Consider the following 55,638-nt stretch of genomic DNA (forward strand, 5'->3'; position numbering starts at 1 on the left):
CTGATGCTCTCGGATATCCCCTGGGATGGCCCCATCGCCTCGGTGCGGGTAGGGCTGCAGGACGGGCGTCTGGTCTTGAACCCGGTGGCCCAGGAGGATAGCCAGCTCGACCTGGTGGTGGCCGGCTCCAAAGATGCCATCATCATGGTGGAGGCCGGGGCGCAGGAGGTCTCGGAGGACCGTCTGGTGGAGGCCCTCGAGTTCGCTCATCGGGCCATGCAGCCCATCCTCGAGCTGCAAGAACAGATGCGCGCTGAGCTGGGCAAACCCAAGTTCGCCTACGAGCCCCCGGCCAAGCTGGACGCCGATACCCAGGCCGCTCTTTACCGACGGGCTGTGGAGAAGGGGCTTGCCAGTGTTCTGCAAACCGCCTCCAAGGGCGAGCGTTCGGCGGCCCTCGAGGCCTTTGCGGAAGCTTTGCTGGAAGAGTTCGTGCCCCCTGCCGAAGACGGCTCGGTAGATCAGGAGCGGCGCAGGCTGGTGGCCGAGGGTTTTGATGAGGTGGTCAAGCAGGAGCTGCGCCGGCTCATTTTGCAGGAGAACAAGCGGGCCGATGGCCGCACCCCAGAGCAGGTTCGGCCCATCTGGATCGAGAGCAACGTGCTGCCCAAGCCCCATGGCTCGGCCATCTTCAGCCGGGGCGAAACCCAGGTGCTGGGCGTGGTTACGCTGGGCACCGGCCGCGATGCCCAGCTCGTAGACGACCTGGGAATCGAGACCGAAGACCCCTTCTTGGTGCACTACAACTTCCCCCCCTACTCCACCGGCGAGGTCAAGCGCCTGCGCGGGGTGAGCCGCCGCGAGGTAGGCCACGGCAACCTGGCCAAGCGCGGTTTGCGAGCCGTGCTGCCCTCCAGGGAGGAGTTTCCCTACACCATCCGGGTGGTGGGCGATGTGCTGGAGTCTAACGGCTCCTCCAGTATGGCCACGGTGTGTGCCGGCTGTCTGGCCCTGCTGGATGCCGGGGTTCCGCTCAAAAAACACGTGGCGGGCGTGGCCATGGGCCTGGTCAAGGAAGGTGAGCAGGCCGTGGTACTCACCGACATCCTGGGCCTGGAGGACGCCCTGGGCGACATGGACTTCAAGGTTACGGGCACCCGCGACGGTGTGACCGCGCTCCAGATGGATATTAAGATCAAGGGCCTGACCCCCGAGATTATGCGGGCGGCGCTCTACCAGGCCCGCGAGGCCCGTTTACACATCCTGAATCTGATGGAACGCGCCGTGCCCACCCACCGCGCCGAGATGAAGCCCCACGTGCCCCGCATCCTCACCCTCAAGGTCAACCCCGAAAAAATCGGGGGCATTATTGGGCCCGGCGGCAAAAATATCCGCCAGCTCGAGGAGCTGGGGGTGGAAATTGATATCGAACAGGACGGCACCATCCGGCTCTACAGCGCCAACGCGGCTGCAGCCGAAGAGGCCAAAGCCCGTATCCTGGGCCAGACCGCCGAGGCCAAGGTGGGCGAGATCTACGAAGGCACGGTTACCCGGATTACCAACTTTGGGGCTTTCATTGAAATCTTACCCGGCAAAGATGGTCTGCTGCACATCAGCCAGCTTGCCCAGGGGCGCGTAGAGAAAGTTGAAGACGTGCTCTCGTTGGGGCAAAAAATTAAAGTCAAGGTTAACAAGATTGACGAGCAGGGGCGGGTAGATCTGATTCGCCCGGAGCTCGAGGGCCTGATTGCCCCGCGCAAACCGCCTGTTCGACGATAAATCTTTGCCGTGCAGGGCGTGGGCTTGGGGCTGAAGCCACCCACCCCCTGTTTGCGTGGAGCCAAGCCCTGCTTCCCCCACGGTGTTTTTTGGAGCAAACATGAACAATAACCCACCTTTTAGCCGTCCCCGGGGCCCTCGGCGGCGGCAGGAGCGACCCAAGCCCAAAGGGCCAATCCTGCTAGGCAAGCCCGACGGAGCCGTCGAGATCGTGTTCCTGGGCGGAACCGGCGAAATCGGCAAAAACATCACGGCCATCCGCTACGAAGACGAGATGTTCATCATTGATGGCGGCCTGGCCTTTCCAGACGCCAAGATGCTCGGCGTGGACATCGTGATTCCACGCATAGATTATCTCGTACAGAACAAAGATCTCATCCGGGGCTGGGTGCTGACCCACGGCCACGAGGATCACATCGGAGCCCTGCCTTACCTGTTTCCGCAACTGCCGCGGGTTCCGGTGTATGGAGCCAAGCTAACCCTGGGCCTGGTCAGGGGCAAGCTCGAGGAGTTTGGGCTCGCGGTGGGGGATTATAACTTCAAAGAGGTCTCCCCCGACGACCGCATCTCCATTGGGCGCTACTTCCAGCTCGACCTGTTCCGCATGACCCACTCCATTCCCGACAACTTCGGGATGGTCATTCATACGCCCATCGGCAGAATCGTGCATACCGGCGACTTCAAGCTCGATGAACGCCCTATAGACGGCCAGACCTCCCACCTGGAAAAAATCGCCCAGGCCGGAACCGAGGGGGTGCTATGCCTTATTGCTGATTCCACCAACGGCGAGCGGCCTGGCATTACGCCCAGCGAATCCGAGGTGGCCGAAGAGCTCGATAAGGTGATTGGAGCAGCCAAAGGACGCATTTTTGTAACTACCTTCGCCTCGCACATCCACCGCATCCAGTCGGTGGTCACGGCCGGTGAAAAGTATGGGCGCAAAATTGCCGTGGAAGGGCGCTCGATGCTCAAGTATGCCCGTATTGCCCTCGAGCTCGGCTACTTCAAGCAAAAAGACCGCTTCTACACCCTGGACGAAATCAAAGACCTGCCCGACGAGCAGGTGCTGGTGATTACCACCGGTTCACAGGGGCAGCCCGAGGCCGTTTTGGCACGCTTGGCCGCTGGTGCTCACAGCAAGATGTCCATCAAGGAGGGCGATACCGTCATCCTGAGCAGCAGCCCAATTCCCGGCAACGAGGAGGCGGTGAACACCGTCATCAATCAGCTATATGCCCTGGGGGCCTATGTGTTTTATCCGCCCCGCTACCGCGTGCACGCCTCCGGTCATGCCAGCCACGAAGAGATCAAGACCGTGCTCAACCTGGCCCGCCCCAAATTCCTGTTGCCCTGGCACGGCGAGATCCGCCACCAGGTCAACTTCAAGTGGCTGGCTCAGAGCATCCCACACCCGCCGGAAAAAATCCTGATTCCCCAAAACGGGCGCCTGATCCGCCTCACAGCCGACAACATTGCGTTCGACGGAACCGTTCCCCACGGCCAGCTTTACGTGGACGGTCTGGGGGTGGGTGATATTACCGACGAAATCCTGGAGGATCGCAACCACATGGCCGCCGAGGGGGTGGTAATTATTACCGCCCTGGTCAGCCGCGACCCGCTGGTGGAGGTGATCTCCAAAGGCTTCGTCAAGGCTGGCGAGCGCCTGTTGGGTGAGGTGCGCAAAATGGCGATGGACGCTCTGTACAAGGGGGTACGGGAAAAGAAGCGCCTCGAGGAGATTCGCGACGACATCTACTATCCGGTGAAAAAGTTCATCGCCAAAAACACCGGGCGTAACCCGGTTATTCTCCCGATTGTGATTGAGGGGTAGCGCTCAAAACCCTTTGTCGCTCCCCTCTAGGCCTCGAAGTGTTCGATGATGCGCAGACTCGCACGGCCTCGAGTCAGGTCTCGCACCTGCGTTTGAAACTGGAGCAGCCGCTTTTCTTCCAGGTTGAGTACCAAACACACCCCGGCTTCGTTGTAGGTTTCGCTTTCGCGCTCGGGGCCCCCGATTAAGTGAAACAATGTGTTGCTGAACTCGAAGGGGGCTTGAAGCTCACAACGCACCCTGGGCACGATGGCTCGCTTGGGGGCTTGCCTCAAGCACTCCGAGGCCACACCCCCATAGGCCCGCACCAGCCCTCCGGCTCCCAGCTTGACGCCGCCAAAATAGCGGGTAACCACCACCATCACCCCCTCCAGACCCTGCCCTTCAATGGCGCTGAGGATGGGACGTCCGGCAGTTCCGGCTGGCTCACCATCGTCGGAAAAGCGGTACTGAGCACCCACCTTGTAGGCCCAGCAATTATGGGTTGCCTGCAAGTCCTGTACCTTCTGTAAAAAAGGTAGTGGCTGCCTCGGGATTTGTTAGGGGTGCCGCATGGGCCACGAAGCGCGAACGTTTGACCTCGAGCTCGTATCGGTAGGGCCCCTGCAGGGTAAGGCGTGTATGGCTCATAAGGATGATAAGTTTTGAAGCCCGGCACGGGCTGCGGCATACATCACCTGAACATCGGGTTTAATACCTGTCCAAAGCTCAAAAGCCAAAGCTCCTTGCCAAACCAACATAGGGAGTCCACCCAGGGTCACCCGCCCGGCCTCTCTGGCCTCATGCAACAGTCGAGTGGTGGGTGGATTATAGATGATATCCACCACTACCCCTGTCTGCGGTAGCAGACCTGACGGTAAAGGTGAGCTGCCAGGATCTTTGAGCCCTACACTGGTGGTGTTGATCAGCAGATCACAGCCAAGAACTTCCGTTGTCAACAATGGTTCGGAAATGAGTTGCAGCCCCATGGCCTCACACAGAGCCATGGCCCGCTCACGGGTGCGGTTATAAACGGCTACACGTGCACCTGCCTCTTTGAGGGCATAAGCAATGGCCCGGGCAGCCCCTCCTGCTCCCAAGATCAGGGCCTTTTTGTTACGGTAGGCAATGCCCGCCTCGTCCAAAGCGTAGATAAACCCCAGAGCATCGGTGTTGTAGCCAACCAGGCGACCCTGGTCGCAGACGATAGTATTTACCGCCCCAATGGCTTTGGCCTCCGGGCTTATCTCGTCAAGGTATTCCAGTACGTTTTCTTTATGCGGGATGGTCACGTTGACTCCTGCAAACCCCCGCCGGACTTCCAGTAAGCGTGCGTGTAGAAACGCCGGGGGGGTCTCGAGAGCCTGATACGAGCCTTCTAATCCAGCCGCCCTCAGGGCTGCCTCGTGCATGGCTGGAGAAAGTGAATGTCCTACCGGAAATCCAATCAAACCGAGTTTCACGTTCGGATTTTACGACCAATTTATGCCTTAAGCGCTCTACCCCTGATGTTTCCTCATCCTAGGCTCCCGCGAGAAGCGCATTAAGTTTTCGAACAGAAAAACGCCGTTTGCTGCAATGAGCCTAGTCTGAGGTACTTAAAGCGCCCCTCGAGCCCCACCCTTTTCGGTATGCCCCGCCCACCTTACACTCCCCCAAGCTCGGCTTGCTAAGATAATCTTGGTGAGAAAGCTACTTTTCGTTTTCCTGTTGGTTGCCTCTTTGGCGCAGGCCAAAACTTACATCGTCCCCATCGAGGGAATAATCGACGGGCCGCTGGCTACTTTCATCGAGCAATCCCTCGATCAGGCCGAGCGCGAAGGTGCAAGCGGCGTGGTCTTCCGGATCAATACGCCTGGAGGAAGGGTAGACGCCGCCATTCGCATCACTGACCGCATTCTGGCTTCTACCGTACCCACCCTGGCCGTGATCGAGAACGCCTTTTCTGCCGGAGCCCTGATCTCGTTGGCAGCTCAGCAGATCATGATGTTGCCCGGCTCCAACATCGGCGCAGCCCTGCCCATCACCGTTACTCCAGTCGTGGGCAACGCCACCGCTGCCGACCGAAAAGTCATTTCAGCCCTCAAGGGCAAGTTCAGGGCCGTAGCCGAAGCCCGCAACCGCCCCGCCAACATTGCCGAAGCAATGGTAGATCCAGAAGCCGAAGTACGGGGTATCACCACCAAAGGCGAGCCCCTCACACTCTCAGCCAAAAAAGCTGTGGAACTCAAGGTAGCCGATGCCGAGGTAGCCAGTCTGCGGGCGGCCCTCGAGAAAGCCGGCTTCAATACCGAGACCCAGGAGCTTCAGCCCGGCCCTCAAGTACGTGTGGCTCGCTTTTTGACCGATCCTACAATCGCCGCCATCCTGCTGGCGGTGGGGGTTTTGGGGCTTATCCTGGAGTTTTTCACACCTGGAACCTTTATTCCGGCCATCGTGGGCCTCACCTCGCTGGGCCTGTTCTTTTTGGGAGGATATCTGGCTGGCCTTTCCAGTGCCCTCACCATCATCCTGCTCTTTGGCGGCCTGCTGCTGGTGGTATTTGAGCTATTTGTAACCCCCGGCTTTGGCGTGCCGGGTCTGGTTGGGCTTGGACTTATCGGCGCTTCAATCTATTTTACCTTTGGCGATCAGGCCCTGCAGGTAGGCTCCTTTGCCATCATTGGGCTGGCCTTTGGTTTGTTCCTAATTTTCCGCTACCTCCCTAAGGGTCGGGTGGCCCGACCCTTTGTGTTGAGCAGCGCTGTGGAAGAAGTAGCGCCCCCTAAAAATGAGCTGGAGTCGCTGCTGGGAGCCATCGGCCAGGCCCTCACCGACCTGCGCCCCGCAGGCACAGCCCAGTTCGGCGACCGACGGGTAGATGTGGTCACCATGGGCGAGTTTATAGATCGGGGCCAGACCGTTCGGGTCATCCAGGTCGAAGGACCCCGGGTAGTAGTGCGGAAAGTGGAGGCCTAAACGCGAGTTTGCGTTGCTTACACCTGGCCTTTTGGCGATGATGTACCCTTAGAAAGCAGTCGGTGCTAGAACTGACAACTGTTTGTGTAGACCTAGTAGGTTGATCTCGAGGAGGATCGCATGGAGTTTGGAGCCTTAATCATCGCTGGCATCGTTTTACTGGCAGTTTTCCTGTTCTTTTATCTAGTGCCGGTTCCCTTATGGATCACGGCCTTGTTCTCAGGTGTTAATGTACCCTTGACTTCTTTGGTAGGTATGCGCTTTCGCCGCATCCCACCGGCCAAAATTGTGAACCCTATGATTAAGGCCTTCAAAGCAGGTATTCCAGTTGAGGTTGCCAAGCTCGAGGCTCAGTATCTGGCGGGCGGGAATGTTGACCGGGTGGTAGACGCCCTCATTGCCGCCGACAAAGCTGGCATCAAGCTCAACTTCGACCGTGCCGCTGCCATCGACCTGGCGGGGCGCGATGTGCTGGACGCTGTCCGGCTCTCGGTAAATCCTAAAGTAATCACCAGCCCCATGGTCGCGGGCATGGCCAAGGACGGTATCCAGTTGCTGGCGACCGCCCGCATCACGGTGCGCGCCAACATTGACCGCCTGGTGGGCGGGGCCGGCGAGGAGACCATTGTGGCTCGGGTGGGCGAAGGCATTGTGGCTTCTATTGGTCAGTCGGAAGATCACAAGCAGGTGCTCGAGCAGCCTGACCGCATCTCCAAAACTGTGCTGGCTAAAGGCCTGGACGCCGGCACCGCTTTCGAGATTCTCTCGGTGGACATCGCCGAAGTGGATGTGGGCAAGAACATTGGAGCTCAGCTCCGCACCGACCAGGCCGAGGCCGACAAGAAAATTGCTCAGGCCAAAGCCGAGGAGCGCCGTGCCATGGCGGTCGCAGTGGAGCAGGAGAACGCCGCCTTGGTCGAGGCCATGCGGGCCAAGCTGGTAGAGGCCCAGGCCGCCGTACCCATGGCCCTGGCTGAAGCACTCCGCAGCGGTCGCATGGGGGTAATGGACTACTACCAGCTCAAGAATATCGAGGCCGACACCGATATGCGCGAGTCCATCAGTAAGGCCAGTGGGGGTGGTACCCCCGATGGTGGAGCACAACGGTAGGTGTAAAAATGCCACCTTTGCCGAGCCACACCAAGGCGTGGGGCTGTGGGTGTGTAGTCTTCTTTCTTCCAGGACTATGCAGCCCCGGTTCCTTCGGAGGGTTCTATGGGCTTAGATGATCTTTTGGGTCTGTTGTTTCTGTTCTTCTTTATCGTGTTGCCTGCTTTACAAGGCTTTCTAAGGCGCGGCCAGCAAATGCCCCCCGACTTTGAACCCGACGAGATCCTCCTGCCGGGCGAAGAGCGCCGCGCGCCGGCCCAGCCGCCTCAGTCGGGTACACCAGCGCGCCCGGCCCCTCCACCCTCCCAGCCCGCCAGCCCCCCACCTGCCCGACCCCTGGTGAGCCAGCCCAGTCAGCCTCCAGTAGCCAAATCATCCCCCCCCAGACGCCCCAAGAGCCTCGAGGAAATCGAGCGGGAACGCCTAGCCCGCTCCGGCGCACGCCCAGCCAAAGAACTTTCGCAGGTGGAACCTGGCAAAGCTAAAACAGAGGCCAAAACCGGCACGCAGTGGGCCTTTTCAACCTCAACACATGCTATTCTGAATGGTGTGGTTTGGCACCAAGTGCTGGCCGAACCCAGGAGTCAATATTGGAGAAGAGCCCGCAAACCAAAGCGATAATTCCCCTTCGCTCGCCGCAAGAGGCCCTGTCACTGCTGGGCCACAGCGATAAGCACCTGAGAACCCTTCGAAAGCTACTGCCCGCTCAACTTGTAGTGCGTGGGCAAGAGGTGCAGATTACGGGTGATCCAGAGGCTGTACGCCTGACCGAGCGGGTTATACGCGATCTGGTCACCCTGGTACGCCAGGGGGCTGAAATTGATGCAGGCACCCTCGAGCAGGTAATTTTGGTGGCCGAAAATGGCCAGTCGCTGCCGGTTGAGACCGCCGTGCCCAGTCTGGGCGGCGAAATTACCCTCCCGGGGCGGCTCAAGCCCAAAACCCCAGGGCAGCGGCAGTATGTAGAAGCCATCAGCAGCCACGACATTACCTTTGGCGTGGGGCCTGCTGGTACGGGTAAAACCTACCTGGCTGTAGCCATGGCGGTGGCCTTCCTCAAGGCCAAGAAGGTCAAACGCATTATCCTGACCCGCCCTGCAGTGGAGGCCGGGGAGCGTCTTGGCTTTTTGCCGGGCGATCTCCAGGCCAAAATCGACCCTTATCTACGTCCTCTTTACGACGCGCTCTTCGACATGATCGATGCTGAGCGGTTCGATCAATATATCCAATCGGGTGTGATCGAGGTGGCTCCCCTGGCCTTTATGCGGGGCCGCACCCTCAACGATGCGTTCATAATCCTTGATGAAGCCCAAAACACCACACCTGAACAGATGAAAATGTTCCTGACCCGCATGGGCTTCAACAGCCGGGTGGTGATTACCGGCGATATCACGCAAATCGATCTTCCCAAGGCTCAGAAAAGTGGCCTGGTGGAAGCCATGCGCATCTTGAAGGGTATTCAGGGCATTGCCCAGCAACGCTTCCTGGAGTCCGACGTGGTGCGTCATCCGCTGGTAGCCCGCATCATCAAGGCCTACGAGTCTCATGAGCACGAAAGCGAACGCTAGATGGGTCGGGTATATCTGGTAGCGCACACCCCAGTACCTCGAGGCCTGGGCCCTGCAGTACGCAAGGCCCTTCAGAAGCTGCTAGATGAACTCGGTCATAGCGACAAGTCGTTGACGATCATTTTGACCGACGACGCCGAAATTCGAGCCCTAAAGAGGGTGCATTGGGGCGAGGACGCCCCAACCGATGTTTTGTCATTCCCCACCTACGAACCGGGGGATCCCTTTATGCCGCCGCATCTGGGCGATATAGTAATCAGCCTCGAGACTGCCCTGCGGCAGGCCGAGCAGCTTGGGCATGGGCTACAGCTCGAGGTCAAAGTTCTGGCCGCTCACGCCCTGTGGCACCTGCTGGGCCACGACCACCATAATGAGGCCGAGTGGGTGGGGTTTCGGCAGGCGCAGGCCCGCATCCTCGAGCTTTAGGTCTATGCCCACCCGAACACCGCCCCCCAAGCCCGGTACCGACCCCCTGCCGCTCAGGGGCCTGCGAGCTTCGTTTGCTTATGCCTGGGCTGGCGTTCTTTTTGCCTGGAAAAGCCAGCGCAACTTTCGCCTCGAGGTGTACATCGGCGGTCTGGCCCTGGGCCTGGCCTGGTGGCTGGGGGTTAACCCAATTCCCGTACTTCAACTTATCGCACTGGTGTTGGGCCTCGAGCTTATCAACACCGCCCTCGAGGCCGTGGTGGATCTGGTCTCCCCCAACTACCACCCACTCGCCAAAGCCGCCAAAGACATCGCCGCGGCCAGCGTACTGATAGTGAGCACAATTGCAGCCCTGATCGGCTTTTTGCTGTTTTTTCCGCCGCTTGTAAGCCGCTTGGGGCTGTGGTAAACTCTCGGCTAGTAGCGTATGGACTACCCTTCCAAATTTAATCCCGGCATAGCCCTGGAACACTCCGGGGCGAGTTAGTTTTGGTTGGGTCTAGCGCAAACCCTATGGAAAGCATCTCTGGAAGTCTTGGCATCGTCGTTCTTCTCATCCTGGTTAATGCTTTTTTCGTAACCGCTGAATTCTCGCTGGTAGCGATTCGGCGCAGCCGAGTTGAGCACCTAGCCGAAAGTGGCGCCTGGCAGGGCAAGCTGCTCAAAGACGCCATGGCCCGGCTCGACGCCTACATTGCTACCACCCAGCTTGGCATCACTGCCACCAATCTGGTTCTGGGGGCTTTTGGGGAACCATACGTCACCCGGTTGATTGTGACGGGTATCGGGGCGCTATTCGGCCAGCCCGGGGCCGCCGCCGCTGCCGAAAGCGGCCTGCTGTCGAGCCTCGGCTTCGCTTTCTCGGTTATTCTCATCACCTTCGTGACAGTACTTTTTGGTGAGCTCATCCCCAAAGGCATCGCCCTGCAGCGCACCGAGCAGGTCGCGATGTTCACTATCCTACCACTCAACATTTTCCAGCGGCTTACCGCCCCCTTGGTCTGGCTGTTCAGTCGCAGCGGCAATTTTTTTCTAAGGCTGATGGGCCTCAAAGAAGCACCCTCGCACTCCATGGTTGGTAGCGCCGAGGAACTCAAACTAATCGTAGAGGCTTCTTCCAAAGAAGGCGTTCTGGACGAAAGCGAAGGCGAGATCATCAGTCAGATCCTCGACCTCGAGGAAACCCCAGTTCGCTCGATTATGGTGCCGAGGGTCGATATGGTTACCATATCCGCAGAGGCCACGCTGCGCGAGTTTTGGGCAATGGCCCGTGAGCACCGTTATTCTCGGGTACCGGTGTATCAGGAGACCGTAGATAACATCGTTGGAGTGGCCTACATCAAAGATTTGCTCGATTATACCGGCCCGGAACTTGACCAGATTAAGGTGAGCAGTATAAGCCACCCGGCCTATTTTGTGCCCGAAACCATGGGTGCTCGAGAGCTTTTGCGCGAGATGAGGCGACGGAAGACGCATATGGCCATTGTGGTAGACGAATTCAAGGGCACTGCGGGTTTGGTTACCCTCGAGGACATCATCGAGGAAATAATTGGTGAAATTTACGACGAGTCTGACGAAGAAGAGGTGGGCCAGGTGCAGCAGATCGCTGAGGGGGTGTATCTGCTCGATGCCTCGGTACCGCTCGAGGAGGCCTCAAAAGAGCTGGGCATTGAGCTGCCCGAGGGCGAGTACGACACCCTCTCGGGCTTCTTGATGAACGAGTTTGGTCATATTCCCGAGGTGGGGGAAAAGCTCGAGTACAGCGGCTATGTATTTATCGTCGAAACCGCCGATCCGCGGGGTATCGAGCGGGTGCGGGCGCAGAAGAAAACCCCGGAGCCCAGCGACGATGAGACCCTTAGCGAGTCGGTCGCTTCAGAGGAGGCCTGATACCAGGGTTCGAAGACCATCCTTTTGAGTCTGGTATAGACCTACAGTATGCTAAAGCTGTGCCAAAAACGCCCAAAAAGGTTCTAGAAAAACTCCACCAGCTTTTGGATCGCTCCTACTCACCCTACTCGGGTTTTGCTGTTGCAGCAGTGATCAAGTCGGGCTCGGGCCGGCTGTATGGCGGGGTAAACGTAGAAAACGCCGCCTATCCCCTCTCGCGCTGTGCGGAGCAGTCGGCCACCTTGCAGATGGTTTCTGCCGGAGAGCGCGAGATTGTGGAGGTCTGGGTGCTCAGCCGGGGAGAAAAACCCGCAACTCCTTGTGGCGGTTGTCGGCAAATACTTAGCGAGTTTGCCCGCCCGGAGACTCCGGTACACTGCCTGAGCGCGAGCGGTTCGGAGCTGCACCTGACCCTGGGTGAGCTTCTGCCCCATGCCTTTACCAAGCAGTATCTGGATAAACCGGACAAAGCCCAGGGTTCTACAGACGCGTGAGCTGGCGGTTGCTCACAAAGGTGGGAAGGCCATAGTACATCGCCCGGAGTCGGGCAAAACCCTCGAGCCAGAAACGATCGGCGTAGTCCAGCGCGTAAAGCTCGAGGCCAAACCCCTGCAAGCGAAATAGGCAGCTCAGGTTGTACTCGAGTTCATAAGAAGGCAGTATGCAGTAGCCCCAGGGCGTCCAGGTTGTAGAAAACGACTCCAACACCACCCCGTCCACCAAAGTGGCCAGGTCGGGCAGGAGCGTAAAACCCCGGTTGGCAATTATCGAAATACCGCTCAACTCTTGTCGCAACTGCCGAATTAGGCTCAACATCGTGTAGCGATCCTGGGGAAACAGGGTCACGGTATCGAGGGTATCGAGGAACAACCCACTGAAGCCCTGGTCTATTGCCTTTTTTGCTTCTTCCATGCGGCTGCTGACCCAACCAGGGTGAGCGGGATCCACATATACTGTGTTCCAGTCGAGGTTGCGGGCGTCGCGGTGCCAGGGTGATGGGATGGGCTGATCCTCGCCCAGGCTCAAATAGGCCAGAGCCTGGGTATGGCTGTTTCGCAAAAAGGCCAGCTCGGCAGAGGTGTAGGCCCAGGGCTGGAGCACCACCTTGCGGTAGCGACAGAGTTGCTTTAGCTTGCCCTGACCATAGTAGAAGGCCAGCACCCTGGATTTAGCTGACAAAGACCCCATAATTGTGCCTACTGATAGTTGCGAAGCTCACGCAAGACCGGCAAGGCAACTAGCAGCAAATAAACCGTAAAGACCCCGCATCCCAGCAGATAGCTCAGGTGCCCATCCAGCGGGAGCAAACCCTGTAGAGACAGACCAAAAGCCACCACATACACCATCAGGGCCAGCACCATGCCCAGCAACACCCGCAAGGTGCGGTTCATGGAAGTGAGGGTAAAGGCAACAAAAAATCCCAGGCCAAGCAGAAAATTGGCTACCAGGAATACCTGGGCCTGCGAATCGCGCAGGTCAAAAAAAACCAAGGCCAGCAGGCTGAGCGCCAGCAATAGCAGCCCATACGAAGCCAACACCGAAAAAAAGATGCGATTGACATTGCGAGCAAATACCCCCAGATCGTCGGTGCTGGCCAACAGCAGGCTCATGCGCTCCAGGAAGACCCGCAACTGCCACTCCAACCCCCCCATGCTCAGTACCAGGGGAACCACGGCCAGACCCGAGGCAATGGGGGTATTGGTAATCCAGTGCCAGAAGGGGTTTAGAAACACAAAAATTGCGCTCAGCAAGCCGTACAGCATGAGGGGAAGGGTATCCAGCCAGTCGGGCCGCTGCAAAATCTTCCAGGGGGAGTAGGTGGCTTTGACCTGGAGGGTGATGAGGGCTGCCGCAAAACTTAGCAACACCGAACCCATCATCACCAGGGTGGTGGGGGCCACACCCAGCAGGTCTGGAGCCAGCAAGAACACCAACCCCGCCAATACTGCCGGCGAGGTTGCCAGCAGAAGCCAGAGTTCACGCTTATACAGCAGCAAGACCCCCGAGGCCATATGGTAGGCCATCTGCAGAACCACCAACACTACCAGCTCGAGGCTTCCTCGAACAACGGGGGCAATTAGCGCTGCGAGTCCCAACCCTATGAACATCATGGTTCGCAGCAACAGACGGGCCTCAGGGGCAAAGCCCCGGCCCATCAACACATAGGCCAGGCGGATCATGCCCTGACTCCAGGCCCAGCCCAGAATCGCCGACAAAATCAGGCCGAGGGTGGCTTCCCGGGCACCCACCCAGGCAAAAATCGCCGGGAAAAACAGGCCGGGCATCCCGTAAAAAAGCCCATGCGAAAGCTCTCGCAAAGTTTCGGGTAGGCGATTGGCTTTACGTCTGGAAGCAGCCGCTCGACGCGGCGCTATCCGATAGAGCGCTTCTGCCAGCTCAAACACATTGGGGTATCCGTAGCGTTCCAGCACCATTCGGTCGTTGTAGCCGTGAGCCTCGAGCACCGCTGCCACCTGCTGGGCATCCACTGCGGTTTCAATTAGCGGCCCCAGGTGTTGCAACAGCGGCGTCAGGCGATCTGGGGCACCCACCGGGTACCCAGTGCGGGTGTAGCTGGCTAAGACCGCCACCCCCCGCTCGCTATAAAACTCTGTACGCTGGCTCATGCCGACTGCCACTCCTCGAGGTGTCCCACCGGCCTTCCGCCAACGGCTCAAATTTGCATGTGCTCCTGCGAAGTTGTAGTAGGAGGATGCTCCCCGCCATCCATTGCTGTGTCCACCTTCTCAATGCAGCTCCACGATACCCCACCCCACAGATATATGCATTGTAATAGACCCTGTCGGGCGTAAGGAATCTCATGTAACAGCCTCACCACTACCTACCAGCATTAGATCAGCCCGATCTTTCGCCTCTTCTTGGACAGGAACTCGCCCGGCTTGAGCCGCGAAAACCACATCCTGGTACATTTTTCGGTAGTCATTCAGAAAGCGCTCGAGGGTGAAATATTTGAGCACCCTTTCCCGTGCCGCTTTGCCCATCTCGGTGCGGCGTTGCGGGTCCATGAGCAACGCTGTACAGGCCTCGCCCATGGCAACCGGATCCCGGGCCGGCACCAGAATACCCGCATCGCCCACGGCTTCGCTTACCCCGCCCACATCGGTCGAGACCGTAGCCCGTCCACAAGACATGGCCTCAATTACCGCGTAGGGGAAACTCTCCGAGATGCTGCTCAAAACAGCTACGTGCCCGGCCTGGTAGCCCCGCGCTGCCGGAGAGATGCGGCCTTCGAAGGTTGCAGCCCCTTGCAATCCGAGTTCCTCGATCAGCTTCTCGCAGCTTTCACGGTAGCGCTCATTGCCTGCCGGGGTGGGCCCAAACATCCGCAAGCGGGCGTTGGGCACGCGCTCCTTGGTGTAGGCAAAGGATTCAATCAGGGTGTGCAGGTCTTTGAGCGGGTCTATACGGCCAACAAAGGTTAGCGTGGGAACCTCTGGCTCCTGGGCAGGTGGTGGGAACTGCGCCGGGTCAATTCCGTTGTGAATGGGGCGAATCGAGGAGGGAAAAGCCCCGTTGCGCTCTTCCCAGCGACGGTTGTAGTCCGACACCGGCACAATCAAATCGGCCATCCGGTACGCGGTGCTCGAGAGCAAGCGAAAGAAGTTGAGAATTAGGGTCTGTACCGCCGGGCTGTAGGGGGCTTGCAAATAGCTCAGGTAGCGCTCCCGCAAATAGACCCCGTGCTCAGTCAGGACAAAAGGAGCGGCATGGTGCCATTTACCCATCATGCCCACCAGGGCGGCCGGGCCATTAGAGACTGCATGGTAGACATCGGCTTTGGGGGGAACCAGGCGCAGGGGCCTTAGCAGGTGCTCGATCAGTTCCGAGGCCAGAAGGGCATCTTGCAGGGTCAGATTTGGGAGGGGGCCATTGGCGGGGTCTTGCGGCTGGTACTCCTTCCAGGCCTTGATAAGACGCCCCAGCGAGGCTTCGCTCAGCAGGGCCGCGCCCAGGTCGGCCTGCTGGGCATAACCCGCCATGGCCCGCAGTGCCCACAGAAAGTAGGTAGTACCCCAGTTGGGCTGGGTTAGAGCGGTCACAAAGCTGTGGTGAACCTGGTCAAACCAGCGTGAAGGCCGGTTTCTGGTACGGCTGCGCCGTTCCGCATTCCACAGGGGGAAGTTGTGCACTGCTTTCAGGTTGGGTGGTGGGGGGTAGGCGCTGGTCTCCAGCCCATTGCCGGTGAGGGCTACCACCTCAAACTCAAAATCGTGCAGGCCGCGAATGAGCTGATCGCACCATACACTCACCCCGCCCACCACAAAAGGGTAGGTTCCTTCGGTAATTAGTGCAATCTTCATAGCAGGCCTCGAGAAAACTTTTGTAAACAAGTTCGCTTATTCCGGTTGAGGCGTATAGCTAAAGTGCCAAGTCTGCCCTGCAGATAAATTGATTTTTGAAATGGTGTCCCCCCCATACACCTGGCTGACCCCCTGCGCTGCCCCTGTAAAAAACAGTACACCGGAGCGATCCGCGGGCGCAGTGAATGTAACCTCATTTGTGGCGCGGTTCCAGGTGGCGGTGATACCGGCTTGCAGCAAGTTGGTGTGGTTGGTGCGTTCGGCCACATAATCCCCAATCTCGTCCCAGGAGGGGTTGAGCACCGGGATGTTGTAGTAGCTGGTGTATTTCTGCATCAAGCGGTTCAGGTAATCGAACACCAGGCTGCGCCCTGGCTCATACTCGCGCAGGTTGGCCTGGTGGAAGTAGTGCGAGCTGGCGCTAACCTGCAGGTGGTAGAGGGCCAGGTTGGTTTCCTGCTCGAGGATTTCCTGGTAAGTGAGCGCCCTAGGCCAGTATGGGAAGCGCCCACCCGGTGCGTAAATATAGTTGTAGAACGATGTGGCCTCAGCCGGGGTGGTCACTGTGTAGGCAATGTTGGTGGGCCAGACCGGAATCATTAGCAGGCTGGGGCGCAGCGCCACCCCGCAGATGGGGCAGGGGGGTTTGTGGCTACCCACCGAGTAGTTGCCGTGGATGTAGCGAATACCCAGTTCAACCGCGCGGTCGAGGAGGGCCTGATTGGCGCAGACCAGGCCAAAATCCTTGCGCGGTTCATCCGAACCAGGGCCGATGGACCCCGAAACCGCAGGGCACTCCGAGGGTAGGGTTGGGGGAACCAGCGGAGCCGGGGCGGGGCTACGGTACCAGCCCAGGCCCGAGAGTTCACCGGTTTTGAGGGTCTTGGTGCTGTACCAAAGGCCCATCTGGTTGGCCAGGCGGGTGTTCTCGGCAATCTGGAAGCGCAGCGCAGCAGGGTCGGTGATGTTGTCCATGGAGGGGTGGTCGCGGGTGTGGTTGACCCAGCGCATCCGGCTGGCCAGGCACTTGGTTAGGCTGGACAGGGGGTCGCCGCTGGACACCCCTGGGTTGCAACTGGCCGCCACACCGAGGTTCACCCCGCGCCCGTTGAAGGCCAGGTTCAGCATGAAGCCGTTGCTGAGCGGGTAGCTGGCATTGAGCTGGCGCTGCTGCTGGTACACCGACCACGCATCCTGTGCCGAAAGCCTGAAGGGCTGGGGCCGGTAGCGCAGGGGATCGCCGGGCTGGAGGGCATCGTCCCACCAGTCGGACTCGAGGCCCCAGTCGTCCACGTCAACGGCCAGAATATGCCGCCGCTCCCCGATGAACAGGCCCCGCGTAGCCCAGCGAACGAGGCCGTAGCCCAGCAGTTGGGTGTGCAGCAGGTAGGGGTTGCTGGCAAAGGTCAGGGCGATGCGCTCACGTCCATCGGAAGACCTGCTAAACACCCCCAGCACATTTCCGCTCGAGTCCTGCAAAAGCGGCTGCACCAAACAGCCAGGTGACTCCTCGGGCTCGGCCAAACGAGCCGGGTAAAGATAGGCGTTCCGAATGGGGATCTCTGCGTTTGGGTTGAGGTAGCTAAACACACCCCGCCCCTCAGGGGTAAGGGTCATCTGAACAGGGGGGAATTCAGGTGGGTCGCCCGGCGGATTGGTGGCCGGGTTATCGGTGCGCACTCCTTCATCGCCCGCTGGCCGAACCGACCGAATGCAATAATCCTCGGGATCAGCGGCGCGCGTATTGGGGGTGCCAGGCCCCGGAAAGGTATACAGCGAGACCGAGCGCACCGCATAGCGCCGTTGGTAGTCCCACAACCGAAGCCACTCATCCCCGCTAAATGCGCTTTCAAAAAACCCCGGCAAGGCTTCGTAAGCCAGGTTGTTGCTGGCCAGTAAGATGGCCTGGAAGCGCCCACCCGAGCTATCTTCCAGCATCGTTGGGGTTAGATCTTGCGTAGCAGCAATCAAGACCTCGTAGTTGGCCCCTAGTTGGTCGAGCAAGGCCCGCCAGGCTTGCAGGCCGGGGTCTTCGGGGGTTGGGCCAATCACCAGGATGCGCAGCGCCACCTGGTTTTGGGGAAGCGCCTGTGTTTGCACCCCTTCGCGCTGGGGCTGTAGCGAGCCCGGAATACGCACCTCGGGCAAGGGGCGGTTGGCATCGGCTTTCTGGAGCGGCAGGGCCACCGGAGCGCCCTCGAAGCGGGGCATCGAGGGGGTCTGAGGGGATGCTTCGGGGGCCTGGGCAGCATCGTTGCCCCTTTGCAGGTTGCACCCAGACAACAATAGAAGGACAACCATGGCTGTTGCCACGATTACCCGGGACAGCAGCTTGGGTTGTGGGGGGCGTACTGCCCTACACACCGTACCAGGTAGATGCAAAAGCTGCGATAGGATGAGGGTGATGGTTTGGATGATGTTTTTCATTCTTTTTTGGCCCCTCTTGTTGACTACGGCAGAAAAGCAATGGTTCCCTGAACCTTAGGGTAGAGGAAGATTTCAAAACACATTGAGATAACCAGCTTGTTACCTTTCGTTACATTAACCGCGTATAGAGCACAGACATATCCCCTTTTTCAAGGTTGACGGGTTCAAAATTACCCTCGCTTATAGCTTCACAAAAAACCGCAGAGCTGTCCAGGGGCACACTTCACCGCAGTTATGCCCCGCCTTTGCTCAGTGGCTAAGGTATGTGCAAATCCCACTCGAGCCCCCAGGGCTCGGTGGGATTTTTGCGTCTAGAGCGTTTTATTTCGACTTAACGGGGGAGTTACCTGCACTCTTCTACCCAAGCATCCAGCTCTCGCCGCTTGAGGATGGAAAAAATACCCAGGCTGGTGCTGTTGGAGCAGAACTGCGAGGCGCTTTTAATGCGGGTATCGGTGTATTCGATGTTGAGCACCGGCTTACCGGCTTGCACCATGGGCCGGGTCTGGTTGCACCAGCCCTGGTCAAAGCACTCCTCGGTAACGAGAAAATCGAAGTCGTTGATGAGCTTTGGGAGCAGTTCGGTGGTGTTTTTGAGACCGATAGCCAGGCCGCGCTGGTGGGCTTCGGCTGCCAGCCAGCGGTTGAAGCGAACCTGATCCTGGGCCGTGAGGGGAAAGCCGGTGTTGTTCTGGTAGCCATTCACGTTGTCGGGGTCTACCCCCACAAAACCTTTTTGCTTGCAGAGGTCGAGCCGGGCCCGCAGGATGGGGGCCAGCTTATCAATCTGGCGGATATCCAGCCAGCGCTCCCCCGGCCAGCCGTCGTAGTTGCGGCCCAGTACCTCGGGGGGAAACTGGTTTTTGTCGGGCCGCCAGTTTTCCCAGGAGCCTGCGCTCAGGTAGCAAACTGCCTTGACCCCCCTGGCTGCCAGCTCCTGCACCACGCTGGCTGGGGTATCGAATAAATCCACGTTATAGACAGCAACCTGGCGGGTTTTGTCCAGGGTGCCGGCGTACTGGATATGCCAGGTGGCGTTGGCCGCGGGCTTCCACCAACTGCCTGGGGCTGGGGCCGGAGGCGCGGGGTTAGCCGGAGGGGAAGGGGTAGGGCTCGGGGTACTCACGTCTGGGATACTTCCACAGGCCGTAACAGCGATGGCCAACATCCACAGGTAGCGCAACATATGCAGCATCATTTGACTCCGGATGGATCAGGGTATTGTGGAGATGGGATGTAGGCCCCTTGAGCAACTTCTCATATAGTACCCTCCCAGGGTAGGTCACTCAAGTAACGCTACCTGGCTTGACATCGTTTGGGTGGGTGCTATCGTCAAAGCGTGAGGATGAGTGCATTCAAGAACTGTTTATGGGTAATGTTAGCCACGCTGCTGTTGCTGGCAGGCTGTACGCGGCCCAACCCCCAACCCAGCGTGCAAATAACCTTCGCGCCCACCAGCCTAACCCTCAAGCAGGGTGAAACCAGGGATGTCGCCATTACCCTCGTGCGAACCAACCTAACTGGATATGTTGTGCTCGAGCTAACAAACCCTCCACCCGCTGGAGTGAAAGCCATCTTTGAACCCAACAGCATTCTCGGCAATACCACCACCCTGCGGGTACAGGCTTCGGGCAGTGCCACCCCCGGCAACTTCACCCTGCAAGTACGTGTATCGCAGGGCGGCTTTTCTCAGACCGCCGACCTGCCCCTCCAGGTGGAACCAGCCAGCGCGCCCGATTTGCAACTGAGCCTCGATAACCTCACCCCCAGCATCCGCCAGGGGCAGAGCGCAGACCTGCTGTTGAATGTGGTACGCGTCAATGTGGCGGGTACTTTGGAGCTGTACCTCGAGCAGCAAAACGGCGCCCCCTTGCCCGACGGCCTTAGTGCGACTTTTAGTCCTACCCTGCCCAACAGCACCCTTTCCATCCTGCGGATTTCGGTGGCCCCCACGGCGAGCATTACCCCATACCCCCTGCGTATCCGGGCCAAATTGGGTAGCCTCGAGCGCACCCTGGACTTCACCCTCACAGTCCTGGAGGCCTTGCCAGAACCCGACTTCCAGCTAAACCTGGCCCAGAATATCAGCCTTCAGCGGGGAGAGACCAGCAGCGGGACCATAGCAATTACTCGTATTAATTTATCCGGCCCCATCGCCCTGAGCCTCGAGCGCTCCGACGGCACTCCGCTACCCACAGGCATCCGCGCAACCTTTGCACCGGCCGAAACAGACAGCACTAGTTCCACCCTTACCATTTCCGCCGCCTCAGACCTGCCCCTGGGAGACTATATGCTACGGGTACGGGGTGTGCAGGGCACGCTCGAGCGCACCGCTCTGGTACTGCTAAATGTGTTTGATCAGGCCGAGCTTACCGCTAACGGAGCCATCTGGGTTGCCGCCCAGGGCGATAGCGGAGCCTGGCAGGTAGTACAACCCACCGCTGGCAGCTACCGCCTTCGCATTGGCAACACTGCGGAACGCTATGGCTGGGCGGTGGTGTGCAGCAGAACCGAGGCCGGCCTCACCACCCATCAGGTGAGCGTCTACCAGCTCACGCTGGGCGAGGCGCGTGGCCTGGTCTTGCAGTGTCCCCCGGCAGCCACCAGTGGTTTCTTCTCGAACCTGAACGGGCAGTTGAACGGTCTGGCAGGCAGCTACGGCCAGGTAGCCTACGGCACCGCCAGCGACTTTGTAGACCCGGCCCGAACGGGCGACTTCCCCCCCACCCCGGCCTACTCTGGCTACCTGCTGCAAGGCGTGCGCCAGGGCACCGCCGACCTGATGGCCCTGCGCTACTTACCCCCCAGCGCACCTGGCACCATATTCCAGGCAGATCGGGCCGTATTCGAGCGAAACTATTCCGTGGGAGGCAACCAAACGTTTAATCTTGACACCAACGGGCCCAACTCGTTTGCCCTCGAGGGCTCCTACACCGCCACCTTAACCAACCCCAACCCCGCGGCCCAGGGCCTGAGCTACCTGGCCTACCTGACCCCCACCACCCAGACCCTTTACCTGGCGGACAGCCAGCAAAAGGCGGCCAATCTAACCTACAGCGCCATCCCCGCCGGTCAGCGGATGCCCAACGAGTTCTATGTTTTCAATGCCCGCGAGACCACCTTCAGCAACCTGAGCCTGCGTTCCCGGCAGGCGCTGCGGGGCTTTGCCAACCCCCAGAACCTGAGCACCAGCTTCCTGAGCCTGCCGGAAGCCCATCTGAACCTGCAAAACAACCGCTTCCAGACCACCTGGAGCCCGTATTCGTGGTCAGGCAGCGGCAGCCAACTGTTCAGCCTGCAGCTCGAGCAGTTGGCGGTGGCCCCCAACACCAACCTCGAGTGGCACCTGCACCTCTCGCAGGGCTGGCTGGGCAGCACCAACAGCTACACCGTCCCCGACCTCGCTCAGACCTGTGCGGCCACCCAGACCCCCTGCGCCCCCTCCCCTGCCAACGCCCCCGCCAACGGCTGGCAAGCCGCCTGGGGTTTGCGAAGCAACCTCGAGCTTGACTGGTCGTTTAGCGCGGTGCAGGTGAGCCTTCCCCTGACCGACTGGCTGCCCCTGGCCCAGAGCCCCCTCCCGCCCACCGGCCTCAACCTGGATGGCTTCAGCTTTGATGCCGCCAGCGCTGGGGGCATTTACAACGCCAGCAGGCTCTCGGCGCAGCACCAGGTAAAAGCCAAGGAACCGCGCTTACTGCCGTTCTGGCTTGCACCCCGCTGAGGTCAAAACGGTAGCTCGGCCCGCACGGTGGTACCCTGGTTTTCTACCGATACCACCTCAAAACGCCCCCCTCGCGCCTCCACCCGTTCGCGCATCTGGGTCAGGCCAAACCCGCCCAGACCGTTCGCTGAGGTGCCAGCTTTAAACCCCCGCCCGTTGTCGCTGATCTCCAGCACGCCACCCCGTTCGCCCAGCGGGGTGAGCCTGACCTGCACCAAACCGGGCCGGGCGTGCTTGGCCGCGTTGGTAAGGGCTTCCTGTAGCACCCGGAAAAAGACCAGCTCGGAGGCCTGGGAGAGTTCGATTTTTTCGGGCAGGCTGAGGCGCACCCGGAAACCCGCCTGCTCGGCAAAGGCGGTAGCGTAGCGCCGCACCGATTCCAGGAAGCCGTAGCGCTCGAGGTCGATGGGCCGCAGGGCAAAAATGCTACGGCGCACCTCGCGAATCTGGGCGCGCAAGGTCTCTTTGACCTGGTGCAACTCTTCCAGGGCCCGTTCAGGATCGGTTTGTAGCAGGCGCTCGGACAGGTCGAGCTTGAGGGCCATGAAGGCCAGGGCCTGGGCGATACCGTCGTGGATTTCGCGGGCGATGCGGTTACGCTCCTCGGTAAGGGCCAGCTCCTCGGCCCGCAGATACGCCTGGGCGTTGCGCACCGCCAGGGTAACCTGCGCGGCCAGGAAGCGTAAGAAGGGCAGGCGTTGGCGCAGGTTTTCGGCCTCGCCCTGCACCAGCAACAACCCGATGGCGGACTGCTCGCGCAGGGGTACGGCCAGCAGGTTCTCACTCACAAACACCGGCGATTCCAGGGCTTCCTTCCAGCGCTGATCGGGCATAAAAGCATGAGGGGGCAGCTCGAGGTTGCGCAACACCTGGGGTTGTAAAAAGTTTTCCTCGTCCAGCAAAAGCACCCCGCCCCCGGTGGCCCCTGCCCAGGCCAGGATGCGATCCATCAGGCGCTCGAGCAACCGGCCCAGGTTGGCCTCGGCCCGCAGGGCCTGATCTACCTCGTAGAGCGTGAGCAGATCGCGGCTGCGGGCTCGCACCGATTCCAGCGCCCCAGCCACCTCAGCCACCAACACCTCCAGAAAAGCCCGCTCCTCGTTGGAGAGCGGGCGGGACAGGGTCACCTCGAGCTTCCCATCCAAGCCCGGTAGCTTTACTTCATACAAAGGCCCCGAACCTGCCCTAAAGCCGGGCGAGGTAGCCCGTACCCCCTCAAGGGTCAGGGCGGCCTCCATACCCAGTGCCTGGGCTACCTCCTGCACCACCGAGGCCAGGGCCTGCTCGAGGTTGTCGGCCGCCGAGGCCCGCTTGAGGATGTTGCCCACGGCCTCCAGCCGTCGGTTGGCTACCTCCAGCGCCCGCTGGGCCCGCTCGCGGTCTTGTACCTGCTGGGCAATCCACTCCAGGGTCATCCAGGTGACCAGGGGCCCCACCAGACCATAAAAGCCCATCCGCAGCCAGAAGGCCACCGGCTGCCCCTGATAGGGCTCGAGGGAAAGCTCAAAGAGCACCACCACCAGCACAATCGCTAGCGGCAAAATCAGCCGGTATAGCTTGATCAGGCGATACAGGCTCGGGGCAGGCTCCATGCGAAACGATTATAGGGGCGGCTTAGGGAAATCGCACGGTTTATCGGAAACCACAGGCTTTACAGGCGGCTTCGTGCAGGAAGCCGCCATGCAAACAGCTTTACCCTTCCAGGTCGGTTTTGCGTCTTCCATACTGGGCATACCAGCGGCTTTGGTGCAGAAAGCCCCGCAGGAACTGCAGCTCACCAGGGGTCAGCTGTGCCTTGTACAAGAGTCGTCTGAATCGCCTAATCGCGTAGGGCAGCCGTTTTTCATCGGTGAAGCCGATGCGCAAAATGTACTCGCGCAGGTCATCGAATAGCTGTTGCAGGGCTTCCTGGCTGGCGAGCTGGGCAGGCTCGGGCTTGGGTGGGGCCATGGCAACCCCAAAAATTTCGTAGCACAGCAGCAACACCGCCTGGGCCAGGTTCAGACTGGGTTGCTTGGGCGAGGTGGGAATGCGTACGATCAGCTGGGACAGGTCAATTTCATCGGTGGTCAGTCCCGAGGTCTCGCGCCCGAACACTACTGCCACCTTACCCTGTGGCGCTACCTGGGCAACCCGCTCGGCCATCGGCCGGGGCCCAACCACCGGCCCGGTATAAATCTCCCTTTCGCGCACCGTAGTGCCTACCACCATCCGCGCATCGGCCACGGCCTCGGGCAGGGTTTCCACCACCCTCATCCTGTCCAGGATATCCTCGGCGTGCACCGCTAAACGGTAGGCCATCGAACCCCCGGGGTGCCGTGCCAGATCCTCCCGCACCCGAGGCTCAGGCGCAACGAGCCACAAGTCCTGTATGCCAAAGTTCTGCATGGCACGGGCTGCGGCCCCAATGTTCATAGGTTCCTGGCTGCCTACCAGCACGATGCGGATGTTCTCGAGCCAATCCATCGGCTATAGCCTAAGGGCTTGGGCCGGATGCGTCGAGGCTTTGGTTGTCGGTTCAGTTTTGGTCTCGCAAGCGCTCGAGCCCGTCCAGCACGATCTCGAGGCCGATATCGAATTCCTTGCTATAGTCGTAACCCGCTTTTAAAACATGCTCGGAGGCCATCTCGACGAGGTAGGGATAGTTTCCTTCGGCGACCTCCGCCATGATGCTGTCGGCAGCAGGGCTTGACTCCTCAAAGCGGTTGAAAGGTAGATTGAGTTCCTGCAAAACGAAGCCGTAGATGTAGCTATCCAGCAGCGAATAGGCATGGGCGGCTGCCGCAACCGTAAAACCATTTGTGCGGAGGCATTCGAGTACGGCATTGTGGTGGTGCAGGGTGGCCGGGCCGGGCGAGGTACGCGACTCCATTAGCCCCAATGCCCAGCGGTGGCGCACAAGGACCGCTCGAGCAGAGGCGGCTCGAGCCCGAAGCCGACTTTTCCAGGTACCCCTGGAGGGCAGTTCGATCTCGGCGAATACCAGGTCAATCATCGCGTCCAAGAGCTGATCCTTGTTGGCGAAGTGGTAATAAAGCGACATAGCCTCCACGCCCAGCTCCTGAGCCAGGCGGCGCATGGTAAGGGCGTGGAAGCCCTTTTGGTCGGCGATCTCGAGGGCTTTCTGCAGCACCCTTTCACGGCTCAGCCTGGCCCTGGGCTGGGGTTTTGCGCTAGATCTTTTAGGGTTGTTTTGGGGCATTGGACAGTTCCTCTATTGACAATCTTACGACGTAAGGCTACAGTTGTTCCATTATCTTACAGCGTAAGGTAAAGGAGTGCTAAAAATGAAAGCAACCGCCCAGCCGACCCCTATCAGAGCAGATCGCTCGGTTCAGTCAAACACCATGAAGGCTGTCCTGCGCGAAATATACGGCCCGCCCGAGATTCTAAAACTTGCCGAACTGCCCAAGCCGACCCCGAGGGATCATGAGGTACGGGTCAAGATCTATGCCACCACCGTCACTTCTGGAGACTGCAGGGTGCGCGGCCTCAATGTGCCTGCGGGCTTTGGGCTGATAATCCGTCTGGCTATGGGGGTGGTGCGCCCGAGGCAGACCGTGCTAGGCAGCGAGTTTGCAGGCGAGGTCGAGGCAGTGGGCAAAAACGTCACCCGCTTCAAGGTAGGCGACCGGGTCTTCGGCATGGATGGTCTCCGGATGGGTGCTCATGCCCAGTACAAGTGTCTGCCAGAGAGCGGGGCGCTGGCTCCAATTCCATCCGGCCTGAGCTACGCGGATGCCGCCGCTCTCCCTTTCGGTGGCAGCACCATGCTGGACTTCTACCAGCGAGCCAGGCTAAAGGCCGGGGACAAGGTACTGGTCAACGGGGCCTCGGGGGCGGTGGGGGTGGCTGCCGTGCAGCTTGCCCGACACTTCGGGGCCGAGGTGACCGCTGTGTGCAGCGGCGCAAACGCCGAGCTGGTGCGCTCGTTGGGCGCTCAGCAGGTAATTGACTACACCAAAGAGGACTTCAGCGCCAGCGGCCAAACCTACGACGTGATCGTAGACACCGTGGGCACAGCCCCCTTCGCCCGCAGCAAGAACTCGCTGCGCAAGGGTGGACGACTGCTACTGGTGCTGGCTACGTTGTGGCAGATGCTTTCGGCCCCCTGGGAGTCGGCGACGAGCAGCAAGAGTGTGATCGCCGGGCCAACCAGCGAACGAGCCGAATACGTGCAGACGTTAGCAAGGCTCGCCCAAGAAGGCAGTCTCCAGCCGGTGATAGACCGCCGCTATGCCCTGGAGCAGATTGCCGAGGCCCACCGCTACGTGGAGACCGGGCGCAAGCGAGGGAGCGTGGTGGTCGAGGTGAGCCACAGCTAAGGGTAGGGCCGCCTTCGCTACCCTTTCCCTTTCCAAGTCTGGCGCCAGGCTTTTATGCGCGGTCTGGCTGGGAGATGTGGTGAGGAGGGCTCTAGCGGCGCACAAATTTGGACTGCAGACGGAATGGTGATTTTATCGCCTACCGCAGACGCCCGCTACGCTCGAGGTAACTGCCGAGCTAGAGACCGATTGGTGCGAGGGCAATACGAGGCCTCGAGCCTATGCTTTATCGCTCAGCTCATCTTCGAACTCGAGGCCGTGCCAATAGTCATTGCTTGCCTCCTGGAAGGCGCTTCTGCAATCTAACAGCCATTTTTGGCGGCCCTTTATACTACGCGCCCCTTGGCTATTGATGGCGATGTGCTCGAGCCAGCCCTCGAACTTTACGCAGGTCTCTTTTGTTCTCGCCCATCTCACTCGGGCTTCAACAAAACTGCCCCCTCCCGCGCACTGCTCACCAGCGCCGCGTAGCGCGCAAACAGCCCGCTTTTGTAGTGGGGCTTGGGGGGCTTCCAGGCTTTGGCCCGCCGGGCCAGCTCCTTTTCCGAGACCTCCAGGTTGAGCACCCCCCGGTCGCAGTCAATCGAGATGATGTCGCCCTCCTCAACCAGCGCGATGGGCCCGCCCACCTGGGCCTCGGGGGCCACGTGCCCGATCATCAGGCCCTTGGTGCCGCCGCTGAAGCGCCCGTCAGTCACCAGGGCCACATACGGCCCCAGCCCCTCGCCCACCAGGGCCGAGGTCACCGAGAGCATCTCGGGCATCCCAGGGGCCCCCTTGGGGCCTTCATAGCGGATCACCACCACGTCGCCGGGCTTGATCTGCTTTTTCAGCACGGCCTTCATGGCGCTTTGTTCACCGTCGAAAACCCGGGCCGGCCCCCGGTGCACCTTGGTCTCGGTGCCGGCCAGTTTGAGCACCGCGCCGTCCGGGGCCAGCGAACCCTTGAGCACCCGCAGGCCCCCTTCGGGTTTGAAGGGTTTTTTGGCGCTGGCGACCACCTTCTGGCCTTTGGTTTCCTTGGCGTTTTTGACCTCCTGCCAGAGGGTTTTCCCGCTCACGGTCATCTGGTCGCCGTCAATCAGGCCGCCTTCAATCAAGCGGCGAATCACCAGCGGAATACCTCCGGCTTCCCAAAGCTCCCAGGCGGTGTACTGGCCCCAGGGGCGCATATCGGCAATCACCGGGGTTTTGCGCGAGATTTTGTCGAACTCCTCGAGCGTGAGCTTGATGCCGGCCTCTTTAGCGATAGCCAGCAGGTGCAGCACCGCGTTGGTGGAGCCGCCGGTGGCTGCTACCGCGGCAATCGCATTGGTGAAGCTCTTTTTGGTCAGGAAGCTCTTGGGGGTGCGGCCCGCCTGGATGGCCTCGGCCAGAATCTGCATGGCCCGCCGCCCGGCCTCTTTTTTCTCGGGGGCGATGGCCGGAATGGCGTTGTAGCCGATGGGCGAAAACCCCATCACCTCCAGCACCATGGCCATGGTGTTGGCGGTGTACTGCCCACCGCAAGCACCAGGGCCGGGGATGGCGGTGCGCTCGACCTCGGCCAGCTCCTCCTCGGTGATCTGGCCGGCGGCGTACTGCCCCACCGCCTCGAAGACAGAGACCACGGTCTGCTTTTTGCCGCGCAGGAGGCCGGGGGCAATGGAGCCGCCATACAGCACCAGGCTGGGCACGTTGGCCCGGATCACCCCCATCATGGCCCCGGGGTTGGTCTTGTCGCAGGCCACCAGGGCCACCATGCCGTCGTAGAGGTAGCCCTGGGCGATGAGCTCGATGCTATCGGCGATCACCTCGCGGCTCACCAGCGAGGCCCGCATACCCACCGTTCCCATGCTGATGCCGTCGGAGATGGCCGGGGCCCCAAACTCGAAGGTCTGGAAGCCGGCCTCCTTGGCCCCAATCTTCAGGTCGGCGGCCAGGTCGCGCAGGTGGAAGTTGCAGGGCATCCCCTCGGTCCAGGTGTTCACGATGCCCACCCAGGGAATCTTGAATTCTTCGTCGCCGATGCCCACCGCGCGCAGCATGGCCCGGGCGGGGGCTTGTTGAGGGCCTTTTTTGATGATGTCCGAACGCATAGAAAAACCTCGCCAAAAGCCGAAGGTGAAAGGGTTTATTTGTTATGAGCCGTCTGTAACCGTTGCAATTTTACCGTGAAAGCGCCGGGGGTCGCCCTCGAGGATCCGCACCAGGGCCCTGGCCGACTGCTCGGGGGTGAGTACCCGCCCCTGGCTCTGGTAGCCCCGGAACAGGGGCCGCAGGGTCTCGCTGGCGCTCCCCTGGGCCTCCCGAAGCTGCCGCTGCATCTCGGTCTCCACGATGCCCGGTCGGAAGGTAAAGCAAGTAACTTCGGGCGCTTCCAGTGCCAGTTGCCGGGCCAGGTGTTCCTCGGCGGCCTTGGCGATGGCATAGATGCCCATGCCGGGTATGTTGTGCTCGGCCACCCCCGAGCCCAGAAACACCGCCACGCTGCCGGGCTGGCGGATTAGATGGGGATAGGCAAAGCGGGCCAGATGGTAGCCGCCCTTGACGTTGGAGTCCATGATCTCGTCGTACTGGGCCTCGATGAGTTCGTAGGCCAGCGGGCCGGCATTGAGCACACCGGCGTTGTGGATAAACCCCACAAAGTTTCCGATCTCGAGCGCGGCCTTAACCATCGCCTCGGCCACCGCAGCGCTGGCTGCGCTTCCGGCCACCGCCTCACAGCGCACCCCCAGGCCCCGCACCTCCTCGCACGCGAACTCGAGGGCCTTCTGGTTGCGGGCCCCAATGACCAGGTGGGCCCCGGCTCGAGCCAGCTCCAGGGCCAGGGCTTCGCCGATGCCCCGGCTGGCCCCGGTGATGATGAAGGTCTGTCCTTTCAGTTTCATGCTCTTTGTATACGACCTATTGCTGCAAAAGGCCAGGGGGTATCCGGCTGGCTATACCCGCCATCTCGAGGTTGCGTAGAGGGGTTGCTTAAGATTGCGGTCAGGCGGCCACTTTGTGCAAGGCCGCAATAACCTGCTGGGTAAAGGCCTGGGTGCTGGCCTGACCGCCCAGGTCGGGGGTGGGGTTGGTGGCCAGGGCGGCGGCCACCGCCTCCTCGATCTGCCGGGCCACCTCGGGCCGGTTCAGCGCATGGGTGAGCAGCATGGCCGCCGACAAAATGGCCGCGGTGGGGTTGGCGGTGCCCTTGCCGGCAATATCGGGCGCGGAACCATGCACGGGCTCGAACAGGGGGGTTTTTTCGCCCAGGCTGGCCGAAGGCAGGAGGCCCAGGGAGCCGGGCAGCACGCTGGCCAGGTCGGACAAGATATCGCCAAAGATGTTGCCGGTCACCACCACGTCGAACCGGCTGGGCCGGGTGACCAGGTGCATGGCCATGGCGTCCACGTACTGGTGCTCGAGGGCTACGTCGGGGTAGTGCTGGTGCACCTCGTCCACGGTCTTGCGCCAGAACTCGCCGACCTCGAGCACGTTGGCTTTGTCCACGCTGCACACCTGGTTGCGCCGCTTGCGGGCCGCCTCGAAGGCCACCCGGGCGATGCGCTCCACCTCGGGCTTGCTGTAGCGCTCGGTGTTCCAGCCCTCGGCCTCGCTCATGCCGCGCGGCTCGCCAAAGTAGATGCCGCCGGTCAGCTCACGGATGACCAGCACATCCACCCCTCGAGCGATCTCGGGCTTGAGGGGAGAAAGCGCCTCCAGGCCCGGCAGCACCTTGGCCGGGCGCAGGTTGGCGTACAGGCCGTGGGCTTTGCGCAAAGCCAGCAGGCCGGTCTCGGCCCGCAGGTGGCGGGGCACGTTGTCCCACTTGGGCCCGCCGATGGCCCCCAGCAGGATGGCGTCGGCCTCCAGGCAGCCCTTTCGGGTAATTTCGGGGAAGGGCTCGCCGTGGACGTCTATGGCGTTGCCGCCAAAGGGAAAAGCCTCGAACTCGAGGTTCAGACCATACACCTGATCGGCGGCTTTGAGCACCTCCACCGCCGCATAGGTCACTTCGGGGCCGATACCGTCACCGGGAAGCAGTGCGATTTTGGGCATGGGGTTCCTTTCTTTACTGGCGGGTGGCCTTGGGCAGCCGGGCCGCAGCCTGCTCGATTAGCTCGCCCGCTTCCAGCAGGTCGGCGATGGGATCCCAGCGGCCCTCCACCAGGGCCTTTTGCGCGGTGGCGGGCAGGTTTACCTTAAAGGTGGTGTCTGCGTAGCGCACCTCGAGGCGCTCCACATCTATCGTCACCAGCAGGCTGGGGTCTTGCTCGATGGCCTGGGCCAGCTGCTCGATGTCGGCCTTGGAAGCGGTCACGCAGGGCATGGAGAGGGCGGTGGCGTTGCCGAAGAAAATTTCGGCAAAGCTCTCCCCCACCAGGGCCCGGAAACCGGCACGGTAGATGGCCTGGGGCGAGTGCTCGCGGCTGCTGCCGCAGCCAAAATTGGCCCCCACCAGCATAATGCTGGCCCCTTTGAAGCGGGGATCGTTCAGGGGGTGCGGCTTTTCGGAGCCGTCGGGATTGAAGCGCTCATCGTAGAAAAGGGCCTCGCCCAGCCCGTCAAAGGTGACCACCTTCAAGTAGCGCGCCGGCGTGATGCGGTCGGTGTCGATATCGTTGCCGGGGACGTGCACAGCCCGGCCCTGCACCTGCTTGATTGGTTCTAAAGCCATTTACTTACCCTCCTTGTCTCTGAAAAACCCCATAATGCTCCAGACCCCCACAATGGCCGCCGCGGAACAAAGGGCAAAGCCCACCCCGAACACCACCCAACTTAAGAGCGGGTTGGTCTCCAGGTTGCCCAGCCATAGTCCCAGGGTCGCCAGCGAAAGCAGCACCGAGGCCGCCACCAGCGTCACCCCGCGAATCAGATTCTTCGTGGACAAACGAACCTCACCATCAAGCGTATCTGGGTTTACCGACTTATGCCCCCACCAGCGCCTCGACCCCAAACACCTCCCGCGCATCGCTTATCTGGCCGGTTACCGCCGCTGCTATCACCATCACCGGCGACATCAGCACGGTGCGGCCCGTGGCGCTGCCCTGGCGGCCCTTGAAGTTGCGGTTGGAGCTGCTGGCGCACAGCTCATCCCCCACCAGCTTGTCGGGGTTCATAGCCAGGCACATCGAGCAGCCCGCCCCGCGCCACTCGAACCCGGCCTGGCGGAAGATCTCGGCGATGCCCTCCTCCTCGCACTGCTTAGCCACCTGCTGCGAGCCCGGTACTGCAATGGCCCGCACCCCCGGGGCCACCTTGCGGCCCTTGAGGTACTTGGCGGCCTCGCGGAAGTCGGAGATGCGCCCGTTGGTGCAGCTTCCCAAAAAGGCCACATCCACCTTAACGCCTTTGATGGGCTGGCCGGGCTTCAGTTTCATGTGCTTGAGGGCCTCTTCCAGCCCGGGTCGCTCGGCCTCGGGGTAGAGGGCCGGGTCGGGCACCCGGTCGGTGATGGCACAACCCTGGCCGGGGTTGATGCCCCAGGTCACCGTCGGGGCGATGTCCTCGGCTCGGATGTTCACCACGTCGTCGTAGTGGGCGTCGGGGTCGGAGGCTAGGGCCTTCCAGCGGGCCACGGCTTTTTCCCACTCCTCGCCCTTGGGGGCGTAGGGGCGGCCCTTCAGGTAGTCGAAGGTGGTCTGGTCGGGGTTGACGTAGCCGATGCGAGCCCCGCCCTCGATGCTCATGTTGCAGACGGTCATGCGCTCTTCCATGCTGAAGTTATCGAAGACGCTGCCGCCGTACTCGTAGGCGTAGCCGATGCCGCCATTGACCCCCAGCACCTTGATGATGTGCAGGATCACGTCCTTGGCGTAGACCCCTGGACGAAGCTGGCCCTCAACGTTGATGCGCCGCACCTTGAGCTTGCTGACGGCCATGGTCTGGGTGGCCAGCACATCGCGCACCTGGGTGGTGCCAATCCCGAAGGCGATGGCCCCAAACGCCCCGTGGGTCGAGGTGTGGGAGTCGCCGCAGGCGATGGTCATGCCGGGCTGGGTGATGCCGTTCTCGGGGCCAATCACGTGCACGATACCCTGAAGCCCCGAGGTCACGTCGAAAAAGGTAATCCCGAAGTCCTGCACGTTCTTGCGCAGTTGCCGAATCATCTCGTCGGCCTGGGGGTCTTCGAAGGGCTCGAGCAGGGAGTGGGTGGGCACGATGTGGTCTACCGTGGCAAAGGTGCGTTCAGGAAAGCGCACCTTGAGGCCCAGGTCGCGCAACATACCAAAGGCCTGGGGGCTGGTGACCTCGTGGATCAGGTGGGTATCGATGAACAGCTGGGTCTGCCCGTTGGGCAGGGTTCGGATGGCGTGGCTCTCCCAGACTTTCTCGTACAAACTTTTGCCCATAGATGTCCTCTCCTTTGAGCGCCTCAAAAACCCCAGCGGCGTAGGGCCCTGGGGTCGTGCAGTACAGCAGCTAGACCCCTCGAGCGGGGCTTAGTAGGAGCTGCTTTACTCGAGCCGGCATCGCCAAAAGTATAGGCTTTGGTATACCAAAACGTCAAGGCCCGGTTTGAAGCAGCAAGAAACGCGTATGTGGCCGATTCGCAGGAGCCATGACCGCAAAGTGGGTATGCTGTGGATGTATGTCGCTCGTACGGCTGGGACAGGGGCGCGAGGCCGAGGTGTTTGCCTGGGCCGACGGTTACGTGCTCAAGCTGTTCTGGCCGGAGTTTTCCCAGGCCGATGCCCAGCTCGAGGCTCAGCTCACCCAGCAGGTCTGGCTGCTGGGGGTGCCCTCGCCCAGGGTGGAGGATGTGCTGGAGTTCGAGGGGCGCTGGGGGCTGGTGCTCGAGTGGATTCGGGGTGTGCCGCTTACCGACTACATCCAGTCCAACCCCGACCGCTTGCGCTTTGCCGCGCAGATGCTGGGGGCTTTGCACCGCCAGCTGCACAGTAAAACCGCAGGACACCTACCTTCGCAGCGGCACTACCTCATCCAGCGCATCCAGGCCTGCCGGCTTTCAGAGGCCGAGCGAGCGGCGTTGTTGCAACACCTCGAGCGCCTAACCGATGGAACCGCCCTTTGCCACGGCGATTTTCATCCCGAGAATGTGCTGGTAGGCAAGGAGGGCGTGTTCGTGGTGGACTGGCCCAGCGCCATGCGGGGTAACCCCCTGGCCGATATCGCCCGAACCACCTTGCTCATCCTGCACAGCGAGCTTCCCCCCGACCTGCCCGCCCGTGAGGAAATTTTGCGTCAGCGTGAGGTTTTTTACCAAACCTACCTCGAGGACTATCAAAGCTTTTCCGGCCTCAATCTGACCGAGTTACAGGCCTGGATGCCCATCGTAGCTGCAGCCCGCCTGCGGGAGAATATCCCCGGCGAGGAACCCAGGTTGATGCAACTCATCCAGGAAGGTTTGCGGGAATACGGTGCCTTGGTCTGAACACGACCACAACTGCCAACCGGATATCTCGTAGACAGCCCCCCATTTTGCTACACTTAGAATCCGCGCGGCCCCGGAATCCCTCCGGTAGGCCCAGAGGTTTACATGAAAACAAACATCATCACCTATGGCTGCCAGATGAACGAGTACGACACCCACCTCGTGCGAAGCGAGCTGGTGTCGTTTGGCGCGGAGTTTGTAGACACCTGGCGGGAAGCCGACTTCGTGCTGGTCAACACCTGCGCGGTGCGGGGCAAGCCTGTGGAGAAGGTGCGCTCGCTTTTGGGTGAGCTGCGCAAGGAAAAAGAGAAGCGCCCCCTATTGGTGGGCATGATGGGCTGCCTGGCCCAGCTCGAGGAGGGCCAGCAGATGGCCCGCAAGTTCGAGGTGGATGTGCTCCTGGGGCCGGGAGCGCTTACCGAGATTGGCAAGGCCCTCGAGGCCAAAAGCCGCTTCTGGGACTTGAGCTTCCGCGAAGAGCTCACCCACCACCTGCCCCCTGCGCCCCAGGGGGCCCTATCGGCCTTTGTGAGCATCATCCGGGGCTGCAACCACCACTGCACCTACTGCATCGTGCCCACCACCCGTGGCCCCGAGGTAAGCCGCCACCCCGACCTGATTCTGCGCGAGGTGGAGCAGCTCAAGGCCGCGGGGGTGCTCGAGGTCACCCTGTTAGGCCAGAACGTCAACTCCTACGGCAAAGACCAGCCGGGCTTCCCCAGCTTCGCCGAGCTGTTGCGCCTGGTTGCCCAGGTGGGGATTCCCCGCATCAAATTCACCACCAGCCACCCGGTCAACTTCACCGACGACGTAATTGCCGCCATGGCCGAGACCCCCCAGGTCTGCCGCTACATCCACCTGCCGGTACAGTCCGGCTCCAACCGGGTGCTGCGCCGCATGGGGCGGGAGTACCGGCGGGAATGGTACCTGGATCGTATCCGGGCCATCCGCGAGGCCATGCCGGACGTGGTGCTCTCCACCGACATCATCGTGGGCTTCCCCGGCGAGACCGAGGAAGACTTCCAGGCCACCCTCTCGCTCTACGACGAGGTACGCTACGACAGCGCCTACATGTTCATCTACTCCCCGCGCCCCGGCACCCCCAGCTACAAGCACTTCCAGGATTTGCCGCGCGAGGTCAAGGTCGAGCGGCTCCAGCGCCTGATTGAGAAGCAAAAAGAGTGGAGCTACCGGCAGAACCAGCGCTGGGTGGGCCAGACCGTAGAGGTCTTGGTGCGCGGCGCCGCCAAAGACGACAGCTTCGTGGAGGGCCACACCCGCGGCAACCACCCCACCCTGCTGCCCGCGGCCCAGGCCCCCCGCCCCGGCCTGTACCAGGCGGTCATCCAGCAGGCCACCCCCCACATGCTTCTGGGTGAGGTGGTGGGGGCGCAGGAGCCGGCCACGATTCCGCTGATGATGGCGTGAAAACCCAGGCTGAAATCGTGGTACTCGGGGCCGGCATCGCCGGGTTGTGTGCGGCCCGGGTGCTGCACGAGGCTGGCAGGGAGGTGCTGGTGGTGGCCCGCCAACTCGGCGAGGCCAGCCGGGTGCCCGATGCCCTGCTGAACCCGGTGCGGGGCAAGCGGGGGATGGTGGCACCCGAGGCCGAGGAGGCCTTAGAAGCCCTGTGGGACTTTTATCCCCGGTTCGGGACAGTACGACAGGGCATCCTGCGGCCTGTGCCCCAAAGCGATAGGCCGGTCTGGCAGCAAAAGCTACAGGGCCGCCGGATTCCGCACCTGTGGCTCGAGGAGGGTTTGTACCTGGAAAACGCGGGGTGGCTGGAGACCACCCCCCTGCTGCACCGCCTGGCCGAGGGCCTGAACATCCTGTACGCCAGCGTGGAACGACTCGAATCGGGCGTAGCGTGGCTCGAGGACGGAGGCAGGATATCGGGCAAGGTGCTGGTCTACGCCGGCGGTGCGAGCGGCGCGCACCTGGTAGGGCTGGGCGGGCGCTTCACCCCTGGCTCGGTGCTGCAAACCCAGCAGCACTTCAAGCAGGCGCGCTCGTATGGGGTGTATGTGGCCGGGCACAGCCTGGGCGGGAGCTATCTGCCCCACCAGGACAGGTATGCACCCCACCAGACCCAGCCGCACGAGGTGGAGTGGCTGCTGGCCGAGGCGCAAAAGCTGCTGGGCTACCAGCCCGTATTTAGTGCGTCCTGGGCCGGGGTGCGCTACCGGCTCGACCGCAACTACCTCAAGGAGATTCCGGGCGGCTTCGCCCTCACCGGTTTTGGCTCGGCGGCGTATTTTTACGCGCCTCTGTATGCCTGGCGCCTTCTCAAACGTCTCAGAGACTGTCTTAATACTTTCTAGGAGGCCAATCTTCTGACCATAAGCCGGATCATCGCTGTGTGGATGAAGGTCTCTGAGCTCTCAGGTAGAAGCTCATAGTCCCGGTTCAGCCTCCGATTGAAGCTCAGCCAGGCAAACGTCCGCTCCACCACCCATCTGCGGGGAATCACCACAAACCCCCGATGCCCCCGCGTCCTCTTCCGCACTTCCTCCTCCAAGTCCTCCGGAAGAGGCTGGTCTTTAGGCCACCAAATACCCCGGAAGTTGGCATCCGGCCTGCGCACCACCTCCACCGTCCAGCCCAAGGTGCGCCGAACCCATTCCTCAAACCTGCGCTTGTACCCCCCATCCACAAACAGATGCGACAACCGCTTCGACAGCCCCCTGGCCCCCTCCAGCACCTCTCGCCCGCCCTCCGCATCCGTGAGGTGGGCGGGCAGCACCTTGACTCCCAACACCAGCCCTTGTGTATCCACCAGCAGATGCCGTTTGCGCCCCTTTACCTTCTTGCCCGCGTCATACCCCCTGACCCCCCTTTTCCCGAGGTCTTCACGCTCTGGCTATCCAGAATCCCCGCGCTGGGTTCGGGCAGGCGTCCTGCTTTACGGCGGGTTTTCTCGCGCAGGGTGGTATGTATCTGTTCCAGAAAACCCGATTTGCGCCACAAACGGAAGTAGTGATAGACGGTTTTCCAGTGGGGCAGGTCATAGGGCATCATGCGCCAGGCGCAGCCGGCGCGGGTGATGTAGAAGATGCCGTTCAGGATTTCCCGCCAGGGATTCTCCCGGGGGCGATGGGGGGCGGCGGAGGGCTGGGGCATCAGGGGTGCCAGTATGGCCCATTCCTGGTCGGTCAGATCGCTGGGGTAGCGGCTTTGTCTGAGTTCCATGCGTGACTATAGCATGAGGGAGGCTATTAAGACAGTCTCTCATAAGAAATCTTCAAGACTCTTTCCACTAAAATGGAGCCATGCAACTGGCCCAACATCAGCGCCGCCCCCGGTTGGAACTCCAACTGCGACACCATCCGGATAACCTCCACGCCCTCTACCGGGAGTCCCAAGACCACACCGAACGCGCCCGCTGGCACGCTCTCTGGCTGCTGGCCAGGGGTCAGAGCATCCCCGAGGTAGCCAGGAATCTGGGCTATACCGATCGCTGGGTGCGTCAGGTAATCCACCGCTACAATCAGGGCCTGCCCATGAAGAATCTGCGGCACGAGAACAAAGGCCGGGCCCCCCTCGTACCGCCCGAACTCCAGGAGGGCTTCCGCCAGGCCCTCCTCCAGCCCCATCCCAGGGACGGGCTTTGGAGCATACGCAACGCTGCGGAGTGGCTGGCTGAAAGGCTGGGACGTCCGGTGGATGGGCGGCGGGCCTGGTACTGGATGCGTCGCCTGGGCCTGGCCCCGCTGCGCCCCCGGCCGCGCCACCGGGAGGCGGATGCGAAGCGGCAGGAGGCTTTCAAAAAAAGCTCTTTCTGATGGTTTTCCTGTTCAGGTTGCTCTTTCCTGAACTGGAGTTGGAGGTGTGGGGCTTTGATGAGCGCCGAATAGGGCTGAAGCCCATCCGCCGACGGGTATGGGCCTTGCGAGGGAGGACGCCGCTAGCGCAGGAGCGGCCCCGCTATCGCTGGCTGTATGTGTACGCCTTCATAAGACCGGGTACGGGGGAAAGCGAGTACTGGCTGCTGCCCTCGGTCTCGGTGGAGGGGTTCCAGTTGGTGTTGGAGGCCTTTGCCCGGCTACGGGGGGCGGGGGCGGGCAAGCTGGTACTGGTGGTGCTGGATCAGGCTGGCTGGCACACCTCGGGGCGGGTGGAGCCAGCCAAGGGCCTGGGGCTGTGTTATCTGCCACCCTACTCGCCCGAGTTGCAGCCGGTAGAACGAGTCTGGGGGCTCATTGACGCGGTCGTGGCCAATGGGCAGGTGCAGGATGAAGAGGAGCTGTGGGCCAAGGTGGAAGCCCGGTGCGCTTACCTACAAACCCAGCCCGCGCTTATCCAGAGCTACACCCTATTTCACTGGTGGCCGGGGGGATGTTAGGGGAATGAATCAAAAGGATTTCATATCACCGGCCCATCCTGATAGACTATGCGCCATGCAGCAGTACCACGACCTGATGCGCCATGTGCTCGAGCACGGGGTAGATAAGTCCGACCGCACCGGCGTGGGCACCCGCTCGGTGTTCGGCTACCAGATGCGCTTTGACCTGCGCCAGAGTTTTCCCCTGGTAACCACCAAGAAAGTGCATTGGAAAAGCGTGGTCTACGAGCTTTTGTGGTTCTTGCGGGGCGATACCAATATCGGCTTCCTGCGCGAAAACGGGGTCACCATCTGGGACGAGTGGGCCGACGAGGCGGGCGAGCTGGGGCCGGTGTACGGCAAGCAGTGGCGGAGCTGGGCCGGCCCGGACGGCCAGACCATCGATCAACTGGCCTGGGTGGTGGAAGAGATTCGGCGCAACCCCGACTCCCGCCGCCTGGTGGTGAGCGCCTGGAACGTGGCCGACCTGCCCCGCATGGCCCTGGCCCCCTGCCACATCCTGTTTCAGTTCTACGTGGCAGAAGGGCGGCTTTCCTGCCAGCTTTATCAGCGCAGCGCCGACATCTTTCTGGGGGTTCCCTTTAACATCGCTTCCTACGCGCTGCTGACGCTCATGGTGGCCCATGTCACGGGTCTGAAGCCCGGCGAGTTCATTCACACCCTGGGCGATGCTCACCTCTATCGCAATCACTTTGAGCAGGCCCGCTTGCAGCTTTCCCGCGAGCCCCGGCCCCTGCCCACGGTACGGCTCAACCCCGCTGTGCGAGACTTGTTCGCCTTCACTTACGACGACATCGAGCTGCTGGACTACCACCCCTACCCCCGCATCCCCGCCCCGGTAGCGGTTTAGTATGGCCCGGAAGATTGCTTTTGTGGTGGCAATGGACCAGAACCGCGCCATTGGCCGGGCTGGGGCGCTACCCTGGCACCTGCCCGACGACCTCAGGCGGTTCCGTGCGCTGACCCTGGGCAAGACCGTGCTGATGGGCCGCAAGACCTTTGAAAGCATCGGGCGGCCCCTCCCCAAACGCCGCAATGTGGTGCTCACCCGCGACCCGGCCTTTGCCGCCGAGGGCGTAGAGGTGGTGCACGCCCTCGAGGACGCCCTGAAGCTGGACGACGAGCTGATGGTGATTGGGGGGGGCGAAATCTACAGCCTGTTCCTGCCCCTAGCCACCCACCTGCACCTGACCCTGGTCGAGACGCTTATCCCCGATGCCGACACCTTTTTTCCCCCGTGGAACCAGGCCGGGTGGCGCGAGACCTACCGGGAGCACCACCCCGCCGACGAACGCCATCAATTTGCCTTTACCTATGTAGATCTTGAGCGCGACGAGTTTCCCACCTAGTTCACTACAAACCCGCGTCCTTCGGGCTTCGAGCAGCAGAAGCGATCCACAAAAAACCTCCCCGCAGGCGGGGAGGCCCTGTGTCGCAGTGCTGCTTAAGCCAAACCCAGACTCAGTTCTTCTTCCTCGAAGGCGATTGCGCCGTCTTTGAGGGTCACAAAAAGGGTGCGGCCCGGACGGGAGAGGAGCTCGAGCGAGAGCGGGTCTTCGATCTTCTCCCGAATCAGGTTACGCAGAATGCGGGTGCTGCCCTGCTTGGGAGCCTGGCTTACCAGCCAGGAGGCCACCGAGGGGTCGAAGCGCACCACCTTCTCGCGGGACTCGAGCTCTTTGGCGATGTCCTCGAGCATAATCTGCGTGACCTGCACCAGCTCGGGCTCGCTCAGGTTGCGGAAGCGGATGACCTCGTCCAGGCGGTCGAGGAACTCCGGGGTAAAGATGGCCTTGAGGGGGCTTTCGGTGTCCACCTCGCGGTTGGTGAAGCCGATGGCCGGCCCCACGTTAAAGCCGGTGTTGGAGGTCATGATCAGAATCACCCGGCGGAAGTCCACCGTGCGACCCAGGCCGTCGGTCAGACGGCCTTCGTCCAGCACCTGCAAGAAGGTGTTGTAGATGTCGGGGTGGGCTTTCTCGATCTCGTCCAGCAGCACCACGCTGAAGGGCTGGCGGCGCACCGCCTCGGTCAGGCGGCCCCCCTGCTCGTAGCCCACGTAGCCCGGCGGAGCCCCAATCAGCTTGGAGATGGAGTGCGGCTCCTGGAACTCGCTCATGTCGAAGCGGATGAGCGCCCGCTCCGAGCCAAAGAGCACCTCGGCCAGGGCCTTGGCCAGGTGGGTTTTGCCCACACCGGATGATCCCACGAACAGGAAGCTGGCCGAGACCCGCGTCCGGCCACCCAGCCCCACCCGGCTGCGGCGCAGCGCGGCGGCCAGGGCCTCGACGGCTTCCTTCTGGCCAATTACGCGCTTGTTCAGCTCTTCCTCGAGGCCAAAGAGCTTGCTGTCGTCCTTGTCGTCTACGTACACACCGCCCCAGGAGTCCACCACGCTCTCGATATCCTCGCGGGCCACCAGCGGGGTGCCATCTTCGTCCACCGCCACCGGCAGACCCAGCGAGTCGTTGAGGCGCACGCGGCTGGCGGCTTCGTCAATCAGGTCAATGGCCTTGTCGGGGAAGTTGCGCCCCGGCAGGCTGCGGATGCCAATTTTGACCGAGAGGCCCAGAATCTCGTCGGGGATGACCACCCCGTGGTGGGCCTCGTAGCGGGGCCGCAACCCTTTGAGGATTTCCAGGGTCTCCTCGGGGGTGGGCTCTAACACGATTACCGGCTGGAAGCGGCGCTCCAGGGCCGCGTCTTTCTCGATATAACGATGGTACTCGCCGGTGGTGGTAGCCCCGATGACCTGAATCTCGCCCCGGCTCAGGGGGGGCTTGAGGATGTTGGCGGCGTCCAGGGTGCCCTCGGCCCCGCCCGCCCCAATCAGGGTGTGCAGCTCGTCAATGAAGGCCACCACCTTGGCGTTTTTGAGCTCCTCGATAATCTGGCGCAGGCGCTCTTCGAACTCGCCCCGGTACTTGGTGCCGGCCACCACCCCAGCCAGATCCACCGAGACGATGCGGGCCCCGCGCAGCACCGGCGGCACCCGGCCCTCCACGATGGCCTGGGCCAGCCCCTCCACAATGGCGGTCTTACCCACGCCGGGGTCGCCCACCAGCACGGGGTTGTTTTTGGTGCGACGGGCCAGAATCTGGATAACCCGGTTAATCTCTTCGGTTCGGCCAATCACAGGGTCGAGTTTGCCCTCTCGAGCCTCACGGGTGAGGTCGCGGCCATACTCGTCCAGGAACGGCGTAGCCACGGCTTTTTCCTTGGTTTGCTCGCCGGCCTGCGAGAGCACCCGCCAGCGGATGGTGTCCACATCCTTGGCGTAATGGGTCATGATGCGGTAAGCGATGCCGTCGCCCTCGCGGATGATGCCCAGCAGTATGTGCTCGGTGCCAATCACCTGGCTCGACATGTTGCGGGCCTCGGCCCCGGCCAGCTCCATCACCCGCCGGGCGCGCGGGGTGATGGCCGGCGGCTCACCGGTGCGGCTGCCCTCGCCCCGCCCGACCAGCTCCTCGACCATCCGACGCATGGCCTCCAAGCTGGCCCCGTACTCCATCAGGATGCGCGCGGCCGTACCTCCCTCGCGCATCAGGCCCAGTAGCAGGTGCTCGGGCCCGATCATGCTATGGCCCAGTCGGCTCCCTTCCTCCCTGGCGTAATGAAAAACCAACCTGGCGCGATCGTCGTACCTGTTCAAGCGCGAACCTCCTGGTATGTCGTACAAGTATTCATAGCGCCGCTTTCTTCCTACCTCAATATTACAGTATGACCGACCTGTTTTAGGTGTTTGCGCCACACGTTACGAAGCGTTTAACAAAGGTGGCGTACAGCAACCGGGTTGCCCAACTCTGTGGGCACCTAGCTTCGTCCGCCGAGTTATGTGCTTGGGCTGAATTCCGAGCAGTCCACCCGCAGCTCGGGTACGGGCAGAGGTTTTTGCAGGAGTGCACAGTGATACTTACCCTGCTGGCTTTGCAAATACCGGCATAGCAGACACATGCGTACCACGGTGATAACCGAGTCCTCCACCAGCCGGGCCAGTAAAGTTAGCAGCAGGTCATACAGCACTTCTTTATGCGTGGTTTCTAGTGTTTTTAGCGCTTCCTGCAAGGGCCGATCCCAGTCTTTGAGCTTCTCCACATGCTCGAGGCCCGCAGGGGTCAGCTCGAGGGTATGGGTTCGGCGGTCGCGGCCAGGGTGGCGTGTCAGCAGCCCTTTGCCTACCAAAGCCCGAACCGCATCACTGATTGTAGCGGGGGTCAGGTCGAAGTACTGAGCCAGCACCCCTACCCTGCGTGTGGTGGGTTCGCGGAGATTAAGGTGAAGCAAAATCAGGGCTTGAATAGGACTGAGGCCCAGGGGCTCGGCTTTTTGCCATAGCAAGACCCGCTGGGCCTGAGCAAGACGCTCGAGAGCCGATGCAAGTTTTTTTTCCAAAGGCGCTTCCATGGCGCGGTGCGGATCACCACACCGCCGGTATTGTACTTTAGGGACGGAAACTGCTGAAAACAAAGTCGGTGTTTGCCGCGCCCTTGTGGCATTCGTAACAGCTATTCACGTTTATTTCAACAGCCCTGCGACCATCACCTTCAAACACTGCGTACCCCCAGTTGCCAGTTGCAGCAAAACGGCGGGAGTCTCTTTCCATCACAATCACAGCCTTGCGTTTCCCCTCGACCACCGCGTTGTTACCCACCACAGGTTCAAGCAAATCAAACACGATTACCGCCCCTTCGGGGAAGACCCGAGGGTTGGCCTGACAACCTTGCATGGCCCTGCTGTTGGCGTAGATGTGGTGCAGGCCGCCCACCAGCTCAAACAGAGGATGGCCCTTTTCCACAATCATGCTTTTGACGTGCGTCCAGGCACGGTAGCCTTCAGGATAGGCCACGCCACCAACGGATTGTCCAAGTATGCCAGCCGTCAGGCCAAAGCATCCCATCAGCAAAAGCAGGCCGAGCTTGGGCGTTTTCATGGCAGAATCTCCATATATTTAGGACTCCTAAATATATCATTCAGCAGCCCAATCTGTCAAGCCAGGTCTCAGCTGGCCAGCGTTTACACATTTGACCAAGTAAAGTTTTTTGGATATTATTTGCATACGGAGTATGCAAGTTTTCCCCATTTTTATTGCCATTGGAACAGGGATCTTGATAGCGGTTCTGGGACCAATTAATAGCTTACTGCAGGCCAAAGCCGGTATTTTGGGACTTTCCAGCCTGGTACACGTCATAGGTCTTGGCGTGTCTTTGCTAGGCTTGGCATTGTTTCAGCAAACCCCATTGTTTGGGGCATACTTAAGCACCTCGCAGCGCCTAGCCCTAGCTTTTTTTGCTGTTTGCCTTCTCCTAGCTTACGCCGGTTTAGTTGGGATAGGTATCCGGCAAGGCTTACCATGGTACAGTTTTTTGGGTGGAATCATTGGAATTCTTGTGGTGCTCGGAACGGTGTTTTCAGTAAGGGAGTTGGGTATTGCCAACGCCATTGCGCTGCTACTTGCAAGCCAGGTTCTGGCTGCTGCCTTGTTACAACAATTTGGGCTACTAGGCCTGGAAGCCAGTCCCCTTTCAGAAGCTAAGCTAATTGGCTTAGGCGTACTACTTTTGGGCGCTGTAATTGCTATCAGAAGCTGAATATGTCAGAAAGGCTACAGAGGCTCATCAACGGCAAGGGGCCAGTATATGTAGCCACCTATTTATTCGAGCACACCGGCCGCTACTTTGGTGCGCGCCTCGAGCGCGCCTGCCGGACAGGGCTGCTGGAAGGCCTGAAGCAACTGGGTTTTAGCCCAAAAGAGCCAATAACTTTTCTACCTTACCGGGACTCGAACGGTGCAATAGAGCTCTCGCTTGGAGAATCGTTCACGAAGGAAATTTTTCGCAAAGATATCGAGCGGCTGGAAAATGCCTTTGCTCTGATTGCACCGCTTTATCACACGCAGTTCGATGCGGGCATTTGCTTTGAAATTGGGTTCGCTGCAGGCCGAGGCCTGCCTACCATCGTATTGCTGACCAACAACTACCAGTATCGCTATTTCGAAAGACTCTATCGGCTACCTCCTCTGCTGGAACTCATGGCCAATCAAGTACTGGAGGAGGGCGAGTTCCCCTTCACAGAGCTGGCGAGCCAACCTGCGGTGTATCTTGACCTAATCGAAACGGCCTTGCAGCGCATAGAAAAAAGCCTTGGGAATACCATTGGTAAGCGCATACTGCACCCATCGGAAAAACCCTGGCTTTCCACTACGCCAGCCACTAGCCCGAACCGTCGCGTATTCCTCGAGTTTGGTGGGGGCGAGTTTGAGTTTCAGCAGATCTTGGCTGCAGAAGTACGCAAACTTCTGGAAAAAGACGGCTGGCAGGTACTCCTTGCGAAGCGTTACGAGTTGCTTCCCGAAGTAGACCTGCTCGAGGGTGCAAAGAAAGACTTGCAAGACGCCATTTCGTCGGATGTTGTGGTAGTACTGGGCGACGGATCCGATGTTAACCCAGAGAGCGCAGCTTTGCAGGGCTACCTGTATGCTCTAGGGCGCAAAATTGTGCTTTATTACTCTGGCAAAGGCTATATGCATGGTAGCGATGAATATAATATGCCACGCAATTTAATGCTTCAGCACTCAGCTTCTCGAATCGTAGCTACCAGTGCAGATATCGCCTCCGTCATTGGCGAGGTTATCTGCAATGGTCATAACTCATCCACATAACAAACGCTTGTTAGAATAGTGGGTATGAAACTAAGCAGTTACGCGGTCGGAGCCTGGCACCAGGGCGCGGACGACGGCACCCTGGTTACCGATGCGGTGTATGGCGAACCGGTGGCTTTGGTAAGCAGCCAGGGCCTGGATTTTGGGGCGATGGTGCGCTACGCCCGCGAGGTGGGTGGCCCCAACCTGCGCAAGTACACCTTCCACGAGCGGGCCGCCATGCTGCGGGCCCTGGCCCAGTACCTGCAGGCCCGCAAGGAACAGTTCTACACGCTCTCCTACAAAACCGGGGCCACCCAGTACGATAGCTGGTTCGACATTGATGGGGGCCTTGGCACCTTTTTTAGCTACTCCTCGCTGGCCCGGCGCGAGCTGCCCAACGAGCGCTTCCTGGTCGAGGACGACCCTCTGACGATCTCCAAGCAGGGCACCTTTCTGGGGCGGCACATCCTGGTGCCCAGGGAGGGCGTGGCGGTGCACATCAACGCCTTCAATTTCCCGGTCTGGGGGATGCTGGAAAAGCTGGCCCCGGGCCTTATTGCCGGGGTTCCGGCCATCGTCAAGCCGGCCACCCAGACGGCCTACCTGACCGAGGCGGTCTTCCGGGCCATGATCGAGTCGGGGATTCTGCCGGAGGGGGCCATCCAGCTCATCTGCGGCGGCATCGGCGACCTGTTCGAGCACCTGAACGAGCAGGATAGCGTCACCTTTACCGGGTCGGCCTCCACCGGGCGCAAGCTGAAGGTACACCCCAGCCTGGTAGCCAACGCCGTACCCTTCAACATGGAGGCCGACAGCCTGAACTGCGCCATCCTGGGCCAGAGCGTGGAGCCGGGCGACCTCGAGTTCAAACTTTTCGTGAAGGAAGTGGCGCGGGAGATGACCGTCAAGGCCGGGCAGAAGTGCACCGCCATCCGCCGGGTGATCGTCCCCAAGGACAAACTGGAGGCCGTGCTGGAGGCCCTCAAGCAGGCGCTTTCCCAGGTGACCCTGGGTGACCCCAGCCGTCCCGAGGTGGGGATGGGCCCGCTGGTGGGGGCGGCGCAGCGCCGGGACGTGCAGGGTGTGCTCGAGCAGCTCAAGGCCCAGGGCTGCGAGGTGGCTTTCCAGGGTTCGCCCGAGCTTCTGGGCGGCGACTGGGAAAAAGGCGGCTTCATGGCCCCCACCCTGCTCTACAGCCCCAACCCCTGGGAGAGCGGGGCGCACGACCTCGAGCCCTTCGGCCCGGTAGCCACCCTGATGCCCTACGGGAGCCTGGACGAGGCCATCGCCCTGGCCCGGCGCGGCAAAGGCAGCCTGGTGGGGAGCATCGTGAGCTACAACCGGCAGGAGGCCCGCACCCTCTTCTTCGGCTGTGCCACCCACCACGGGCGCATGCTCATCCTCAACCGCGAAAACGCCCAGGAGTCCACCGGCCACGGCTCTCCCCTGCCGCTGCTGGTGCACGGTGGGCCGGGCCGGGCTGGGGCCGGCGAGGAGCTGGGCGGGGTGCGCGGCATCAAGCACTACCTCCAGCGCTGCGCGGTGCAGGCCGACCCCACCACCCTGATGGCCCTGAGCAACGAGTACGTGCGCGGGGCCGCGGTGCGCGAGGATGTGGTGCACCCCTTCCGCAAGTACTTTGAAGACCTGGAGATTGGCGAAAGCCTCCTGACCCACCGCCGCACCGTGACCGAGGCCGATATCGTGAACTTCGCCAACCTCACCGGCGACTACTTCTATGCCCACGTGGACGAGATTGGGGCCAAAGACTCCATCTTCGGGAAGCGGGTGGCCCACGGCTACTTCCTGATCTCTGCGGCGGCGGGCTTGTTTGTGAGCCCGGCGCCGGGGCCGGTGCTGGCTAACTACGGCCTCGAGCACCTGCGGTTTATCGAGCCGGTGGGCATCGGCGATACCATCCAGGCCCGCCTCACGGTCAAGTCGAAAAGCGCCAAAGAACCCAGGCCCGGCGAGCGGCCCACCGGGGTGGTGACCTGGGCGGTGGAGATTACCAACCAGGAGGGCAAGACCGTGGCCCTCTACGACATCCTGACCCTGGTGGAGCGCAAGCCCACGCTTCAGAATTCCACAGCCTCGGCCTGATAGCCCTTCTCGCCCCGTACCAGCCGGCCCATAGGCGGCCCCGGCTCGTGGGTGAAGCAGAGCAGGTAGTCACCCTCGAGCCAGCGTGCGTAGAGCTTTTTGCGGGTCTCGAGGGTGGTCATGGGGTAGAGGTCGAAGGCCGGGATGTAGAGGAGCGGCGTCTGCACCCGCAGGGCCACCAGGTCACCGGTGTAGGCCAGCCGCTGCCCTTCCGAGGCCAGCTCCACCACCTGCATCCCCAGGGTGTGGCCGGGCGCCGGCAGCACCCGCAGGCCGGGCAGCAGCTCGGCCTCCCCTTCCACCGCCTCAAAACGCCCCTGCTCGGCCAGCGGCTCCACGTTTTCTATGCGGTAGCTGGCCTGGCTGCGCTCGTGCGGGTGCAAAGCGTCCTCCAGCTCCTGCTTCTGCACAATGTGGCGGGCCCTGGGGAAGGTGGGCAGGAGCCGCCCCTCCACCAGCCGGGTGTTGAGCCCGGCGTGGTCGAAGTGCAGGTGGGTGTGCACCACCAGCGAGATGTCCTGCGGCCCTACCCCCAGCAGCGCCAGCTGATCCAGCAGGGGGTTGGTCTCGCTCAGGCCGTAGAGGCGGCGGAACTTCTCGTCGGGTTTGCGGTCAATGCCGGTCTCGATGAGCACCAGATGCCCGCCCACGCGCACCAGCAAAGGGTTCAGGCCCAGGCGGATGCGGTTCTGTTCGTCCGGGGTCACCAGCCTCGACCAGAGGCTCCTGGGCACGATGCCAAACATCGAGCCGCCATCTAGCCACAGCTCGCCGTCGTTCAGAATCCAGAGCTCGAGGTTACCGAGCTTGTGGTACAGGATGGGGCGCATTGGGGATGATTATCTCAGGTTCGAAGGCCGCCAGTCTACGCCGCATAACCGCGACTGCGTCCGGGCTCTGATCTACCAGCAAAAACCCCCGCCCATGGCGGGCCGCCGCCTCGCCAGTGGTGCCGGAGCCGGCGAAAAAGTCCAGCACCACCTCGCCGGGGTTGGAGTGCACCCGCACGATGCGCTCCAGGAGCCGCAGGGGTTTTTGGGTGGGGTAGCCGGTTTTCTCCTTGGAGGAGGTGGGCACGATGGTCATCCACCAGACATCGGTGGGGGTTTTGCCCCTCGAGGCCTTCTCCGGCCCGGCCATCTTGGGGGCCAGGTAGGGAATGCGGTCAATGGCCTCGTAGTTGAAGGTGTACTTTTGCGGGTGCTTGGCGTACCAGAGGAGGGTGTCGTGCTTGGCCGGCCAGCGCTTTTTGGAGCGACCGCCGTAGTCGTAGGCCCAGATGATCTCGTTGATGAAGCTCTTGCGGCCAAAGATCTGATCCAGGAGCACCTTCACGTAGTGCACCTCGCGGTAGTCCAGGTGCACGAAGAGCGAGCCGCTCGAGCTAAGCAGGCGGTAAGCTTGCTCGAGCCGGGGGCGCAGAAACTCTACAAAGTCGTCGTAGCGGTCGGGGTAGACGGGGGCCTCGAGGGCCTCGGTGCGGTAGCGCTTACCCCCAAAGCCACGGCGCGAGCCCTGTTCGTCGGCCACTGCGCGTATACGGCGCCGCTGCTGGGTTTTACGGGTGTTGAAGGGCGGGTCGAGGTAGATGAGCGGAAAGGAAGCATCGGGTAAGGTGCGGATGTAATCCAGACACTCCGCCTGCACAATGCGCCGCATCGGCCCGATTCTAGCCCATGAACTGGCCGACCGCACCCTGCAGGCCCGCCCGCACCTCGCTCAAGACCTCCGCCAGCCCCCGCCCCTCCTCCAGCGCCCGGATCAGGGCGCTGGCGATCACCGCCCCATCGGCGGCCTGGGCCGCTTGCTGGGCGGTGGCCCGGTTGGAGATGCCGAAGCCAATCGCCACCGGTGCGTCGGTAAAGCGCTTGATACGCTGCACCAGCTCGGGCAGGCCCTCCGGCAGCCGATCCCGCGCGCCGGTCACCCCGGCCACCGAGACGGTGTAGACGAAGCCGGTGCAGTGGGGGGTTACGGCCTGGATGCGGGCGTCGGTGGAGGTGGGGGCCAGCAGGAAGGTGGTCTCGAGGCCCGCCCGCTGGGCCAGCGACACCAGCTCTGGGTCTTCGTCGGGGGGCAGGTCAGGCAGAATCAGGCCGCTGGCCCCGGCCTCCTTGAACATCTGGAAGAAGGCCGCCGGGCCCACCGCCAGAACCGGGTTGATGTAGGTCATCAGAAAGAGGGGCTTGTCGGTCAGGGCCCGGATTTCCCGCACGAACCCGGCCACCTCGTCCACCCGCAGGCCCTGCCGCAGGGCTTGCTCGGAGGCCCGCTGGATCACCGGCCCGTCGCCCAGGGGGTCGGAGTAGGGCAGGCCCACCTCGAGCAGGTCGGCATAGGGCAGCACCTGCTCCACGATTTCCAGGTCGCGCCCACGGCTGGGGTAGCCGGCCATCACGTAAGGAATCAGGGCCGCCCGCCCCTCGGCTCGGGCCCTGGCGAAGGCTTCGCGGGTGGTCATGCCGCACCTCCCCCGGCCTCCATCAGCCGCATCACCTCCACCACGTCCTTGTCGCCCCGGCCCGAGAGGTTGATGACCATGACCTGCTCGGGTTCCATCTCCGGGGCCAGCTTGGCCGCGTAGGCGATGGCGTGGGCCGACTCCAGGGCCGGGATAATGCCTTCCAGTCGGCACAGAAGCTGGAAGCCCTCGAGGGCCTCCTCGTCGCTGATACCCACGTACTCGGCCAGGCCCTGCTCGGCGTAGTAGCTGTGCTCGGGGCCCACACCGGGGTAATCGAGGCCCGCCGAGACCGAGTGGGCCGGTAGAATCTGCCCGTCGTCGTCGTAGAGCAGGTACATCTTGGCCCCGTGCAGCACCCCCTTCCGGCCCGCCCCAATGCTCAGGCTGTGCAGGCCCGAGGCTTTGCCGTGGCCGGCGGCCTCCACCCCAATCAGCCGGGGCCGGTTCTCCTGGTAGGCAAAGGGTGCAAACACCCCAATGGCGTTGGAGCCCCCGCCCACGCAGGCCAGGATTACATCCGGGTTCTCGCGGCCCTCCTTCTCGAGGAGCTGGGCCTTAATTTCCTCGCCCACCACGCTCTGGAAGTCGCGGGCCATGGCCGGGTAGGGGTGCGGCCCCACCACCGAGCCGATGATGTAAAAGCTGTCGCGCACGTTGGTCACCCAGTCGCGGATGGCCTCGTTGGTGGCGTCCTTGAGGGTGCGGGTGCCGCTCTCCACGGGGCGTACCTCGGCCCCCAGGAGCCTCATGCGAAAGACGTTCAGGGCCTGCCGCCGCACGTCCTCGGCCCCCTGGTACACCACGCACTCCAGGCCCATCAGGGCCGCCACCGTAGCCACCGAGACACCGTGCTGGCCGGCGCCGGTCTCGGCGATTACCCGCTTCTTGCCCATGCGCTTGCACAGCAGGGCCTGGCCCAGGGTGTTGTTGATCTTGTGGGCCCCGGTGTGGTTCAGGTCTTCGCGCTTGAGGTAGATCTTGGCCCCGCCCAGGTGCCGGGTCAGGTTCTCGGCGAAGTAGAGGGGGCTGGGCCGGCCCACGTACTCGCGCAGGTAGTAGTCGTACTCGGCCAGGAACTCGGGGTCTTGCTTGTAGTGCAGATAGGCCTCGGTGAGCTCCTCCAGGGCCGGAATCAGGGTCTCGGGCACATAGCGCCCGCCGAAGTCGCCGTAGCGGCCCCTGGGGTTGGGTAAAGGATAACTGGGTAGCTGCATAGGTTCCTCGCAAAAAACTTGGGCTGGGTCGGATGGGGATAAACAAAAACTCGAGGTCGTGACCTCGAGGAAAGCCCAAACGCGTGGGAAAGGCCCGCCGCGCTCAGGCCGGGCGACGCCACCAGCGCTGGTGGTGCCACTTGTAGCTGCGGGGGGTGCGGGGTCGCATCTGCCCAAAGGGTAGCAAGCCCAGGGGCTTCCGTCAAGGTTGCAAAGAGCGCTTTCTGCAAGCAGGTCTGGGTGTTAGAGTAGGTGCGCAATGGAACCTTACGAACACTATCTCGACTCACTCGCCAAAGTGGCCGTGCACGTGGGGCTGGGCCTCCAGGAAGGTCAGGAGCTACTGATTACCGCCCCCATCGAGGCCGTACCGCTGGTGCGGAAAATCACCGAGTACGCCTACAAGGCCGGGAGCCCCCTGGTCAGCGTGCTCTACGACGACGAGGCCGCCCACCTGCTGCGCTTCCAGCACGCCCCCGAGGCCTCCTTCGACAAAGCGCCCCAGTGGCTCTACAACGGCATGGCCGAGGCCTTTCAGGCTGGAGCAGCCCGCCTGCACATCGCCGGCAGCGACCCCAACCTGCTGGGGGGCCAGCCTCCCGAGAAGGTGGCCCGGGCCAACCGGGCCCGCTCCCTGGCCTACCGGCGGGTGCTCGAGCTCATCACCACCCACCACATCAACTGGAGCATTGTGGCCTACCCACAGCCGGCCTGGGCCCGCGCGGTGTTTCCCGGGCTACCCGAGCAAGAGGCCGTTCGAAAGTTATGGGAGGCCATTTTCAAGGCCTCGAGGCTCGATACCCCCGACCCCGTCGCCACCTGGAAAGCCCACAACCAGCGCCTGGCCGAGCGCGTGGCCTACCTGAACCAGAAGCGCTACCACGCCCTGCACTTCAAAGGCCCCGGCACCGACCTGCTGGTAGGCCTGGCCGACGATCACCTCTGGGCCGGTGGGGCCGTTCAGGCCAAAAACGGCGTGGTCTGCAATCCCAACATCCCCACCGAGGAAGTGTTCACCGCGCCCCACAAAGACCGCATCGAGGGCGTGGTGCGCAGCACCAAGCCGCTTTCGTATCTGGGGAGCCTGCTCGAGGACATCGAGGTGCGCTTTGAAAAGGGCCGCGTGGTGGAGGCCACCGCCAAAAGCGGGGCCGACGTGCTGAACCGGGTGCTGCAAACCGACGAAGGGGCCAAAAGCCTGGGCGAGGTGGCCCTGGTGCCGCACTCCTCCCCCATCGCGCAAAGCGGCCTGCTGTTTTACAACACCCTCTTCGACGAGAACGCGGCCAGCCACATCGCCCTGGGCCAGGCCTACAGCGAGTGCATCCAGGGCGGCAGCCAGCTCAGCCCGGAAGAGCTCGAGGCCAAAGGGGCCAACCGCAGCCTCATTCACATCGACTGGATGATCGGCTCGGGCGAGGTCGATGTGGACGGCATCACCGCCTCGGGGCAGGCCGAGCCGCTGATGCGCAAGGGCGAGTGGGTTTAGGGGCTGGCTTGCTCGAGGTAGCGCGCCCAGGCTGCCAAAGCGTGGGCTAGGGCATAACCCCGATTAGCCAAAAAACGAATGGCACGGGGCTTTTCACCCCTGTGGCGGCTTGGGTAGCGTTCCAGCAAGGCAAGGGCTTCTGCTACTGGGTCTTGCTGGGCCATCTGTGTAGCCAGCACCTCTTCTACAATCTCCCTCGAGACACCCTTAGCCCAGAGGGCCCGGCGCAGCTTGGCCGCGCCCCACTTGCCTGAATACAAACGAACATAACCTTCGGCGTAGCTATGGTCGTCGAGGTAGCCCTGTTGCTTGAGGCGGCCAAGGGTTGCCTCCACCACTTCGAGCGGGGCTCTACGGGATAGCTTTTGGCGCAGGGCCGTCTCTGAGTAAGCCCTGGCCCCCAGCAGCCGTAGCGCATACACAAACAGCTCATCGGGGTTTTCTTGCTTCATCTATTCGATTATGCCCCACGCAGAATGAGAGTCTTGAGCAGTATTCATACTTGACGCTCGGGCGCGAACCCTAGACACTAGACTGAGCCATTTATGGCTACCCAGGCACCTTATGCGCGTCTTTGCCATCGCCGATATTCATCTGTCCAAAGCCTTCCCCAAGCCGATGAGCATCTTCGGGCCGGAATGGAGCGGGCATCCTGAGGCTGTTTTCGAAGAGTGGCGCAAGGTTGTCGGCGAGGATGACCTGGTTATTGTAGCCGGGGACATCTCCTGGGCCATGAAGCTCCCCGAAGCCATGCTCGACCTGGCCGATCTAGCCCAGCTTCCAGGCATCAAAGTGCTGTTGCGGGGTAATCACGATTACTGGTGGCCCTCCATTAGCCGCTTGCGGCAGGTGTTACCCCCGCGCATGCATGCCCTGCAGCACGACTCGCTGATCATCGGGAATTTAGCTATTGCCGGAAGCCGCGGCTGGGATACCCCCGGAAGCTACAACTTCACCCCAGAAGACGAAAAAATCTACAAGCGTGAGGTAGAGCGCCTGGCCCTCTCGCTTAAAACCATCCGGGGCCACGAGTACGAGTATCTGGTTCTGGCTATGCACTATCCCCCCTATGGCCCCACTGGCGGCCCCACTGGCTTTACCGAGTTGATTGAGCAGTATCGGCCTACTTGCGTGGTGTATGGACACCTGCATGGCGCTGACCCCGAAAAGCTGCCCAAGCACTGGAAAGGCATCCCGCTACACTTTGTTTCTGCCGATGTGGTACGGTTCAGGCCCCAGCTCATCCTGGAGACCCCACATCAAACCCACACCTACCAGCCCACGTCCTGACCGCCAAGCCGGACGCTGGTATCTGGAGTATCATCCAGGCATGATTACCGCGTTTGTCCTGATCCAGACCAGCCGCGAATCCACCGCCGAAACCGCCGAGGCCGTAGCCGAGATTCCTGGGGTGGCCGAGGTGTACTCGGTGACGGGTGAGTGGGATCTGGTGGCGATTTTACGCTTCAAAGACTTCGAGCAGCTCGACGATATCGTAACCCTGGGGCTGCGGAAGCTAAAGGGCATCGAGCGCACCCAGACCCTGCTGGCTTTCCGGGCTTATTCGCGCAAGCTGCTCGAGCAGGGCTTCAACATTGGCAGCGAAGGTTTGTAGCTATTTTATGTTTCGCTTCTTCATGCTCTTGCAGCTTGGGCTGGTGCTGGTAGGCCTGGTCTGGATGGAGCTAGCTGGCTATACTGCCATCAAAAGCCCTGATCCCCTGCGCGATAGCCTGGCCTTTCTGCTGCTGTTCTTTGGGTTAATGGGGCTCGAGCGCCTGTTCTCTCTGCTGTTCCCCAAGAGTTTTCAGGCTGCCGAAGCCCTGCACGGCCAGCTTGGCACACTGATGCGCGCCCAGGGCATTAGCCATCATCAGGCCTTGCTGCTGGCATTGGTCTCTGGCGTGGGGGAAGAGGTGTTTTTCCGCGGGGCCTTGCAAAACGCCTTGCTGGGCGGCTGGCCGGGAGTACTGCTGCAAGCAGTGGTATTTACTGCTCTTCACCCGGTACCCGACCAGCGGGCCTGGAGCTACCCACTGTTTATCTTTTTGGGTGGCTTGATGTTTGGTTCGGCCTACTTACTCACCGGAAGCCTGCTGCCCGGCATGCTAGCCCATTATCTCCACAACGCCAGGGGCTTTTATGAGCTGCTGGATCGTGGTGAAAACGAGCATCATGCGTAACCCGGGCTCAGTAGGCCAGGTTTGGGATCCGATTGGAGGCCCCGCAGTCAGCTCGAGCCCCAACACATTCTGGAAGTCGCGCCGACCTCGCCAGCAATGCTGTTTAGCTCGAGGCTGATTAGAAAGTCGAATCCGAGGGCACCTCCTTAGGCCGTGGAGACCGAAAGCTCATGGTGGCCGTGCATTTTTTCCAGGTGATCTTTGAACTGCTCAAAGGTCACCTTGAGCAGCTTGTTGGGTTCGCCGAATACCGAGGCGTACCAGTCGGCGGCCTTGTCCAGCAAGGGGCTGTCGTAGTGGGGGTGGCCTTCGACCAGGAGCTCCATGTGGGTACCCCCATCCTCGGTTTCGCTCAGGCGCAGCCAGCCCGAGAGCTCGAGGTTGTGCGCCACCCCCGGCACACTCTGAAACTTTAGAAACTCGGGTGCTTGGCGTTCGGTGGCCTCGGCCACCCAGACCAGATCTACCGGCGGCTGCCCTCTAGCCCGAAAGCGCCAGGCCGTGCCCACCCGGCTCACCTCCTTGATGGCCTTGGCCCAGCTCGGCCAGCTCGAGAAGTCCTGGAACGCTGCCCAGACTGCTTCCCGTGGGGCCCGGATGTTGAGAATCAGTTCCTCCCTAAACCGCATAGCTACCTCCCTTTGCAAAACGAGCGCACGGCGGAAAAAGAACGAATACAGGTTGGTGTAAGTGCATATTGCCATACAACCATGTACGGGCGATGAAGCCTGGATTACACTACAGGGATGAGTAAGGTGCATGTTATTGGGGCTGGTCTGTCGGGTGCCGAGGCGGCTTTTACCGCGGCCCGCCTGGGCGCACAGGTTCGGCTGTACGAAATGCGACCCCGGCGCATGACCCCCGCCCATCAGACCGGCCATTTTGCCGAGCTGGTCTGCTCCAATAGCCTGGGGGGCGAAGGCGAGACCAACGCCAAAGGTCTGCTGCAAGCCGAGCTGCGGGCTGCCGGCTCCCTGATCATGCAGACTGCCGACCGGAACCGGGTTCCGGCGGGCGGGGCGCTGGCGGTGGAGCGGGAAGGGTTTTCACAGGAGATTACCCGGCGGCTCGAGGCCCATCCGAACATTGAGGTGGTGCGGGAAGAACTGACGAGGGTTCCTCCGGACGGCATTACCGTGCTGGCGACCGGCCCGCTCACCTCCGATGCTCTCTCGGAGCACCTGCGCGCGCTGCTGGGCGATGAATTCCTGGGGTTCTACGATGCCGCCGCGCCGGTGGTGCTGGGCGAGAGCATCAACATGGAGGTGGTCTACCGGGCCGGGCGGTACGGCCAGAGCGCCGACTATTTGAACTGCCCCCTCAACGAGGAAGAGTACCGCCGGTTTTACGAGGTGCTGAGCCAGGCCCGCAAGCACACCCCCCACGAATGGGAGAAGCTCGAGTTCTTCGAGGGTTGCATGCCTATCGAGGAAATTGCCCGCCGCGGCTTCGACACCCCGCGCTTTGGCCCCATGAAGCCGGTGGGCCTGCCCGACCCCCGAACCGGCCAGGAGCCCTACGCGGTGGTCCAGCTGCGGGCCGAGGATCGGCGCGGCCA

General features: G+C 61.5%; 52 protein-coding genes and 1 pseudogene (2 of these 53 cut by a window edge). 27 read left to right on the forward strand and 26 right to left on the reverse strand.

Features of this window, described 5'->3' with window-relative positions; all coding sequences use genetic code 11:
- Together pnp and Q0X18_RS06090 are read left to right on the forward strand one after the other, a co-directional pair.
- Positions 1-1,719, forward strand: partial view of a polyribonucleotide nucleotidyltransferase gene (gene pnp, locus Q0X18_RS06085; RefSeq protein WP_297559783.1) — the 3' portion only. It extends 426 nt beyond the left edge of the window; only the last 1,719 of its 2,145 coding nucleotides appear in the window; the start codon falls outside the window, past its left edge; its stop codon occupies positions 1,717-1,719.
- A 100-nt stretch (positions 1,720-1,819) separates the two neighbouring features.
- On the forward strand, positions 1,820-3,550 hold the full coding sequence (locus Q0X18_RS06090) for a ribonuclease J (protein WP_297559785.1): 1,731 nt from the start codon (positions 1,820-1,822) through the stop codon (positions 3,548-3,550).
- A 26-nt stretch (positions 3,551-3,576) separates the two neighbouring features.
- Here Q0X18_RS06090 and Q0X18_RS06095 read toward each other — a convergent pair.
- Positions 3,577-4,180: pseudogene (locus tag Q0X18_RS06095) on the reverse strand (YigZ family protein).
- Entirely contained in the window at positions 4,177-4,941 is a 765-nt protein-coding gene (gene aroE / locus Q0X18_RS06100) for a shikimate dehydrogenase (RefSeq protein ID WP_374707523.1), read from the reverse strand. The pseudogene Q0X18_RS06095 and the gene aroE overlap by 4 nt, the downstream one beginning before the upstream one ends.
- Before the next feature lie 271 nt (positions 4,942-5,212).
- Here aroE and Q0X18_RS06105 point away from each other — a divergent pair, with 271 nt between their 5' ends.
- The 8 genes from Q0X18_RS06105 to cdd all read left to right on the forward strand — a co-directional run bounded on the left by Q0X18_RS06105 (position 5,213) and on the right by cdd (position 11,975).
- On the forward strand, positions 5,213-6,487 hold the full coding sequence (locus Q0X18_RS06105; RefSeq protein WP_297559789.1) for a nodulation protein NfeD: 1,275 nt from the start codon (positions 5,213-5,215) through the stop codon (positions 6,485-6,487).
- Between the two features lie 120 nt (positions 6,488-6,607).
- Complete coding sequence (gene floA, locus Q0X18_RS06110; protein ID WP_297559792.1) at positions 6,608-7,597, forward strand: flotillin-like protein FloA; 990 nt, start codon at positions 6,608-6,610, stop codon at positions 7,595-7,597.
- 105 nt (positions 7,598-7,702) lie between these two features.
- Positions 7,703-8,218, forward strand: a complete 516-nt coding sequence (locus Q0X18_RS06115) for a hypothetical protein (RefSeq protein WP_297559796.1) — start codon at positions 7,703-7,705, stop codon at positions 8,216-8,218.
- Positions 8,188-9,165 carry a PhoH family protein gene (locus tag Q0X18_RS06120; protein ID WP_297559799.1) on the forward strand — a complete coding sequence of 326 codons (978 nt, stop codon included), beginning with the start codon at positions 8,188-8,190 and terminating at the stop codon, positions 9,163-9,165. The genes Q0X18_RS06115 and Q0X18_RS06120 overlap by 31 nt, the downstream gene beginning before the upstream one ends.
- Positions 9,166-9,591 carry an rRNA maturation RNase YbeY gene (gene ybeY / locus Q0X18_RS06125; RefSeq protein WP_297559803.1) on the forward strand — a complete coding sequence of 142 codons (426 nt, stop codon included), beginning with the start codon at positions 9,166-9,168 and terminating at the stop codon, positions 9,589-9,591.
- A 4-nt stretch (positions 9,592-9,595) separates the two neighbouring features.
- Positions 9,596-10,000 (forward strand): diacylglycerol kinase family protein, encoded by a 405-nt coding sequence (locus tag Q0X18_RS06130; RefSeq protein WP_297559806.1) that lies wholly within the window; start codon positions 9,596-9,598, stop codon positions 9,998-10,000.
- A gap of 104 nt (positions 10,001-10,104) precedes the next feature.
- Positions 10,105-11,481 carry a hemolysin family protein gene (locus Q0X18_RS06135; protein ID WP_297559809.1) on the forward strand — a complete coding sequence of 459 codons (1,377 nt, stop codon included), beginning with the start codon at positions 10,105-10,107 and terminating at the stop codon, positions 11,479-11,481.
- Positions 11,482-11,540: 59 nt separating this feature from the next.
- On the forward strand, positions 11,541-11,975 hold the full coding sequence (cdd, locus tag Q0X18_RS06140; RefSeq protein ID WP_297559811.1) for a cytidine deaminase: 435 nt from the start codon (positions 11,541-11,543) through the stop codon (positions 11,973-11,975).
- On the opposite strand, the gene Q0X18_RS06145 is transcribed toward cdd, so the two are convergent.
- The 5 genes from Q0X18_RS06145 to Q0X18_RS06165 form a co-directional block, all read right to left on the reverse strand.
- On the reverse strand, positions 11,962-12,669 hold the full coding sequence (locus Q0X18_RS06145) for an endo alpha-1,4 polygalactosaminidase (RefSeq protein WP_297559813.1): 708 nt from the start codon (positions 12,667-12,669) through the stop codon (positions 11,962-11,964). The two genes, cdd and Q0X18_RS06145, sit on opposite strands and share 14 nt — an antisense overlap.
- Before the next feature lie 8 nt (positions 12,670-12,677).
- The gene (locus Q0X18_RS06150; protein WP_297559816.1) at positions 12,678-14,108 is read right to left on the reverse strand and encodes a hypothetical protein; all 1,431 of its coding nucleotides are present in this window, start codon (positions 14,106-14,108) and stop codon (positions 12,678-12,680) included.
- 192 nt (positions 14,109-14,300) lie between these two features.
- Complete coding sequence (gene pelF / locus Q0X18_RS06155) at positions 14,301-15,803, reverse strand: GT4 family glycosyltransferase PelF (RefSeq protein WP_297559818.1); 1,503 nt, start codon at positions 15,801-15,803, stop codon at positions 14,301-14,303.
- Between the two features lie 36 nt (positions 15,804-15,839).
- Positions 15,840-18,104, reverse strand: coding sequence for a hypothetical protein (locus Q0X18_RS06160; protein ID WP_297559820.1), 2,265 nt, complete (start codon positions 18,102-18,104; stop codon positions 15,840-15,842).
- 469 nt (positions 18,105-18,573) lie between these two features.
- A complete protein-coding gene (locus Q0X18_RS06165) occupies positions 18,574-19,416 on the reverse strand; it encodes an endo alpha-1,4 polygalactosaminidase (protein ID WP_297559823.1) in 843 nt (280 codons plus the stop codon).
- 189 nt (positions 19,417-19,605) lie between these two features.
- Between Q0X18_RS06165 and Q0X18_RS06170 the strand changes: the two genes are divergently transcribed.
- A complete protein-coding gene (locus Q0X18_RS06170; protein ID WP_297559826.1) occupies positions 19,606-21,954 on the forward strand; it encodes a hypothetical protein in 2,349 nt (782 codons plus the stop codon).
- A gap of 2 nt (positions 21,955-21,956) precedes the next feature.
- On the opposite strand, the gene Q0X18_RS06175 is transcribed toward Q0X18_RS06170, so the two are convergent.
- The 3 genes from Q0X18_RS06175 to Q0X18_RS06185 form a co-directional block, all read right to left on the reverse strand.
- Positions 21,957-23,546, reverse strand: a complete 1,590-nt coding sequence (locus Q0X18_RS06175) for a sensor histidine kinase (RefSeq protein WP_297559829.1) — start codon at positions 23,544-23,546, stop codon at positions 21,957-21,959.
- A 100-nt stretch (positions 23,547-23,646) separates the two neighbouring features.
- The gene (locus Q0X18_RS06180; RefSeq protein WP_297559831.1) at positions 23,647-24,420 is read right to left on the reverse strand and encodes an RNA methyltransferase; all 774 of its coding nucleotides are present in this window, start codon (positions 24,418-24,420) and stop codon (positions 23,647-23,649) included.
- Between the two features lie 52 nt (positions 24,421-24,472).
- Positions 24,473-25,087, reverse strand: coding sequence for a TetR/AcrR family transcriptional regulator (locus tag Q0X18_RS06185; RefSeq protein ID WP_297559834.1), 615 nt, complete (start codon positions 25,085-25,087; stop codon positions 24,473-24,475).
- 214 nt (positions 25,088-25,301) lie between these two features.
- Between Q0X18_RS06185 and Q0X18_RS06190 the strand changes: the two genes are divergently transcribed.
- Positions 25,302-26,279: an NAD(P)-dependent alcohol dehydrogenase gene (locus tag Q0X18_RS06190; RefSeq protein WP_297559837.1), complete on the forward strand. Its 978-nt coding sequence runs from the start codon at positions 25,302-25,304 to the stop codon at positions 26,277-26,279.
- 413 nt (positions 26,280-26,692) lie between these two features.
- Here the strand turns inward: Q0X18_RS06190 and ilvD are convergent, their stop codons facing one another.
- From ilvD to leuC, 6 genes are all read right to left on the reverse strand, one after another.
- Entirely contained in the window at positions 26,693-28,357 is a 1,665-nt protein-coding gene (ilvD, locus tag Q0X18_RS06195) for a dihydroxy-acid dehydratase (RefSeq protein ID WP_297559844.1), read from the reverse strand.
- A gap of 42 nt (positions 28,358-28,399) precedes the next feature.
- Entirely contained in the window at positions 28,400-29,149 is a 750-nt protein-coding gene (locus Q0X18_RS06200; protein WP_297559847.1) for an SDR family NAD(P)-dependent oxidoreductase, read from the reverse strand.
- 100 nt (positions 29,150-29,249) lie between these two features.
- Entirely contained in the window at positions 29,250-30,302 is a 1,053-nt protein-coding gene (gene leuB / locus Q0X18_RS06205) for a 3-isopropylmalate dehydrogenase (protein ID WP_297559849.1), read from the reverse strand.
- A gap of 13 nt (positions 30,303-30,315) precedes the next feature.
- Entirely contained in the window at positions 30,316-30,921 is a 606-nt protein-coding gene (gene leuD / locus Q0X18_RS06210) for a 3-isopropylmalate dehydratase small subunit (RefSeq protein WP_297559852.1), read from the reverse strand.
- Positions 30,922-31,134 carry a hypothetical protein gene (locus Q0X18_RS06215; protein ID WP_297559855.1) on the reverse strand — a complete coding sequence of 71 codons (213 nt, stop codon included), beginning with the start codon at positions 31,132-31,134 and terminating at the stop codon, positions 30,922-30,924.
- Between the two features lie 37 nt (positions 31,135-31,171).
- Positions 31,172-32,596 (reverse strand): 3-isopropylmalate dehydratase large subunit, encoded by a 1,425-nt coding sequence (leuC, locus tag Q0X18_RS06220; RefSeq protein WP_297559857.1) that lies wholly within the window; start codon positions 32,594-32,596, stop codon positions 31,172-31,174.
- Positions 32,597-32,835: 239 nt separating this feature from the next.
- On the opposite strand from leuC, the gene Q0X18_RS06225 reads away from it, so the two are divergent.
- From Q0X18_RS06225 to Q0X18_RS06235, 3 genes are all read left to right on the forward strand, one after another.
- Positions 32,836-33,639: a phosphotransferase enzyme family protein gene (locus tag Q0X18_RS06225; protein WP_297559860.1), complete on the forward strand. Its 804-nt coding sequence runs from the start codon at positions 32,836-32,838 to the stop codon at positions 33,637-33,639.
- 105 nt (positions 33,640-33,744) lie between these two features.
- The gene (miaB, locus tag Q0X18_RS06230) at positions 33,745-35,067 is read left to right on the forward strand and encodes a tRNA (N6-isopentenyl adenosine(37)-C2)-methylthiotransferase MiaB (protein WP_297559862.1); all 1,323 of its coding nucleotides are present in this window, start codon (positions 33,745-33,747) and stop codon (positions 35,065-35,067) included.
- Positions 35,064-35,963, forward strand: coding sequence for an FAD-binding oxidoreductase (locus tag Q0X18_RS06235; protein ID WP_297559864.1), 900 nt, complete (start codon positions 35,064-35,066; stop codon positions 35,961-35,963). Before miaB ends, Q0X18_RS06235 begins: the two co-directional genes overlap by 4 nt.
- Here Q0X18_RS06235 and Q0X18_RS06240 read toward each other — a convergent pair.
- Positions 35,960-36,831 (reverse strand): IS5 family transposase gene (locus Q0X18_RS06240; RefSeq protein WP_297557946.1). Its coding sequence is split into 2 segments (ribosomal slippage): positions 35,960-36,483 and positions 36,483-36,831, totalling 873 coding nucleotides; the frame shifts between segments, so codons are not numbered across the junction. The genes Q0X18_RS06235 and Q0X18_RS06240 overlap by 4 nt on opposite strands.
- Before the next feature lie 80 nt (positions 36,832-36,911).
- Between Q0X18_RS06240 and Q0X18_RS06245 the strand changes: the two genes are divergently transcribed.
- The 4 genes from Q0X18_RS06245 to Q0X18_RS06260 are packed head-to-tail and all read left to right on the forward strand — an operon-like array spanning position 36,912 to position 39,333.
- On the forward strand, positions 36,912-37,424 hold the full coding sequence (locus Q0X18_RS06245; protein ID WP_119361502.1) for a winged helix-turn-helix domain-containing protein: 513 nt from the start codon (positions 36,912-36,914) through the stop codon (positions 37,422-37,424).
- Positions 37,424-37,984 (forward strand): IS630 family transposase, encoded by a 561-nt coding sequence (locus tag Q0X18_RS06250; RefSeq protein WP_297557198.1) that lies wholly within the window; start codon positions 37,424-37,426, stop codon positions 37,982-37,984. Before Q0X18_RS06245 ends, Q0X18_RS06250 begins: the two co-directional genes overlap by 1 nt.
- Before the next feature lie 55 nt (positions 37,985-38,039).
- Positions 38,040-38,834, forward strand: a complete 795-nt coding sequence (locus tag Q0X18_RS06255) for a thymidylate synthase (RefSeq protein ID WP_297559866.1) — start codon at positions 38,040-38,042, stop codon at positions 38,832-38,834.
- A 1-nt stretch (position 38,835) separates the two neighbouring features.
- Entirely contained in the window at positions 38,836-39,333 is a 498-nt protein-coding gene (locus Q0X18_RS06260) for a dihydrofolate reductase (RefSeq protein WP_297559871.1), read from the forward strand.
- Positions 39,334-39,428: 95 nt separating this feature from the next.
- Here the strand turns inward: Q0X18_RS06260 and Q0X18_RS06265 are convergent, their stop codons facing one another.
- The 3 genes from Q0X18_RS06265 to Q0X18_RS06275 all read right to left on the reverse strand — a co-directional run bounded on the left by Q0X18_RS06265 (position 39,429) and on the right by Q0X18_RS06275 (position 42,917).
- Positions 39,429-41,639: an ATP-dependent Clp protease ATP-binding subunit gene (locus tag Q0X18_RS06265; RefSeq protein ID WP_297559873.1), complete on the reverse strand. Its 2,211-nt coding sequence runs from the start codon at positions 41,637-41,639 to the stop codon at positions 39,429-39,431.
- Between the two features lie 179 nt (positions 41,640-41,818).
- On the reverse strand, positions 41,819-42,379 hold the full coding sequence (locus Q0X18_RS06270) for a MarR family winged helix-turn-helix transcriptional regulator (RefSeq protein ID WP_297559875.1): 561 nt from the start codon (positions 42,377-42,379) through the stop codon (positions 41,819-41,821).
- 49 nt (positions 42,380-42,428) lie between these two features.
- A complete protein-coding gene (locus tag Q0X18_RS06275; RefSeq protein ID WP_297559878.1) occupies positions 42,429-42,917 on the reverse strand; it encodes a cytochrome P460 family protein in 489 nt (162 codons plus the stop codon).
- Between the two features lie 133 nt (positions 42,918-43,050).
- Here Q0X18_RS06275 and Q0X18_RS06280 point away from each other — a divergent pair, with 133 nt between their 5' ends.
- Genes Q0X18_RS06280 through paaZ form a run of 3 tightly spaced genes read left to right on the forward strand, consistent with a single transcriptional unit; the run spans position 43,051 to position 46,730 of the window.
- Entirely contained in the window at positions 43,051-43,575 is a 525-nt protein-coding gene (locus Q0X18_RS06280) for a DMT family transporter (protein ID WP_297559880.1), read from the forward strand.
- Between the two features lie 2 nt (positions 43,576-43,577).
- Entirely contained in the window at positions 43,578-44,645 is a 1,068-nt protein-coding gene (locus tag Q0X18_RS06285; protein ID WP_297559883.1) for a nucleoside 2-deoxyribosyltransferase, read from the forward strand.
- 24 nt (positions 44,646-44,669) lie between these two features.
- Positions 44,670-46,730, forward strand: a complete 2,061-nt coding sequence (gene paaZ, locus Q0X18_RS06290; RefSeq protein WP_297559886.1) for a phenylacetic acid degradation bifunctional protein PaaZ — start codon at positions 44,670-44,672, stop codon at positions 46,728-46,730.
- Here the strand turns inward: paaZ and Q0X18_RS06295 are convergent.
- The 4 genes from Q0X18_RS06295 to trpB are packed head-to-tail and all read right to left on the reverse strand — an operon-like array spanning position 46,706 to position 50,408.
- Entirely contained in the window at positions 46,706-47,560 is an 855-nt protein-coding gene (locus tag Q0X18_RS06295) for an MBL fold metallo-hydrolase (protein WP_297559889.1), read from the reverse strand. The genes paaZ and Q0X18_RS06295 overlap by 25 nt on opposite strands.
- Entirely contained in the window at positions 47,529-48,389 is an 861-nt protein-coding gene (locus Q0X18_RS06300) for a site-specific DNA-methyltransferase (RefSeq protein ID WP_297559892.1), read from the reverse strand. Before Q0X18_RS06300 ends, Q0X18_RS06295 begins: the two co-directional genes overlap by 32 nt.
- 10 nt (positions 48,390-48,399) lie before the next feature.
- Complete coding sequence (trpA, locus tag Q0X18_RS06305) at positions 48,400-49,191, reverse strand: tryptophan synthase subunit alpha (protein ID WP_297559894.1); 792 nt, start codon at positions 49,189-49,191, stop codon at positions 48,400-48,402.
- Positions 49,188-50,408, reverse strand: a complete 1,221-nt coding sequence (gene trpB / locus Q0X18_RS06310) for a tryptophan synthase subunit beta (RefSeq protein ID WP_297559897.1) — start codon at positions 50,406-50,408, stop codon at positions 49,188-49,190. Before trpB ends, trpA begins: the two co-directional genes overlap by 4 nt.
- 259 nt (positions 50,409-50,667) lie before the next feature.
- On the opposite strand from trpB, the gene Q0X18_RS06315 reads away from it, so the two are divergent.
- Positions 50,668-51,897, forward strand: coding sequence for an aminopeptidase (locus Q0X18_RS06315; RefSeq protein WP_297559899.1), 1,230 nt, complete (start codon positions 50,668-50,670; stop codon positions 51,895-51,897).
- Here the strand turns inward: Q0X18_RS06315 and recX are convergent.
- A complete protein-coding gene (gene recX, locus Q0X18_RS06320; RefSeq protein WP_297559900.1) occupies positions 51,894-52,349 on the reverse strand; it encodes a recombination regulator RecX in 456 nt (151 codons plus the stop codon). The genes Q0X18_RS06315 and recX overlap by 4 nt on opposite strands.
- Before the next feature lie 112 nt (positions 52,350-52,461).
- Between recX and Q0X18_RS06325 the strand changes: the two genes are divergently transcribed.
- Genes Q0X18_RS06325 through Q0X18_RS06335 form a run of 3 tightly spaced genes read left to right on the forward strand, consistent with a single transcriptional unit; the run spans position 52,462 to position 54,080 of the window.
- The gene (locus Q0X18_RS06325) at positions 52,462-53,187 is read left to right on the forward strand and encodes a metallophosphoesterase (RefSeq protein ID WP_297559901.1); all 726 of its coding nucleotides are present in this window, start codon (positions 52,462-52,464) and stop codon (positions 53,185-53,187) included.
- Positions 53,188-53,227: 40 nt separating this feature from the next.
- Positions 53,228-53,512, forward strand: coding sequence for an Lrp/AsnC ligand binding domain-containing protein (locus Q0X18_RS06330; RefSeq protein ID WP_119340435.1), 285 nt, complete (start codon positions 53,228-53,230; stop codon positions 53,510-53,512).
- 7 nt (positions 53,513-53,519) lie between these two features.
- A complete protein-coding gene (locus Q0X18_RS06335) occupies positions 53,520-54,080 on the forward strand; it encodes a CPBP family intramembrane glutamic endopeptidase (protein ID WP_297559904.1) in 561 nt (186 codons plus the stop codon).
- A 146-nt stretch (positions 54,081-54,226) separates the two neighbouring features.
- On the opposite strand, the gene Q0X18_RS06340 is transcribed toward Q0X18_RS06335, so the two are convergent.
- The gene (locus tag Q0X18_RS06340) at positions 54,227-54,709 is read right to left on the reverse strand and encodes an SRPBCC family protein (protein WP_297559905.1); all 483 of its coding nucleotides are present in this window, start codon (positions 54,707-54,709) and stop codon (positions 54,227-54,229) included.
- 117 nt (positions 54,710-54,826) lie between these two features.
- Here Q0X18_RS06340 and trmFO point away from each other — a divergent pair, with 117 nt between their 5' ends.
- Positions 54,827-55,638, forward strand: partial view of a methylenetetrahydrofolate--tRNA-(uracil(54)-C(5))-methyltransferase (FADH(2)-oxidizing) TrmFO gene (gene trmFO, locus Q0X18_RS06345; RefSeq protein WP_297559906.1) — the 5' portion only. It continues 520 nt past the right edge of the window; 812 of the gene's 1,332 nt are visible here — the first part of the coding sequence; its start codon is at positions 54,827-54,829; the stop codon falls past the right edge of the window.

This window comes from Meiothermus sp., from assembly GCF_026004075.1.
GTDB lineage: Bacteria > Deinococcota > Deinococci > Deinococcales > Thermaceae > Meiothermus.

What these genes read in the sequence shown, in the direction of transcription:
- Q0X18_RS06090 (WP_297559785.1), top strand. Translation starts at nt 1,820, where the DNA reads ATGAACAATAACCCACCTTTTAGCCGTCCCCGGGGCCCTCGGCGGCGG.
- aroE (WP_374707523.1), bottom strand. Translation starts at nt 4,941, where the DNA reads ATGCACGAGGCAGCCCTGAGGGCGGCTGGATTAGAAGGCTCGTATCAG.
- floA (WP_297559792.1), top strand. Translation starts at nt 6,608, where the DNA reads ATGGAGTTTGGAGCCTTAATCATCGCTGGCATCGTTTTACTGGCAGTT.
- Q0X18_RS06115 (WP_297559796.1), top strand. Translation starts at nt 7,703, where the DNA reads ATGGGCTTAGATGATCTTTTGGGTCTGTTGTTTCTGTTCTTCTTTATC.
- ybeY (WP_297559803.1), top strand. Translation starts at nt 9,166, where the DNA reads ATGGGTCGGGTATATCTGGTAGCGCACACCCCAGTACCTCGAGGCCTG.
- Q0X18_RS06130 (WP_297559806.1), top strand. Translation starts at nt 9,596, where the DNA reads ATGCCCACCCGAACACCGCCCCCCAAGCCCGGTACCGACCCCCTGCCG.
- Q0X18_RS06135 (WP_297559809.1), top strand. Translation starts at nt 10,105, where the DNA reads ATGGAAAGCATCTCTGGAAGTCTTGGCATCGTCGTTCTTCTCATCCTG.
- Q0X18_RS06145 (WP_297559813.1), bottom strand. Translation starts at nt 12,669, where the DNA reads ATGGGGTCTTTGTCAGCTAAATCCAGGGTGCTGGCCTTCTACTATGGT.
- Q0X18_RS06150 (WP_297559816.1), bottom strand. Translation starts at nt 14,108, where the DNA reads ATGAGCCAGCGTACAGAGTTTTATAGCGAGCGGGGGGTGGCGGTCTTA.
- pelF (WP_297559818.1), bottom strand. Translation starts at nt 15,803, where the DNA reads ATGAAGATTGCACTAATTACCGAAGGAACCTACCCTTTTGTGGTGGGC.
- Q0X18_RS06160 (WP_297559820.1), bottom strand. Translation starts at nt 18,104, where the DNA reads ATGGTTGTCCTTCTATTGTTGTCTGGGTGCAACCTGCAAAGGGGCAAC.
- Q0X18_RS06165 (WP_297559823.1), bottom strand. Translation starts at nt 19,416, where the DNA reads ATGTTGCGCTACCTGTGGATGTTGGCCATCGCTGTTACGGCCTGTGGA.
- Q0X18_RS06170 (WP_297559826.1), top strand. Translation starts at nt 19,606, where the DNA reads ATGTTAGCCACGCTGCTGTTGCTGGCAGGCTGTACGCGGCCCAACCCC.
- Q0X18_RS06175 (WP_297559829.1), bottom strand. Translation starts at nt 23,546, where the DNA reads ATGGAGCCTGCCCCGAGCCTGTATCGCCTGATCAAGCTATACCGGCTG.
- Q0X18_RS06180 (WP_297559831.1), bottom strand. Translation starts at nt 24,420, where the DNA reads ATGGATTGGCTCGAGAACATCCGCATCGTGCTGGTAGGCAGCCAGGAA.
- Q0X18_RS06190 (WP_297559837.1), top strand. Translation starts at nt 25,302, where the DNA reads ATGAAGGCTGTCCTGCGCGAAATATACGGCCCGCCCGAGATTCTAAAA.
- ilvD (WP_297559844.1), bottom strand. Translation starts at nt 28,357, where the DNA reads ATGCGTTCGGACATCATCAAAAAAGGCCCTCAACAAGCCCCCGCCCGG.
- Q0X18_RS06200 (WP_297559847.1), bottom strand. Translation starts at nt 29,149, where the DNA reads ATGAAACTGAAAGGACAGACCTTCATCATCACCGGGGCCAGCCGGGGC.
- leuB (WP_297559849.1), bottom strand. Translation starts at nt 30,302, where the DNA reads ATGCCCAAAATCGCACTGCTTCCCGGTGACGGTATCGGCCCCGAAGTG.
- leuD (WP_297559852.1), bottom strand. Translation starts at nt 30,921, where the DNA reads ATGGCTTTAGAACCAATCAAGCAGGTGCAGGGCCGGGCTGTGCACGTC.
- leuC (WP_297559857.1), bottom strand. Translation starts at nt 32,596, where the DNA reads ATGGGCAAAAGTTTGTACGAGAAAGTCTGGGAGAGCCACGCCATCCGA.
- Q0X18_RS06225 (WP_297559860.1), top strand. Translation starts at nt 32,836, where the DNA reads ATGTCGCTCGTACGGCTGGGACAGGGGCGCGAGGCCGAGGTGTTTGCC.
- miaB (WP_297559862.1), top strand. Translation starts at nt 33,745, where the DNA reads ATGAAAACAAACATCATCACCTATGGCTGCCAGATGAACGAGTACGAC.
- Q0X18_RS06245 (WP_119361502.1), top strand. Translation starts at nt 36,912, where the DNA reads ATGCAACTGGCCCAACATCAGCGCCGCCCCCGGTTGGAACTCCAACTG.
- Q0X18_RS06250 (WP_297557198.1), top strand. Translation starts at nt 37,424, where the DNA reads ATGGTTTTCCTGTTCAGGTTGCTCTTTCCTGAACTGGAGTTGGAGGTG.
- Q0X18_RS06255 (WP_297559866.1), top strand. Translation starts at nt 38,040, where the DNA reads ATGCAGCAGTACCACGACCTGATGCGCCATGTGCTCGAGCACGGGGTA.
- Q0X18_RS06260 (WP_297559871.1), top strand. Translation starts at nt 38,836, where the DNA reads ATGGCCCGGAAGATTGCTTTTGTGGTGGCAATGGACCAGAACCGCGCC.
- Q0X18_RS06275 (WP_297559878.1), bottom strand. Translation starts at nt 42,917, where the DNA reads ATGAAAACGCCCAAGCTCGGCCTGCTTTTGCTGATGGGATGCTTTGGC.
- Q0X18_RS06280 (WP_297559880.1), top strand. Translation starts at nt 43,051, where the DNA reads ATGCAAGTTTTCCCCATTTTTATTGCCATTGGAACAGGGATCTTGATA.
- Q0X18_RS06285 (WP_297559883.1), top strand. Translation starts at nt 43,578, where the DNA reads ATGTCAGAAAGGCTACAGAGGCTCATCAACGGCAAGGGGCCAGTATAT.
- paaZ (WP_297559886.1), top strand. Translation starts at nt 44,670, where the DNA reads ATGAAACTAAGCAGTTACGCGGTCGGAGCCTGGCACCAGGGCGCGGAC.
- Q0X18_RS06295 (WP_297559889.1), bottom strand. Translation starts at nt 47,560, where the DNA reads ATGCGCCCCATCCTGTACCACAAGCTCGGTAACCTCGAGCTCTGGATT.
- Q0X18_RS06300 (WP_297559892.1), bottom strand. Translation starts at nt 48,389, where the DNA reads ATGCGGCGCATTGTGCAGGCGGAGTGTCTGGATTACATCCGCACCTTA.
- trpA (WP_297559894.1), bottom strand. Translation starts at nt 49,191, where the DNA reads ATGACCACCCGCGAAGCCTTCGCCAGGGCCCGAGCCGAGGGGCGGGCG.
- trpB (WP_297559897.1), bottom strand. Translation starts at nt 50,408, where the DNA reads ATGCAGCTACCCAGTTATCCTTTACCCAACCCCAGGGGCCGCTACGGC.
- Q0X18_RS06315 (WP_297559899.1), top strand. Translation starts at nt 50,668, where the DNA reads ATGGAACCTTACGAACACTATCTCGACTCACTCGCCAAAGTGGCCGTG.
- recX (WP_297559900.1), bottom strand. Translation starts at nt 52,349, where the DNA reads ATGAAGCAAGAAAACCCCGATGAGCTGTTTGTGTATGCGCTACGGCTG.
- Q0X18_RS06325 (WP_297559901.1), top strand. Translation starts at nt 52,462, where the DNA reads ATGCGCGTCTTTGCCATCGCCGATATTCATCTGTCCAAAGCCTTCCCC.
- Q0X18_RS06330 (WP_119340435.1), top strand. Translation starts at nt 53,228, where the DNA reads ATGATTACCGCGTTTGTCCTGATCCAGACCAGCCGCGAATCCACCGCC.
- Q0X18_RS06335 (WP_297559904.1), top strand. Translation starts at nt 53,520, where the DNA reads ATGTTTCGCTTCTTCATGCTCTTGCAGCTTGGGCTGGTGCTGGTAGGC.
- Q0X18_RS06340 (WP_297559905.1), bottom strand. Translation starts at nt 54,709, where the DNA reads ATGCGGTTTAGGGAGGAACTGATTCTCAACATCCGGGCCCCACGGGAA.